Origin of the sequence: Pseudomonas sp. SAS7, assembly GCF_052112345.1 — a bacterium.
Classification (GTDB): domain Bacteria; phylum Pseudomonadota; class Gammaproteobacteria; order Pseudomonadales; family Pseudomonadaceae; genus Aquipseudomonas; species Aquipseudomonas putida_Q.
Window position 1 is genome coordinate 113,855 of the sequence record NZ_JBEGGO010000004.1, and the last position, 56,908, is coordinate 170,762.

52 protein-coding genes and 1 tRNA gene (2 of these 53 cut by a window edge) are annotated in these 56,908 nt (G+C 62.8%); 30 read left to right on the forward strand and 23 right to left on the reverse strand.

Annotated features, from left to right (window positions below; all coding sequences use genetic code 11):
* Both ABI582_RS08550 and ABI582_RS08555 read right to left on the reverse strand, forming a co-directional pair.
* Positions 1–484 carry the 5' portion of a Pr6Pr family membrane protein gene (locus ABI582_RS08550; RefSeq protein WP_442118958.1) on the reverse strand. 152 nt of this gene lie to the left of the window's left edge, so the window shows 484 of its 636 coding nt (coding positions 1–484); the start codon lies at positions 482–484; its stop codon lies beyond the left edge, outside the window.
* A gap of 1 nt (position 485) precedes the next feature.
* Positions 486–707 carry a VF530 family DNA-binding protein gene (locus ABI582_RS08555; protein ID WP_016498188.1) on the reverse strand — a complete coding sequence of 74 codons (222 nt, stop codon included), beginning with the start codon at positions 705–707 and terminating at the stop codon, positions 486–488.
* A 164-nt stretch (positions 708–871) separates the two neighbouring features.
* Here ABI582_RS08555 and ABI582_RS08560 point away from each other — a divergent pair, with 164 nt between their 5' ends.
* The 5 genes from ABI582_RS08560 to ABI582_RS08580 all read left to right on the forward strand — a co-directional run bounded on the left by ABI582_RS08560 (position 872) and on the right by ABI582_RS08580 (position 10,172).
* Entirely contained in the window at positions 872–2,920 is a 2,049-nt protein-coding gene (locus tag ABI582_RS08560) for a TonB-dependent receptor (protein ID WP_442118959.1), read from the forward strand.
* 354 nt (positions 2,921–3,274) lie between these two features.
* Positions 3,275–4,609: a carbohydrate porin gene (locus tag ABI582_RS08565; protein WP_442118960.1), complete on the forward strand. Its 1,335-nt coding sequence runs from the start codon at positions 3,275–3,277 to the stop codon at positions 4,607–4,609.
* A gap of 30 nt (positions 4,610–4,639) precedes the next feature.
* Entirely contained in the window at positions 4,640–7,051 is a 2,412-nt protein-coding gene (locus ABI582_RS08570; RefSeq protein ID WP_442118961.1) for a glucose/quinate/shikimate family membrane-bound PQQ-dependent dehydrogenase, read from the forward strand.
* Between the two features lie 202 nt (positions 7,052–7,253).
* The gene (lon, locus tag ABI582_RS08575; RefSeq protein WP_442118962.1) at positions 7,254–9,671 is read left to right on the forward strand and encodes an endopeptidase La; all 2,418 of its coding nucleotides are present in this window, start codon (positions 7,254–7,256) and stop codon (positions 9,669–9,671) included.
* A gap of 108 nt (positions 9,672–9,779) precedes the next feature.
* The gene (locus ABI582_RS08580) at positions 9,780–10,172 is read left to right on the forward strand and encodes a protease inhibitor I42 family protein (RefSeq protein ID WP_442118963.1); all 393 of its coding nucleotides are present in this window, start codon (positions 9,780–9,782) and stop codon (positions 10,170–10,172) included.
* Positions 10,173–10,178: 6 nt separating this feature from the next.
* On the opposite strand, the gene ABI582_RS08585 is transcribed toward ABI582_RS08580, so the two are convergent.
* Positions 10,179–11,114, reverse strand: a complete 936-nt coding sequence (locus tag ABI582_RS08585) for an alpha-xenorhabdolysin family binary toxin subunit B (protein ID WP_442118964.1) — start codon at positions 11,112–11,114, stop codon at positions 10,179–10,181.
* A 1-nt stretch (position 11,115) separates the two neighbouring features.
* Positions 11,116–12,306, reverse strand: coding sequence for an alpha-xenorhabdolysin family binary toxin subunit A (locus ABI582_RS08590; protein WP_442118965.1), 1,191 nt, complete (start codon positions 12,304–12,306; stop codon positions 11,116–11,118).
* A 201-nt stretch (positions 12,307–12,507) separates the two neighbouring features.
* Here ABI582_RS08590 and cmoA point away from each other — a divergent pair, with 201 nt between their 5' ends.
* A complete protein-coding gene (cmoA, locus tag ABI582_RS08595) occupies positions 12,508–13,251 on the forward strand; it encodes a carboxy-S-adenosyl-L-methionine synthase CmoA (protein WP_338745039.1) in 744 nt (247 codons plus the stop codon).
* Positions 13,248–14,204, forward strand: a complete 957-nt coding sequence (gene cmoB, locus ABI582_RS08600; RefSeq protein ID WP_338745040.1) for a tRNA 5-methoxyuridine(34)/uridine 5-oxyacetic acid(34) synthase CmoB — start codon at positions 13,248–13,250, stop codon at positions 14,202–14,204. Before cmoA ends, cmoB begins: the two co-directional genes overlap by 4 nt.
* A gap of 71 nt (positions 14,205–14,275) precedes the next feature.
* Here cmoB and ABI582_RS08605 read toward each other — a convergent pair whose 3' ends face one another.
* Entirely contained in the window at positions 14,276–14,479 is a 204-nt protein-coding gene (locus ABI582_RS08605) for a hypothetical protein (protein ID WP_016488820.1), read from the reverse strand.
* A 312-nt stretch (positions 14,480–14,791) separates the two neighbouring features.
* On the opposite strand from ABI582_RS08605, the gene ABI582_RS08610 reads away from it, so the two are divergent.
* Positions 14,792–15,466: a heavy metal response regulator transcription factor gene (locus ABI582_RS08610; RefSeq protein WP_338745041.1), complete on the forward strand. Its 675-nt coding sequence runs from the start codon at positions 14,792–14,794 to the stop codon at positions 15,464–15,466.
* Positions 15,463–16,845: a heavy metal sensor histidine kinase gene (locus ABI582_RS08615; RefSeq protein ID WP_442118966.1), complete on the forward strand. Its 1,383-nt coding sequence runs from the start codon at positions 15,463–15,465 to the stop codon at positions 16,843–16,845. Before ABI582_RS08610 ends, ABI582_RS08615 begins: the two co-directional genes overlap by 4 nt.
* 129 nt (positions 16,846–16,974) lie before the next feature.
* On the opposite strand, the gene pdxJ is transcribed toward ABI582_RS08615, so the two are convergent.
* The 10 genes from pdxJ to rpoE all read right to left on the reverse strand — a co-directional run bounded on the left by pdxJ (position 16,975) and on the right by rpoE (position 26,990).
* A complete protein-coding gene (gene pdxJ / locus ABI582_RS08620) occupies positions 16,975–17,697 on the reverse strand; it encodes a pyridoxine 5'-phosphate synthase (RefSeq protein WP_217435896.1) in 723 nt (240 codons plus the stop codon).
* A gap of 61 nt (positions 17,698–17,758) precedes the next feature.
* Complete coding sequence (gene recO, locus ABI582_RS08625; protein ID WP_338745043.1) at positions 17,759–18,442, reverse strand: DNA repair protein RecO; 684 nt, start codon at positions 18,440–18,442, stop codon at positions 17,759–17,761.
* Positions 18,443–18,608: 166 nt separating this feature from the next.
* A complete protein-coding gene (gene era, locus ABI582_RS08630) occupies positions 18,609–19,511 on the reverse strand; it encodes a GTPase Era (protein WP_016498176.1) in 903 nt (300 codons plus the stop codon).
* A complete protein-coding gene (gene rnc / locus ABI582_RS08635) occupies positions 19,504–20,193 on the reverse strand; it encodes a ribonuclease III (protein WP_016488825.1) in 690 nt (229 codons plus the stop codon). Before rnc ends, era begins: the two co-directional genes overlap by 8 nt.
* A gap of 161 nt (positions 20,194–20,354) precedes the next feature.
* Positions 20,355–21,209 (reverse strand): signal peptidase I, encoded by an 855-nt coding sequence (gene lepB / locus ABI582_RS08640; protein ID WP_049276347.1) that lies wholly within the window; start codon positions 21,207–21,209, stop codon positions 20,355–20,357.
* Positions 21,210–21,214: 5 nt separating this feature from the next.
* Positions 21,215–23,014: a translation elongation factor 4 gene (gene lepA / locus ABI582_RS08645; RefSeq protein WP_024717450.1), complete on the reverse strand. Its 1,800-nt coding sequence runs from the start codon at positions 23,012–23,014 to the stop codon at positions 21,215–21,217.
* Between the two features lie 182 nt (positions 23,015–23,196).
* A complete protein-coding gene (locus tag ABI582_RS08650) occupies positions 23,197–24,597 on the reverse strand; it encodes a DegQ family serine endoprotease (protein ID WP_374045947.1) in 1,401 nt (466 codons plus the stop codon).
* Between the two features lie 209 nt (positions 24,598–24,806).
* Positions 24,807–25,772: a MucB/RseB C-terminal domain-containing protein gene (locus ABI582_RS08655; RefSeq protein WP_442118967.1), complete on the reverse strand. Its 966-nt coding sequence runs from the start codon at positions 25,770–25,772 to the stop codon at positions 24,807–24,809.
* Positions 25,773–25,780: 8 nt separating this feature from the next.
* Positions 25,781–26,377: a sigma-E factor negative regulatory protein gene (locus ABI582_RS08660; protein ID WP_338745045.1), complete on the reverse strand. Its 597-nt coding sequence runs from the start codon at positions 26,375–26,377 to the stop codon at positions 25,781–25,783.
* A 31-nt stretch (positions 26,378–26,408) separates the two neighbouring features.
* Positions 26,409–26,990 (reverse strand): RNA polymerase sigma factor RpoE, encoded by a 582-nt coding sequence (gene rpoE, locus ABI582_RS08665; protein WP_003252049.1) that lies wholly within the window; start codon positions 26,988–26,990, stop codon positions 26,409–26,411.
* Positions 26,991–27,425: 435 nt separating this feature from the next.
* Between rpoE and nadB the strand changes: the two genes are divergently transcribed.
* Positions 27,426–29,030, forward strand: coding sequence for an L-aspartate oxidase (gene nadB, locus ABI582_RS08670; RefSeq protein WP_442118968.1), 1,605 nt, complete (start codon positions 27,426–27,428; stop codon positions 29,028–29,030).
* Between the two features lie 275 nt (positions 29,031–29,305).
* On the opposite strand, the gene ABI582_RS08675 is transcribed toward nadB, so the two are convergent.
* On the reverse strand, positions 29,306–29,770 hold the full coding sequence (locus tag ABI582_RS08675) for a protein YgfX (protein WP_442118969.1): 465 nt from the start codon (positions 29,768–29,770) through the stop codon (positions 29,306–29,308).
* Positions 29,754–30,008: an FAD assembly factor SdhE gene (locus ABI582_RS08680; protein WP_016498168.1), complete on the reverse strand. Its 255-nt coding sequence runs from the start codon at positions 30,006–30,008 to the stop codon at positions 29,754–29,756. Before ABI582_RS08680 ends, ABI582_RS08675 begins: the two co-directional genes overlap by 17 nt.
* A 133-nt stretch (positions 30,009–30,141) precedes the next feature.
* On the opposite strand from ABI582_RS08680, the gene ygfZ reads away from it, so the two are divergent.
* Both ygfZ and ABI582_RS08690 read left to right on the forward strand, forming a co-directional pair.
* On the forward strand, positions 30,142–31,083 hold the full coding sequence (gene ygfZ, locus ABI582_RS08685) for a CAF17-like 4Fe-4S cluster assembly/insertion protein YgfZ (protein ID WP_442118970.1): 942 nt from the start codon (positions 30,142–30,144) through the stop codon (positions 31,081–31,083).
* Positions 31,084–31,138: 55 nt separating this feature from the next.
* Positions 31,139–31,945, forward strand: coding sequence for an HDOD domain-containing protein (locus ABI582_RS08690; RefSeq protein WP_016498166.1), 807 nt, complete (start codon positions 31,139–31,141; stop codon positions 31,943–31,945).
* A gap of 109 nt (positions 31,946–32,054) precedes the next feature.
* Here ABI582_RS08690 and ABI582_RS08695 read toward each other — a convergent pair whose 3' ends face one another.
* Both ABI582_RS08695 and ABI582_RS08700 read right to left on the reverse strand, forming a co-directional pair.
* Positions 32,055–33,434 carry a sensor histidine kinase gene (locus ABI582_RS08695; RefSeq protein WP_442118971.1) on the reverse strand — a complete coding sequence of 460 codons (1,380 nt, stop codon included), beginning with the start codon at positions 33,432–33,434 and terminating at the stop codon, positions 32,055–32,057.
* Entirely contained in the window at positions 33,427–34,098 is a 672-nt protein-coding gene (locus ABI582_RS08700; protein WP_016498165.1) for a response regulator, read from the reverse strand. Before ABI582_RS08700 ends, ABI582_RS08695 begins: the two co-directional genes overlap by 8 nt.
* A 200-nt stretch (positions 34,099–34,298) precedes the next feature.
* On the opposite strand from ABI582_RS08700, the gene ABI582_RS08705 reads away from it, so the two are divergent.
* The 5 genes from ABI582_RS08705 to ABI582_RS08725 all read left to right on the forward strand — a co-directional run bounded on the left by ABI582_RS08705 (position 34,299) and on the right by ABI582_RS08725 (position 39,794).
* Positions 34,299–35,588, forward strand: a complete 1,290-nt coding sequence (locus ABI582_RS08705) for an OprD family porin (protein WP_338745049.1) — start codon at positions 34,299–34,301, stop codon at positions 35,586–35,588.
* A gap of 46 nt (positions 35,589–35,634) precedes the next feature.
* Positions 35,635–36,615, forward strand: a complete 981-nt coding sequence (locus tag ABI582_RS08710; RefSeq protein ID WP_049275301.1) for a Bug family tripartite tricarboxylate transporter substrate binding protein — start codon at positions 35,635–35,637, stop codon at positions 36,613–36,615.
* Between the two features lie 178 nt (positions 36,616–36,793).
* Positions 36,794–37,252: a tripartite tricarboxylate transporter TctB family protein gene (locus tag ABI582_RS08715; protein WP_338745051.1), complete on the forward strand. Its 459-nt coding sequence runs from the start codon at positions 36,794–36,796 to the stop codon at positions 37,250–37,252.
* Positions 37,253–37,255: 3 nt separating this feature from the next.
* Positions 37,256–38,770 (forward strand): tripartite tricarboxylate transporter permease, encoded by a 1,515-nt coding sequence (locus tag ABI582_RS08720; protein WP_258653845.1) that lies wholly within the window; start codon positions 37,256–37,258, stop codon positions 38,768–38,770.
* Positions 38,763–39,794 carry an AbrB family transcriptional regulator gene (locus tag ABI582_RS08725; protein WP_338745052.1) on the forward strand — a complete coding sequence of 344 codons (1,032 nt, stop codon included), beginning with the start codon at positions 38,763–38,765 and terminating at the stop codon, positions 39,792–39,794. The genes ABI582_RS08720 and ABI582_RS08725 overlap by 8 nt, the downstream gene beginning before the upstream one ends.
* 58 nt (positions 39,795–39,852) lie before the next feature.
* Here the strand turns inward: ABI582_RS08725 and ung are convergent, their stop codons facing one another.
* Positions 39,853–40,545, reverse strand: a complete 693-nt coding sequence (gene ung / locus ABI582_RS08730) for a uracil-DNA glycosylase (protein ID WP_338745053.1) — start codon at positions 40,543–40,545, stop codon at positions 39,853–39,855.
* Between the two features lie 125 nt (positions 40,546–40,670).
* Between ung and ABI582_RS08735 the strand changes: the two genes are divergently transcribed.
* Positions 40,671–41,777 carry an enoyl-CoA hydratase/isomerase family protein gene (locus ABI582_RS08735; protein WP_442118972.1) on the forward strand — a complete coding sequence of 369 codons (1,107 nt, stop codon included), beginning with the start codon at positions 40,671–40,673 and terminating at the stop codon, positions 41,775–41,777.
* 30 nt (positions 41,778–41,807) lie between these two features.
* Here ABI582_RS08735 and ABI582_RS08740 read toward each other — a convergent pair whose 3' ends face one another.
* A complete protein-coding gene (locus tag ABI582_RS08740) occupies positions 41,808–42,251 on the reverse strand; it encodes a hypothetical protein (protein ID WP_442118973.1) in 444 nt (147 codons plus the stop codon).
* A gap of 212 nt (positions 42,252–42,463) precedes the next feature.
* Between ABI582_RS08740 and ABI582_RS08745 the strand changes: the two genes are divergently transcribed.
* The 9 genes from ABI582_RS08745 to ABI582_RS08785 all read left to right on the forward strand — a co-directional run bounded on the left by ABI582_RS08745 (position 42,464) and on the right by ABI582_RS08785 (position 50,130).
* On the forward strand, positions 42,464–43,945 hold the full coding sequence (locus tag ABI582_RS08745; RefSeq protein WP_442118974.1) for a sensor domain-containing diguanylate cyclase: 1,482 nt from the start codon (positions 42,464–42,466) through the stop codon (positions 43,943–43,945).
* On the forward strand, positions 43,938–44,150 hold the full coding sequence (locus ABI582_RS08750) for a cysteine-rich CWC family protein (protein ID WP_019473058.1): 213 nt from the start codon (positions 43,938–43,940) through the stop codon (positions 44,148–44,150). Before ABI582_RS08745 ends, ABI582_RS08750 begins: the two co-directional genes overlap by 8 nt.
* A 9-nt stretch (positions 44,151–44,159) precedes the next feature.
* Positions 44,160–44,852 carry a pseudouridine synthase gene (locus ABI582_RS08755; RefSeq protein ID WP_442118975.1) on the forward strand — a complete coding sequence of 231 codons (693 nt, stop codon included), beginning with the start codon at positions 44,160–44,162 and terminating at the stop codon, positions 44,850–44,852.
* A 345-nt stretch (positions 44,853–45,197) separates the two neighbouring features.
* Entirely contained in the window at positions 45,198–46,085 is an 888-nt protein-coding gene (gene phaG / locus ABI582_RS08760) for a (R)-3-hydroxydecanoyl-ACP:CoA transacylase (RefSeq protein WP_019471776.1), read from the forward strand.
* 111 nt (positions 46,086–46,196) lie between these two features.
* Positions 46,197–46,270, forward strand: a tRNA-Gly gene (locus ABI582_RS08765).
* A 210-nt stretch (positions 46,271–46,480) separates the two neighbouring features.
* Positions 46,481–48,187, forward strand: coding sequence for a SulP family inorganic anion transporter (locus tag ABI582_RS08770; protein ID WP_442118976.1), 1,707 nt, complete (start codon positions 46,481–46,483; stop codon positions 48,185–48,187).
* 177 nt (positions 48,188–48,364) lie between these two features.
* Positions 48,365–48,685, forward strand: a complete 321-nt coding sequence (locus ABI582_RS08775) for a type II toxin-antitoxin system RelE/ParE family toxin (RefSeq protein WP_442118977.1) — start codon at positions 48,365–48,367, stop codon at positions 48,683–48,685.
* A complete protein-coding gene (nadS, locus tag ABI582_RS08780) occupies positions 48,682–48,969 on the forward strand; it encodes a NadS family protein (RefSeq protein ID WP_019471778.1) in 288 nt (95 codons plus the stop codon). Before ABI582_RS08775 ends, nadS begins: the two co-directional genes overlap by 4 nt.
* Before the next feature lie 150 nt (positions 48,970–49,119).
* Entirely contained in the window at positions 49,120–50,130 is a 1,011-nt protein-coding gene (locus tag ABI582_RS08785) for a DUF4917 family protein (protein WP_442118978.1), read from the forward strand.
* A gap of 46 nt (positions 50,131–50,176) precedes the next feature.
* Here ABI582_RS08785 and ABI582_RS08790 read toward each other — a convergent pair whose 3' ends face one another.
* Both ABI582_RS08790 and ABI582_RS08795 read right to left on the reverse strand, forming a co-directional pair.
* Positions 50,177–51,391 (reverse strand): class I SAM-dependent methyltransferase, encoded by a 1,215-nt coding sequence (locus ABI582_RS08790; RefSeq protein WP_442118979.1) that lies wholly within the window; start codon positions 51,389–51,391, stop codon positions 50,177–50,179.
* 144 nt (positions 51,392–51,535) lie between these two features.
* Positions 51,536–52,153 (reverse strand): TPM domain-containing protein, encoded by a 618-nt coding sequence (locus ABI582_RS08795; protein ID WP_197898582.1) that lies wholly within the window; start codon positions 52,151–52,153, stop codon positions 51,536–51,538.
* A 186-nt stretch (positions 52,154–52,339) separates the two neighbouring features.
* Here ABI582_RS08795 and bglX point away from each other — a divergent pair, with 186 nt between their 5' ends.
* The 3 genes from bglX to ABI582_RS08810 form a co-directional block, all read left to right on the forward strand.
* The gene (gene bglX / locus ABI582_RS08800) at positions 52,340–54,631 is read left to right on the forward strand and encodes a beta-glucosidase BglX (protein WP_442118980.1); all 2,292 of its coding nucleotides are present in this window, start codon (positions 52,340–52,342) and stop codon (positions 54,629–54,631) included.
* A gap of 147 nt (positions 54,632–54,778) precedes the next feature.
* Entirely contained in the window at positions 54,779–56,536 is a 1,758-nt protein-coding gene (locus ABI582_RS08805; RefSeq protein ID WP_442118981.1) for a sensor histidine kinase, read from the forward strand.
* Positions 56,530–56,908, forward strand: partial view of a sigma-54-dependent transcriptional regulator gene (locus tag ABI582_RS08810; protein ID WP_442118982.1) — the start only. 956 nt of this gene lie beyond the right edge of the window; 379 of the gene's 1,335 nt are visible here — the first part of the coding sequence; it begins with the start codon at positions 56,530–56,532; its stop codon lies off the right edge, out of view. Before ABI582_RS08805 ends, ABI582_RS08810 begins: the two co-directional genes overlap by 7 nt.

Genomic DNA, 56,908 nt, shown 5'->3' on the forward strand with positions numbered 1-56,908 from the left:
TCTCGCTCCCCCGCCACAGCGCATAGGCGAAATACACCGCCGGGTACATGGCCCACACTGCCAGGTGCCATAGCCGCAGGCTGCCCTTGGGCACCTCGCACCACCAGTACAAGGCATACAGCAAAGGCATCACGTCGTGTAGCAACTCGTCCGCCAGCCACTGCCAACCCTGCGGTTGCCACAAGTGGCGCAGCAACACGCTGTAGGCCAGCGCCACCAGCACGATGCAGGCAGCCACCGCAGTACTCACCGACGGCGACAGGAAAAACCGCCTGGCTCGGCCTTCACGACCGAACGCTGCATAACTGAGCACCGTCGCCACCAAGGTGTTGGTCAGCACGGTGAAATAGCCGAACACATTGATCAGGCCGCCAATCAGGCTGGCCTGTTCCTGCCAGCGCGCCAGCAGCACCAGGTATACCTGCACGGTCAGGCCGAACCAGCCCAGCACGGCCATGCCGGTCAGCCAGGGGCGGCGCGGCATATCAGGCCTTGCGCTGCAGCTTCACGTACAGCTGCTCGACCTTTTCCCGCGCCCACGGCGTCTTGCGCAAAAAGGCCAGGCTCGACTTGATACTGGGGTTGCTCTTGAAGCAACGCACATCGATGCGCTCGGCCAGGCCCTGCCATTGGTAGTGCGCCACCAGCTCGGTGAGGATCTGTTCAAGGGTCTTGCCGTGCAGCGCGTTGTGTTGGGCCGTGCTCATGCTGTGCTCCGTAGGAAAGATGCGCACCTTACACGAGTGTAGTGGCGGGTGGGATGCGTCAAGGCCACAGAAAAAATGCTGGCCAGGGGCAAAACCTCTGTGCTGAAATAGTTATGTTATGTTGTAACATTACAAAAGCATCTGCCAAGGAACGCCCCATCCCCATGTTGTACACACCGCTTCGCCTCTCCCCCCTTGCCGTCGCGCTCTGGCTGGCTGCATCGCCCAGCCAGGCCGTGGAACTCGAACCTCAGGTAATTACCGCCAATCCGCTGGGCAATCGCCAGCTGGCCGCCCCCAGCACCGTGCTCGAAGGCGACAACCTGCTGCAGCAACAGCACGGTAGCCTCGGTGAAACCCTGAACAAGCAGCCCGGTGTCGCCTCGACCTGGTTCGGCCCTGGCGCCAGTCGCCCGGTAATCCGCGGCCTGGACGGCGACCGCATTCGCATCCTGCGCAATGGCGTCGGCGCGCTGGATGCCTCGTCGCTGTCCTATGACCACGCCGTGCCGCTGGACCCGGTCACCGTCGAGCGCGTCGAGATCGTCCGTGGCCCGGCCGCCCTGCTCTACGGCGGCAACGCCATCGGTGGCGTGGTCAACACCTTCGACAACCGCATCCCGGATGCACCGATCGAAGGCATCCACGGTGCCGGCGAGCTGCGCTACGGTGGCGCCGACACCACGCGCAGCAGCGCCGGCAAGCTGGAGGCGGGTAACGGTGCCTTCGCCCTGCACCTGGATGCCAACAGCCGTCAGTTCAACGACCTGCGCATCCCCGGCTACGCCCGCAGTTCCAAGGTGCGTGACGCCGATGAGCCCGGCGGCAAACACCGCCTGGAAAACAGCGACGGCCGCCAGGACGGCGGTGCAGTCGGTGGTGCCTATCACTGGGATCACGGGTACGCCGGCCTCTCGTACAGCGGCTACGACAGCAATTACGGCTCGGTGGCAGAGTCCGGTGTGCGCCTGGACATGAAACAGGACCACTACGCCTTCGCCTCCGAGCTGCGCGACCTGGACGGCCCGTTCAGCTCGGTCAAGGTCGATGCTGGCTACACAGATTACGAACACAGCGAGATCGAAGAAGGCGAGGTGCACACCACCTTCAAGAACAAAGGCTACGAAGCACGTATCGAAGCCCGCCATCAACCGCTCGGCCCGGTAGAGGGGGTGATCGGTGCCCAGGTCAGCCGCAACGAATTCTCTGCCCTGGGCGAGGAAGCCTTTGTCCCACACACCAACACCGACAGCCTGGCGCTGTTCATGCTGGAGCAATGGCAGGCCACAGAGCGGCTGAACCTGAGCCTGGGCGCACGCCTGGAACACACCCGGGTAGACCCCGACGCCAAAGGCAACGAAAACTTCGTCGATGCCGACAGCGCCAGCAGCTTCAACGCCTTCAGCCTGTCCTCTGGTGCGGTATACCAGCTGGACCCGATCTGGTCGCTGGCCGCCAACCTTGGCTACACCGAGCGCGCTCCGACTTTCTACGAGCTGTATGCCAATGGCGCGCACGTGGCCACCGGCGCCTTTGAAGTGGGTGACGCCAGCCTGAACAAGGAAAAGGCCATTTCCGCCGACCTGGCGCTGCGCTTCGACAATGGCACCCACAAAGGCAGTGTCGGGGTGTTCTACAGCCACTTTCGCAACTACATCGGGCTGATCGGCACCGGCAACCTGCGCGAGGGCGGGCATGACCACGACCATGGCGAGGATGACCACGACCACGATCATGACCACGAGGGCTTCCCGGAATACCAGTACCAGGGCGTGCGGGCGCGCTTTTACGGCATCGAGGCCCAGGACCGCTGGCAGCTGGTCGAGAACCGTTACGGCAGCTTCGCGCTGGAGTTGTCCGGTGACTACACCCGGGCCAAGAACCTCGACAGTGGCGAACCTTTGCCACGCATCGCCCCGCTGCGCTTGAACAGCGGCCTGGTGTGGGAACTGGACCGGTGGCAGGCGCGGGTAGATGTGCAACATGCGGCATCGCAGCACCGCAAACCGGCTAACGAAACCAGCACCGATGGCTATACCACGCTGGGGGCTAGCGTTGGTTACCGCTTCGACATTGGCCAGAGCCAGTGGCTGGCATTTGTGCGCGGCGAAAACCTCACCGACCAGACCGTGCGCTATGCCAGCTCGATCCTGCGCGATATCGCACCGGCGCCGGGGCGCAGTGTGGAAGTGGGGTTGCGTACCACCTTCTGATTGCAAATGAGCCTCTGTGGGAGCGGGCGTGCCCGCGAAGAATCCAGCGCGCTACATGGCACCGGCTCTGCCGGTGTTCGCGGGCACGCCAGCTCCCACAAGGATTTGGCAATCTTCAAGATTTGCACAAGACAGTGCCTACACTTCTATGCGCTCCCCTGCGCCGACATGGATTATTGCCGAATCAGCAACAATCAACTGCGACAATTTGTCTTTTTTTCTTACAACTTCCGCTATATCCTCCCGCCTTAAGCTGAATCGCTTCACTGAAACCACTTGTCGCCATATCCATTGAAGGGCCTGCCCTTCGATGCGCTTGCCGTTTTTTCAATAATCAAAAGATAGCGCTATCTCATGCTCCAACTGCCCAAAACCTGTTACATCGGCCTAGCCCTCAGCGCCTTGGCGACACCCGCCGCCGCCAGCGAAATGTTTGTCAGCGACTCCCCATGGATGCTCGGCGACTGGGGCGGCACCCGCAGCGAATTGCTGGAAAAAGGCTACGACTTCACCCTCGGCTACACCGGGGAGATGGGCAGCAACCTGCACGGTGGCTACGACCACGACCGTACCGCGCGCTACAGCGACCAGTTCACCTTTGGCAGCCACCTGGACCTGGACAAGATCCTTGGCTGGCAAGACGCCGAATTCCAGCTGACCATCACCGAGCGCCACGGCGACAACATCAGCAACGATCGCATCAACGACCCGCGCGTTGGCGGCTTCACCTCGGCCCAGGAAGTCTGGGGCCGTGGCGAAACCTGGCGGCTGACGCAGATGTGGATCAAGCAGAAATACTTTGATGGTGCGCTGGACGTGAAATTCGGCCGCTTCGGCGAAGGCGAGGACTTCAACAGCTTCCCTTGCGACTTCCAGAACCTGGCCTTCTGCGGCTCGCAGGTGGGCAACTGGGTGGGTGGCATCTGGTACAACTGGCCGGTCAGCCAGTGGGCCCTGCGCGTGCGCTATAACCTCAGCGACACGCTCTACACCCAGGTCGGCGTGTTCGAGCAGAACCCCTCCAACCTTGAATCTGGTAACGGTTTCAAGCTCAGCGGCAGCGGCACCCAGGGCGCGGTAATACCGGTCGAACTGGTATGGACCCCACGTATCCAAGGCCTGAAAGGGGAATATCGCGCCGGCTACTACTACAGTAATGCCAAGGCACAGGATGTTCTCAAGGACAGCAACGGCCAGCCGGCCGCCCTCAGCGGCGCCGCCTACCGCAGCAGTTCGAGCAAGCACGGCATGTGGCTCGGCGCCCAGCAGCAGGTAACCTCGCTGGCATCCGACCAGTCCCGTGGCCTGAGCCTGTTCGCCAACGCCACAGTGCATGACAAGAAGACCAATGCCATCGACAACTATGTGCAGGCAGGGCTGGTATACACAGGGCCTTTCGACGCCCGCGCCAAGGACGACATCGGTTTCGCCCTGGCCCGCGTGCACGTCAACCCTGCCTACCGCAAGAACGCCCGCCTGGCCAACCAGGCCGCCGGCCTCTACGACTACGACAACCCCGGTTTCCTGCCCGTGCAGGACACCGAGTACAGCGCCGAGCTGTACTACGGCATCCATTTGGCCGACTGGCTCACGGTACGCCCCAACCTGCAGTACATCCGCCACCCGGGCGGGGTGTCGCAGGTGGATGGCGCCCTGGTCGGCGGCCTGAAGATCCAGAGCAGTTTCTAACCCCCTTTTTGACCTGACGGAGAACCTACGATGAGCACTGAAGGTGCCAACCAAGGAAGCCGCTGGCTACCTCGCCTGATCGGCGCGCTGCTGTTGCTGATGGGCCTGGCCCTGCTGGCCGGCGGTATCAAGCTGAGCCAGCTGGGCGGATCGCTGTACTACCTGATCGCCGGTATCGGCTTTGCCCTTTCGGGCATCCTGCTGCTGGCCCAGCGCCGCATTGCCTTGGGCCTGTACGGCCTGGTGCTGCTGGGCAGTACCGTGTGGGCCCTGCTTGAAGTGGGCCTGGACTGGTGGCAACTGGTGCCACGCCTGGCCATCTGGTTTGCCATCGGCGTGGTGCTGCTGCTGCCGTGGGCACGTCGCCCGTTGATCGGCCCGGCCAGCAAGGCCAACACTGCACTGCTGGGCGTTGCCGTGGTTGCTTCGGGCGCATGTGCGCTGGGCAGCCAGTTCACCCACCCCGGCGAAGTGTTCGGCGAGCTGGGCCGCGAAAGCAGCGAAATGGCCAGCGCCGCCCCGGCCATGCCCGAAGGCGAATGGCAGGCCTATGGCCGCACCGAGCATGGCGACCGCTATTCGCCGCTGCGCCAGATCACCCCGCAGAATGCCTACCGCCTGGAAGAAGCCTGGCGCATTCGCACGGGTGACCTGCCGACCGAAAACGACCCGGTGGAGCTGACCAACCAGAACACCCCGCTGAAGGTCAACGGCATGCTCTACGCCTGTACCGCACACAGCCGCCTGCTGGCCCTGGACCCGGACACCGGCGCGGAAATCTGGCGCTACGACCCGCAGGTCAAGAGCCCGACCGGCACCTTCAAGGGCTTTGCCCACATGACTTGCCGCGGCGTTTCGTACTATGACGAAAACCGCTACGTCAGCCGCGACGGCAGCCCGGTACCGAAAATTACCGACGCTGGCCAGGCCGTGGCCCAGGCCTGCCCGCGCCGCCTGTACCTGCCTACCGCAGATGCTCGCCTGATCGCCATCAACGCCGACAACGGCAAGGTGTGCGAAGGCTTCGCCAACCAGGGCGTGATCGACCTCACCACCGGCATCGGCCCGTTCACTGCCGGCGGCTACTACTCCACCTCGCCTGCCGCTGTCACCCGTGACCTGGTGATCATCGGTGGCCATGTCACCGACAACGAGTCGACCAACGAGCCGTCGGGCGTGATCCGCGCCTACGACGTGCACGATGGCCACCTGGTGTGGAACTGGGACAGCAACAACCCGGACGACACCAAGCCATTGGCTGCCGGCAAGATGTACAGCCGCAACTCGGCCAACATGTGGTCGATTGCCAGCGTCGACGAAGACCTTGGCATGATCTACCTGCCGCTGGGCAACCAGACCCCGGACCAGTGGGGCGCCGACCGCACTCCCGGCGCCGAGAAGTACAGTGCCGGCGTGGTCGCCCTTGACCTGGCCACCGGCAAGGTCCGCTGGAACTACCAGTTCACCCACCACGACCTGTGGGACATGGACGTGGGCAGCCAGCCGACCCTGGTCCACCTGAAGACTGACGATGGCGTGAAACCTGCGGTCATCGTGCCAACCAAGCAAGGCAGCCTGTACGTGCTCGACCGTCGCGACGGTACGCCGATCGTGCCGATTCGCGAAATCCCCACCCCGCAAGGCGCGGTGAAGGGCGACCACACCTCGCCGACCCAGGCGCGCTCTGACCTCAATCTGCTCGGCCCTGAGCTGACCGAACAGGCCATGTGGGGCGCTACGCCGTTCGACCAGATGCTGTGCCGCATCCAGTTCCGCGAACTGCGTTACGAAGGCCAGTACACCCCGCCATCCGAGCAGGGTTCGCTGATCTACCCGGGTAACGTGGGCGTCTTCAACTGGGGCAGCGTGTCGGTCGACCCGGTGCGCCAACTGCTGTTCACCTCGCCCAACTACATGGCCTTCGTGTCGAAGATGGTGCCGCGCGAGCAGGTCGCCGAAGGCAGCAAGCGCGAAAGCGAGACCAGCGGCGTGCAGCCCAATACCGGTGCGCCGTACGCGGTCACCATGCATCCGTTCATGTCGCCGCTGGGCGTACCGTGCCAGGCCCCGGCATGGGGCTATGTCGCCGCCATCGACCTGTTCACCAACAAGGTGGTGTGGAAGCACAAGAACGGCACCACCCGCGACAGCACCCCGGTACCGATCGGCCTGCCAGTTGGCGTGCCGAGCATGGGCGGTTCGATCGTTACTGCAGGCGGCGTCGGCTTCCTCAGCGGCACCCTCGACCAGTACCTGCGCGCCTATGACGTGAACAACGGCAAGGAACTGTGGAGTGCCCGCCTGCCAGCGGGTGGCCAGGCCACGCCGATGACCTACACCGGCAAGGATGGCAAGCAGTATGTGCTGGTGACCGCCGGCGGCCATGGCTCGCTGGGCACCAAGATGGGCGATTACATCATCGCTTACAAATTGGCTGACTAAGCAGCACCGCTCTGACAGGTACCACCCTGTGGGAGCGGCCTTGTGTCGCGAAAGGGCTGCGCAGCGGCCCCAGAATCTTGACGGCCACATGGATTCTGGGGCTGCTGCGCAGCCCTTTCGCGACACAAGGCCGCTCCCACACCATTGAAACCGATTCCCCCCCGCCCCATCTAAGCACCATAGCCATTCACGCAGGTGCCCCATGAGCAACCAGCAGGATTTCCCGGAACACCCCGACGAAGACAGCGAAGTCGAGCACACCACCCCGGCCGAACCCGGCCATGCCCTCGCCCTGCCCGGCCAGAACCTGCCGGACAAGGTCTACGTGATCCCGATCCACAACCGCCCGTTCTTCCCGGCCCAGGTACTGCCGGTCATCGTCAATGAAGAACCTTGGGCTGAAACCCTCGACCTGGTCGCCAAGTCTCCGGACCACTGCCTGGCGCTGTTCTTCATGGACACCCCGGCGGAGGACCACCGCCATTTCGACACCTCGGCCCTGCCGCAGTACGGCACGCTGGTCAAGGTGCACCATGCCAGCCGTGAAAACGGCAAGCTGCAATTCGTCGCCCAGGGCCTGACCCGCGTACGTATCCGCAACTGGCTCAAGCACCACCGCCCGCCCTACCTGGTCGAAGTCGAATATCCGCGCCAGCCCGCCGAGCCGACCGACGAGGTCAAGGCCTACGGCATGGCCCTGATCAACGCGATCAAGGAACTGCTGCCGCTCAACCCGCTGTACAGCGAAGAGCTGAAGAACTACCTCAACCGCTTCAGCCCCAACGACCCGTCACCGCTCACCGACTTCGCCGCCGCGCTGACCTCGGCCACCGGCAACCAGTTGCAGGAAGTGCTCGACTGCGTGCCCATGCTCAAGCGCATGGAAAAGGTCCTGCCGATGCTGCGCAAAGAGGTGGAAGTCGCGCGCCTGCAGAACGAGATCTCGGCCGAGGTTAACCGGCAGATTGGCGAACACCAGCGCGAGTTCTTCCTCAAGGAACAACTCAAGGTCATCCAGCAAGAGCTGGGCCTGACCAAGGACGACCGCAGCGCCGACCTCGAGCAGTTCGAACAGCGCCTGGAAGGCAAGACCCTGCCGCCCCAGGCACGCAAGCGCCTCGATGAAGAGATGGGCAAGCTGGCCATTCTCGAAACCGGCTCGCCCGAGTACGCCGTCACCCGCAACTACCTCGAATGGGCCACCGCTCTGCCGTGGGGCGTGTACGGCAAGGACAAGCTTGACCTCAAGCATGCTCGCAAAATCCTCGACCAGCATCATGCCGGCCTCGATGACATCAAGGAACGCATTATCGAATTCCTCGCCGTGGGCGCCTGGAAAGGCGAAATCAGCGGCTCGATCGTGCTGCTGGTAGGCCCGCCAGGGGTGGGCAAGACCAGCATCGGCAAATCCATTGCAGAGTCGCTTGGCCGGCCGTTCTATCGCTTCAGCGTTGGCGGCATGCGTGACGAGGCCGAAATCAAAGGCCACCGCCGCACCTACATCGGCGCGCAGCCCGGCAAGCTGGTACAGGCCCTTAAAGACGTCGAAGTGATGAACCCGGTCATCATGCTCGACGAGATCGACAAGATGGGCCAGAGCTACCAAGGCGACCCGGCTTCAGCATTGCTGGAAACCCTCGACCCAGAGCAGAACGTCGACTTCCTCGACCACTACCTCGACCTGCGCCTGGACCTGTCCAAGGTGCTGTTCGTGTGCACCGCCAACACCCTCGACTCGATCCCCGGGCCGCTGCTCGACCGCATGGAAGTGATTCGCCTGTCCGGCTACATCACTGAGGAAAAACTGGCCATCGCCAAACGCCACCTGTGGCCCAAGCAACTGGCAAAAGCTGGCGTATCCAAAAGCAGCCTGAGCATCAGCGACAGTGCCCTGCGCCTGGTGATCGAGGGCTATGCTCGCGAGGCCGGCGTGCGCCAGCTGGAAAAGCAACTGGGCAAACTGGTGCGCAAGGCCGTGGTCAAGCTGCTTGAAGACCCCGAGGCCAAGCTGAGGATCGGCCCCAAGGACCTGGAAGCCGCACTTGGCATACCCGTGTTCCGCAGTGAACAGGTACTGGCTGGCAAAGGTGTAATCACCGGCCTGGCCTGGACCAGCATGGGCGGCGCCACGCTGCCGATCGAGGCGACTCGCATCCACACGCTCAACCGCGGCTTCAAGCTGACCGGCAAGCTGGGTGACGTGATGAAGGAGTCGGCCGAAATTGCCTACAGCTACGTCAGTTCCAACCTCAAGCAGTTTGGCGGTGACCCTGGCTTCTTCAACGAAGCGTTCATCCACTTGCACGTTCCCGAAGGCGCCACGCCCAAGGATGGCCCGAGTGCCGGCGTCACCATGGCCAGTGCCCTGTTGTCGCTTGCCCGCGACCAGGCACCAAAGAAAGGCGTGGCCATGACGGGCGAGCTGACCCTCACCGGCCAGGTGCTGCCGATAGGCGGGGTGCGCGAGAAGGTGATTGCGGCGCGCCGGCAGAAAATCTTCGAACTGATCCTGCCGGAGCCTAACCGTGGCGATTTCGAAGAACTGCCGGACTACCTGCGCGAAGGCCTGACAGTGCATTTTGCCAAGCGCTTTGCCGACGTGGCCAAAGTCCTGTTCTAGCCTGCACCGGCCACTTCGCGGCTTTGGCCTCGAAGTGGCCGGCACTGGCAACACAAAACTCGTCGATCATCGGTTATCCTCAGGTCATCGTCAGCCCCCGGAGCCAACATGACCGCCCCTCGTCTGCTCGTTCCCCTGAGCTTTGCCCTGCTTTGCGCCTGCGCGCAACAACCCACACAGCCCGTCGAACTGGACGCCGAAAGTGAATGCCCAACGCGGCTGCAGATAGGCCAGGCACTGACCCTGAGCTTGCCCAGCAACCCGTCCACCGGCTATCGCTGGCGTGTCGAAAATTCCGCGTCGAGCGTGCTGCGTATCCTTAGCCCCGAGGTCTATAGCGCCCCCGAAGAGGAAGAGGTTGTTGGCAGTGCCGGTGTCTCTACCTGGCGGTTCCTGGCCAACAGCACCGGGGATGCCCAACTGGTACTGGTTTACCAGCAGCCATGGGCCGCAGACGTCGCCCCGGTGCAAACCTTCGACTGCAAGGTTATCGTCCGCTGAAGACCATCAACTGCGGTCATACATCAGTTGTACTACCTTCAGGTACTCACCCAGACCTTTCAGCGCGACCGTGGCAGCCTCCAGGTCCATCGTCGCGCTAAGGCTTTCGGCCTGAGCCTGCCACTCTGACTCCACCTTGCGAAGCTCGTGTAACCACGCATCCTTGAGTGGCACAACACCAGACAACACCTTGACCGCCTCCCCTTCATTGCGCGCCGTTTGCAAGGTTCGTTGCACTTGCAGCTGGTCGCCCAATGCTTCCTCGATTTTTGTATCAAGGCGGGCACGGGCTTTGCCCAGGTCGCTGAATGTCTTGGCCCCTTCCAGCGCATCAGCGTGCTTGCCGAGCTTTTGCGTCACAGCCTTGAGCAGGCCGGCGTCGAGTTTCGGGTCGGTGATCAATCCCATTATCTGATCAATTTCGTCATCGCTCGGGATGAGGCCTTTTAGTGCACTGGCAACCGAAGGCCGCTCGAACAACTCGATAGCCTGCACGATATCTGCCCGCTGTTGTTGCAGCTGCACCAGCCGTTGATCGAACGCAACCGCCTGTTCCTGCAGCTCAGCCGTTCGTGCTTCCAACGCTGCCAATGAATCGACAAGGGCCGACAGCGAGAACAGCTCCAGCCGCAAGTTTTTCCTGGCCAGATGCGCATGATGCTGGCTCAAGCGCTCCAGTACACTGGCCAATCTGTGGTGCGTATGAGCCCCTTCCTTGCCCGGGATGAAGTCCCGCTCGTCCAGCAACGCGATACCGCCTATCAGGCTTTCCTTGAACGCGCGCTCGACAGCCAGCAACAGTATGCGCAGTTCATCAAGTTGCTCGCGCGCGGCTGGAAGCACTTTCATCTCCCAACTTTCCATGAGCTGGAATATGTGCTCCTGCACTTTTTGCATCTGGACAAAATCGGGGGTGACGGTTTGAACATTGGCAATGTCCATCTCAGGCTTCCTCATACTCTTCAATCATCTCATTGAACAATTCGGACAGCACGTGGCAGATACTGCCTATTTTTGTCCACGGTTTGATAACCTCTGAAAAGTCATGCACAAAGGATTCAAGCTGGGAGAGGGTGCTCAGCTCTTTGGCTTCATTCACAGAGTTGTTGGCATACGAGGCAAGGAATAACCACACATCGGCCAGCCGTTTGGTCGCCGCTGAGAGGTCTTTGCACCGGAACTGCAAGTCCCTGACCAAGGTCGACACACGCTCGAAGTCGTTCAAGGCTGGCGCCAACTTGCCCAACGCATGCGCCAACTCGTCGCGCCTTTCAATCAGCACATTCTTCGCGGCCCTGATGCTTTCTGCCTTTTGACCGAACACACCGCCGGTTATCACCAGGCCGATCGGCCCCAGCAAGATACCGGTGAACGCGTAACCCACATTGGCATCGTACTCGGATTTCAACTGATCGATCTGCTCGTCCCACTGATCGAGCTGCCTGCGTTTTTCCAGTGTGTCCTCATGGGAAACCCGTTCTTCGAAGTGCTTCAGCAAGCGTCCCATGCGCGGTTTTAGCTCACGCTTGATTTCATTGTTGAACCAGTTCGCACGGGCGTCGACGTCATCGATACGCCGCCGGGTACCTTCAATCTCCCTGACCAGTTCGGAAATGCCGAGTGTCATCACACTGGCGAGCTGTGCTTGCTCTTCTTCGCTCAACTGCGCGGTGTAAACATCGTCGCCCTGCTCGGCTTTGCGTTTTTGGATCGCCATGAAAACGTCACTGCTTTCAAGGTTCTCCAACAGGCTACCGCCACGCTGCACCAGGCTTTCGGCGAACAGTTCAATTTCCGGCCCCAGCTGCTTTACGCTGCGTTCCAGTATGTCCCATTCGTAGGCATGCCGGTGCAGCGCCACATAAAGGTCGCTGACCATCGATGCCTCGATACCGAGGGCGGCATAATCAACTTCCCTTTCGATTTCCACCTGCGTTCGGGGTAACTGATTGACGGTACTGACGTACCGTTTGATGGCTTTCAAGTTATCGGCCGTCATCAAACTGCCAATTTGCTGGCCGCCGTCCAGCCGGCTTTCAATGAATGAAAAATACCGTTCCGGCAACATTTTCACTTTGGACACCAGGTCCAGTTCCTCTACCGGTAGTTCTTCCTGCCTAGTTGCGATATTCATCTTTCAACCATGGACCCAATAAACTAAAGGGAGTTGAAGTTTCCACTCGCGGCACACCGATTACATTGGCCTGGGTAACTAAACGCTGTGGGAAAGTTCACCGCTACCGGCGTGAACGCTCCGACCCTGAAGCATTGCCATGGCAAGATGCGTGGCCATTGGATAAAATGCGCCCCCGTTTCACCCTGTATCGAGCCCACCGTGAGCAAACAACCCGACCGCCTTTTCTCCCAACCTTTGGAACAGGTGCCCGACTTCGTTTTCAACGAAGACGTGGTGCGCGTGTTCCCGGACATGATCAAGCGCTCGGTGCCCGGCTACCCAACCATCGTCGAAAACCTCGGCGTGCTGGCCGCCCGCTTCGCCCAGCCGCACACCGCGCTGTACGACCTGGGCGCCTCGCTGGGTGCAGTCACGCAGTCGTTACGCCGCCACGTGCGCAGCGACGGCTGCCGGGTGATCGCGGTGGACAATTCTGCGGCCATGGTCGAGCGCTGCCGCCAGTACCTCACCGCCCAGGACTCGATGTTCCAGGAGTTGCTGCCGGTGCAAGTGCTGGAAGCCGATATCCTCGCCCTACCCTTCGAGCCCGCCTCGGTCGTGGCGATGAACTTCACCCTGCAGTTCATCGCCCCCGACCAGCGCCTGGAACTGCTCGGGCGCATCCGCCAGGCACTGCTACCAGGGGGTGCGCTGATCCTTTCGGAGAAGCTGCGCTTTGCCGATGAGCAAGCGCAGGACCTGCTCAATGAACTGCACCTGGATTTCAAGCGGGCCAATGGCTACAGCGAACTGGAAATCGCCCAGAAGCGCAGCGCCATCGAAAACGTGATGCGCCCCGACACGCTCGAAGCCCACCAGCAGCGCCTGCGCGCCGCCGGCTTCTCCAAAGTGGTGCCCTGGTTCCAATGCCTTAACTTCGCCTCGTTGATAGCCCTGCCATGATCGATCTGTCCCCCCTCGTCCGCCGCTTGGCGGGCACGCCCCTGGCTTCCTGGTCACAAGGCCTGCAAGCGCAACTGGAAGCCAAGCTGGAGAAAGGCCACGGCGACCTCGACCGCTGGCGCGGTGCGCTCGACGCCCTGCCTGCCCTGAAACCCAGTGAAATCGACCTGGTCAACGGGCTGCGCCTGGACTGCGACTGCGACGACGCTACCCGCACGCAGATGCGTCAGGCACTGATGGGCCTGTCGCCATGGCGAAAAGGGCCGTTCGATCTGTTTGGCGTGCACGTAGACACCGAATGGCATTCGGACTGGAAATGGTCGCGGGTAGGCCCGCACCTGGACCTCAAGGGCAAACGCGTGCTCGACGTCGGCTGTGGCAACGGCTACTACCAGTGGCGCATGCTCGGTGCCGGCGCCGACATGGTGATCGGTGTCGACCCCAACTGGTTGTTCTTCTGCCAGTTCCAGGCCGTGCAGCAGTACCTGCCAGAGCTGCCGGCCTGGCACCTACCCTTCGCCCTGGAAGAACTGCCTGCCAATCTGGAAGGCTTCGACACGGTCTTTTCCATGGGCGTGTTCTATCACCGCCGCTCCCCCATCGAGCACCTGCTGGCGCTCAAGGACTGCCTGGTCAAAGGGGGCGAGCTGGTTCTGGAAACCCTGGTGATCGAGGGCGATGAAAACCAGGTGTTAGTCCCTGAGGACCGCTATGCGCAGATGCGCAACGTCTGGTACCTGCCGTCAGTACCCGCCCTGGCGCGGTGGTTGCGCCGTGCCGGCTTCAACGATGTGCGTTGCGTCGATGTGAGCGTGACCAGCGTCGAGGAGCAGCGCAGCACCGAGTGGATGCGCTACCAGTCGCTGGGCGACTTCCTCGACCCGAACGACCACAGCAAGACCATCGAAGGCCTGCCTGCCCCACGCCGCGCCACCCTGCTGGCGCGCAAATAAAAAAAGGCGCCCGGTTGGGCGCCTGAATACACCTGCGCCGAGGAGCTGTCGCGGCGCAGGTGTTTTTTACCTCAATCCTTGGCCACCTCGCGGGCCTTCTCTTGCGCTTTGCGCTCACGTTCTGCAACGGCCTGTTGCTTGTCGCCGTGCAGGCGCTGCTGGTCTTCGCGGAACGCTTGCCAGAACTGCTTCGAGCGCTCCGCACCGCCCTCGGCATAGACACTGGCACTGCCCAGGGCCAGGGCGGCCAGCAGTAGGTATTTGGTCAGGTTCATCGTGTTTGCCTCGTGATAACCGATCAGATGCGGCCATCCTAGCCAGGGGCGGCTAACAGCAAGGTGAGGCGGGGATTACAGTCCTGCAATGTGGCCTTTTGTTGCCTGTCGGGGCCTCTTCGCAGCACAAGGCTGCTCCTACAGGAGCGGGTTTACCCGCGAAAGGGCCCTGACAGACAGCCAGATAACAGCAGGATTACAAATCCGTTATCTGCGCCGCAGCGCCATAGGCATGCCGTAACATCCCGCCCCTTGACCCTGATGTCGCTACAGGGTCGAGAATCGCCCCCTTTCCTTACACCGAGCTCCCCCATGCGCCTACTGATCATCGAGGACGAACTGCGTACCGCCGATTACCTGCAACAGGGCCTGCGCGAAAACGGCTACGTGGTCGACTGCGCCCACACCGGCACCGACGGCCTGCACCTGGCCCGCCAGCAGCCTTATGACCTGGTCATCCTCGACGTCAACCTGCCAGAACTCGATGGCTGGACCGTGCTCCAGCGGCTGCGCACCGAATCGGCCACGCGCATCATGATGCTGACCGCCCACGGTCGCCTGGACGACCGGGTCAAAGGCCTGGACCTGGGCGCTGACGACTACCTGCTCAAGCCCTTCGAATTCCCTGAGCTTCTGGCGCGCATCCGCAGCCTGCTGCGCCGTAACGATCAGCAGCTGCAGCCCAGCACTCTGCGCGTCGCCGACCTGGAACTGGACCCCGGCCGCCACCGCGCCTACCGCGCCGGGCAGCGCATTGACCTGACCGCCAAGGAGTTCGCCCTGCTGCACCTGCTGATGCGCCAAAGTGGTGAAGTGCTTTCGCGCACCCAGATCATCTCGTTGGTATGGGACATGAATTTCGACTGCGACACCAACGTGGTCGAGGTTTCGATCCGTCGCCTGCGGGCGAAGATCGACGACCCGTTCGACAACAAGCTGATCCATACCCTGCGCGGCGTAGGCTATGTACTGGAGGCGCGCGCTTGAAAAACGCCAGCCTGTCACTGCGCCTGGGCCTGAGCGTGACACTGATGGGCGCCGCACTGGTGCTGCTGCTGGCCTGCCTGGCCGTGTTCGCCCTGGATCACGAACTGGACAGCCGCGCACGCAAGGACCTGGCGCGCAAGATGCTGCAGGTTGAACACAACCTGCGCGTCGATCTGCGTAGCGAGGACCTGGGCAGCCGCGCCCATCCACTGCTCGACCTGGTGATGGGGCATGACAACCTCAGCCTCAGCGTACTGGCTCTGGAAGGCCGCCACCCGCACCTGCTCAGCCTCGGCCCGGCCCTGGAGTCGCGGGTGAGCGAGTTGCACACCGATGCCCGCCTGGCCTTTCACGCATGGCGCGACAGCAGCGGCAACCAGATCCTCACCGTGACCCGGCTGATGCGCCTGCGCGACAACACGCCGGTGAAGGTAATGATGTCGCTCAACCGCGCCGACGACAACGCCCTGCTGCAGGCCTACCTGCATTCGACCTTGCTCGCCTTGCCACTGCTGCTGCTATTGATTGGTGCAGGCGCCTGGTGGCTGATGCAGCGCGGCCTGAAACCGCTGCGGCGCTTCCGGCGCATTGCCGGGCAAGTGTCGGCCCAGGACCTGCAACATCGCCTGCCAGCTACCGGCCTGCCGCAAGAACTGGCGCAACTGGCCAGCAGCATCAACGTGATGCTCGACCGCCTCGATCAGGGCGTGAGCCAGTTGTCGCAGTTCTCCGACGACCTGGCCCATGAGTTGCGTACCCCGTTGAGCAACCTGATGGGCAAGGCGCAAGTGACCCTGGCCCGTGAGCGGGACAACGCCAACTACCGGGAAGTGCTGGAAGACAGTATCGAGGAGCTGACCCGGCTCAACCGCATCATCAATGACATGCTGTTTCTCGCCCAGGTCAGCCAGCCGCAAACGCAGGTTGCATTGAAACCCTTGGCGCTGGCTGACGAGGCAGCGCGGGTTGTCGAACTGTTTGCCTTCAGTGCCGAGGGGAAAGCAGTTGAGCTGCGTGTGCAGGGCTGGGGAACGGCGCTGGGGGACCGGCTGATGTTTCAGCGGGCGTTGTCGAACCTGTTGAGCAATGCCATCCGGCACAGCCCTGAGGGCGAGCGCGTCGAATTGCGCATCGAGCGCTCGGGCAGCGAAGTACGGTTATCGGTGGAGAACACAGGGAACGGCATTGCTGCTGAGCACCAGTCGCGCTTGTTCGAGCGGTTTTACCGGGTGGGCTCAGGACGCTCGCGAATTGAGGGCGGGACCGGGCTGGGGTTAGCGATCGTGCGGTCGATCATGCAGTTGCATGGCGGGCGGGTCGAAGTGAACAGCAGCCCCTTGGGGCCTACCCGCTTCACCCTGGTGTTTCCTGCCGAGTAATCGGCTGCCTGTAGTGGCCTCTTCGCGGGTAAACCCGCTCCCACAAGTACTCCGCAGGCCTTGAGGTTTGTGCAATCCCTGTGGGAGCGGGTTTACCCGCGAAGAGGCCAGTACAGGCAACCCAATCAATCAGCGCGAAGCCGCCACGATCAGTGCCTTCATCTCGGCCACTGCGGCCTTGAAGCCGACAAACAAGGCATGCGCCACCAAGGCATGGCCAATGTTCAGTTCATTGATACCCTTGATCGCCGCCACCGCCTCGACGTTGTGGTAATGCAGCCCGTGGCCAGCATTGACGATCAGCCCCTGCCCCACGCCAAACGCCACGCCATCAACAATACGCTGCAACTCCTCGGCCACTTCGGTCGGGGTTTCGGCATCGGCATAACGCCCGGTATGCAGCTCGATGGCCGGCGCCCCCACCCGGCGTGAGGCCTCGATCTGGCGCTCGTCAGCATCGATGAACAGCGACACTTCGGCACCGGTGCGGGCAAGGCGCTCCACGGCCGCCTTGATCCGTGCCTCCTGCCCCGCCACGTCCAGGCCACCTTCGGTAGTCAGTTCCTGACGGGTTTCAGGCACCAGGCAGATGTGCGCCGGGCGGATCTTCTCGGCAAAAGCCATCATCTCTTCGGTGACGCCCATTTCGAAGTTCATGCGCGTCTGCAGCACATCCTTGAGCAGCACCACGTCGCGTTCCTGGATGTGCCGACGGTCTTCGCGCAGGTGCACGGTGATGCCATCGGCGCCCGCTTCCTCGGCGTCCAGGGCAGCCTTGACAGGGTCAGGGTAACGCGTGCCCCGGGCTTGGCGCAGGGTCGCCACGTGGTCGATGTTTACGCCGAGAAGCATGCGGTTGCTGTGAGTCACGAAAGGCTCTCCTGAAGGTTGAGCCCCACAGCATACGTCGTGATCAGCGCTTGCGAAACAGTTCCCGGCTGACCAACGGCTTTGCGCCCAGATGCACCGCCAGCGCTTGGCGCATCAGGCGCTTGGCTGCGAGCAAAGCGCCTGGGGTATCCCAGTCGGCATCAGCCAGGGCCAACAGCTCAATGCCGCGAAACAGGCCGGGTTGCACCAGTTCGACCCGCTCCAGGCCGGCATCCACACGCAAGCGGTACAGGCCGTCTGCGGCGATGGGTTGGTCGTTGACGTCATGATTCAAGGAGAACGCATAACCCAGTTCGTCCAGCAGCCGCCATTCGAACGAGCGCAGCAGCGGCTCTAGCGGGCGCCCGGCGGCCAAGGCCTGCAGGGTCAGGGCGTAGTGCTCGAACAGGGCCGGGAACGGCGCTTCGGCAGGCAGCAGGCGCATGAGCAGTTCATTGAGGTACAACCCGCTGAACAGGGCATCGCCGTGCAGCCAGGCGGCAATGCCGGCGCTGTCCATCCGCCCGACATTCTTCAGCTCGCCACGCCCGCGCAGCTCCACCTCAAGGGGTACGAATGGACGCACCAGGCTGCCGCCCTTGCCACGCGCACGCCGCAGTACGGCGCGCACGCGGCCCTGCGGCGTGAACAAGTCCACCAGCGCGCTGGTTTCCTTGTAGGCACGACTGTGCAGCACGTAGGCTGGCTGGCCGACAGGTTGTTCCATGGAAGTCACTTGCCCCAGGGGTTGCACTGGCCCTTGTAGGAGCGGCCTTGTGTCGCGATTGGGCTGCACAGCAGCCCCGGCGATTTATGCTGCAAAGCTGAAAATCTGGGGCCGCTGTGCGGCCCTATCGCGACACAAGGCCGCTCCTACAGGGACCGTGCGGGCGTTACAGGTCGCCGTAGCCCAGCGAGCGCAGGGCGCGCTCGTCGTCGGACCAGCCGCCTTTCACCTTGACCCACAGGTTGAGCATGACCTTGGAGTCGAACAGCACTTCCATGTCCTTGCGCGCCTCGGAACCGATACGCTTGATACGCTCGCCCTTGTCGCCAATGATGATTTTCTTCTGGCCGTCGCGTTCAACCAGGATCAACGCATGAATGTGCAGCACATGGCCCTGCTGCTTGAATTCCTCGATCTCCACGGTGATCTGGTACGGCAACTCCGCACCCAGCTGGCGCATGATCTTCTCGCGCACCAGTTCGGCGGCAAGGAAGCGGCTGCTACGGTCGGTGATCTGGTCTTCCGGGAAGAAGTGATCGTTCTCGGGCAGATGCTTGGCGATCTGTGCTTCCAGCGCTTCGAGGTTGTGCCCCTGCTGCGCAGAAATCGGCATGACTTCGGCGTTTGGCAGTTGCTCCTGCAGCCACTGCAGGTGCGGGATCAACTCGGCCTTCTCTTCCATGCGATCGGTCTTGTTGACCGCGATGATCAGCGGGCCGGTCACGTACTGCACGCGCTCCAGCACCAGTTGGTCCTCGTCGGTCCATTTGGTGCGGTCGACCACGAAGATCACCACGTCAACGTCCTTGAGGGCCGCCGAGGCGTTGCGGTTCATGTAGCGGTTCAAGGCTTTGTCGTTGGCCTTGTGCATACCGGGGGTGTCGACGTAGATCGCCTGCACATCACCTTCGGTCTTGATACCGAGCATGTTGTGGCGGGTAGTCTGCGGCTTGCGCGAAGTGATCGCCAGCTTCTGGCCCAGGATGTGGTTGAGCAAGGTCGACTTGCCCACGTTGGGGCGGCCGACAATGGCCACGTAGCCGCAGCGCGTCGGGTTGTTATCAGTCATTGCCATTCTCCACGCCCAGGGCGATCAGTGCAGACGCGGCAGCGACTTGCTCGGCAATACGCCGGCTAACGCCCTGACCACGGCTCTTGTTGTTCAGCAGCACGACTTCGCATTCGACGAAGAAAGTACGGCAGTGCGGTTCACCCTGGATATCCACTACTTCGTAACGCGGCAGCTCACAGCTGCGCGATTGCAGGAATTCTTGCAGGCGGGTTTTCGGGTCCTTGTTGGTGTCGACCAGGGTCAGGCCTTCGAACTCGTCGGCCAGCCAGGCCAGTACACGTTCCCGGGCCGTGTCCATGTCGGCGTCCAGGTAGATGGCACCAATCAGCGCCTCCAGGGCGTCGGCCAGGATCGATTCGCGACGGAACCCGCCACTCTTGAGCTCACCCGAACCCAGGCGCAGGTATTCGCCCAGGTCGAAACCACGGGCCAGGCGGGCCAGGGTCTCGCCCTTGACCAAGCGAGCGCGCAAGCGCGACAGCTGGCCTTCGCGGGCCTGCGGGAAGCGCTCGAACAGCGCTTCGCCGGCGACGAAGTTGAGAATGGCGTCACCGAGAAACTCCAGGCGCTCGTTATTGCGCCCGGCATAGCTGCGATGGGTCAGTGCCAGAAGCATCTGGTCCTGATTCTTGAAGGTATAACCGAGCTTTCGCTCCAGATGGGCAAGGGAAGCACTCATGCAACCACCCGTTTGTTGTTCAACGCGTTGTTCAAATCAACATCCTGAAAGACTGTTTGGCTGTGGCCCGCCGCCGTATGCGACGAATCTCCCGATCCCTGAGAACACAGCCTATGTCAGAAATGCATTCGGCGCTGTCTGCTGGACAGCGCCGAAGGGTATCAATGGATCAGGCCGACCCGCGACAGGTTGGGCAGGTGGCTGAGCTTGGGCTCTGGCCAGCTCATCCACACCGCAAAGGCCTTGCCGACGATATTCCGGTCCGGAACCATGCCGTGCAGTTCCTTAGGGATATTTGGGTCATCCCAGTAACGGCTGTCGTTGGAGTTGTCGCGGTTGTCGCCCATCATGAAGTAATGGCCTGCCGGCACGGTCCACTGCTGGTCCGGTGGCATGCGATAACGGCTCATTTCCTTACGGATCAAGTGTTCGGCCTCGCCGAGCTTTTCCTTGTACAGCTCGGCGCTGCCCAAGGTGCCTGGCTCGGTGCCCACCAGTTGTTCGGCAATCGGCTGGCCGTTGACGAACAACCGCTTGTCGTTGGTATAGCGGATCTGGTCGCCCGGCAGGCCGACCACCCGCTTGATGTAGTTGACGTTCGGGTCGCTCGGGTAGCGGAACACCATTACATCACCGCGTTGCGGGTCACCCACCTCGATGACCTTCTTGTCGATCACCGGCAGGCGAATGCCGTACGAGAACTTGTTCACCAGGATGAAGTCGCCCACTTCCAGGGTCGGTTTCATCGACCCCGAAGGAATCTGGAACGGCTCGACCAGGAATGAACGCAGCACCAGCACGATGAACAGCACCGGAAAGAACGATTTGCCGTACTCGACCAGCAACGGTTCCTTGTTCAGGCGCTCGACCACCGCCATTTCGGGCTGGCTGACGCTGCCCTGATAGTTGGCGATTGCTGCACGCCGGCGCGGGGCCAGGAACAGCAGGTCGATCAAGCCCAGCAGACCGCAGACGAAGACGGCGATGACTAGCAACAGCGGGAAATTTAGCGACATAGGACCTAGCTATCCAACCTGAGCACGGCGAGGAAGGCTTCCTGTGGAATTTCCACGTTGCCGACCTGTTTCATGCGTTTCTTACCGGCCTTCTGCTTCTCCAGCAGTTTCTTCTTACGGCTGACGTCACCACCGTAGCACTTGGCCAGTACGTTCTTTCTGAGCGCCTTGACGGTTGTCCGCGCAATGATCTGGCCGCCAATGGCTGCCTGGATCGCCACGTCGAACATCTGCCGAGGGATCAGTTCCTTCATCTTCTCGGTCAACGCACGGCCTTTGTAGGCCGCGTTGTCACGGTGCACGATCAATGCCAGGGCATCGACCTTGTCGCCATTGATCAGTACATCCAGTTTGACCAGGTTGGCCGACTGGTAGCGATCAAAATGATAATCCAGCGAAGCATAGCCGCGGCTGGTGGACTTGAGACGGTCGAAGAAGTCCAGGACCACTTCGTTCATCGGCATGTCGTAACGTACCTGCACCTGGCTGCCGAGGAACTGCATGTCGCGCTGCACGCCACGCTTCTCGATGCACAGGGTGATGACGTTACCCAGGTGCTCCTGCGGTACCAGGATGGTCGCGGTGACAATCGGCTCACGGAAGTCGGTCACAGACGAGACGTCCGGCAGCTTTGACGGGTTGTCGACGATGATGGTTTCACCGGTCTTCAGCTCGAGCTCGTAGATCACGCTCGGTGCGGTGGTAATCAGGTCCAGGTCGTATTCGCGCTCCAGGCGCTCCTGGATGATCTCCATGTGCAGCATGCCGAGGAAACCGCAACGGAAGCCGAAGCCCAGGGCGTCGGAGCTTTCCGGCATGTACTGCAGCGACGAGTCGTTGAGGGTGAGCTTCTGCAATGCGTCGCGGAAGTCCTCGAAGTCGTCGGAGCTGACCGGGAACAGGCCGGCGTAGACCTGTGGCTGGATCTTCTTGAAGCCCGCCAGCACTTCGACCTCGGGGGTCGAGGACAAGGTCAGGGTGTCACCCACCGGCGCACCGTGAATGTCTTTGATGCTGGCGATGATGAAGCCTACTTCACCGGCTTTCAGATCAGCGGTCTGGGTATGTTTCGGGGTGAACACACCCACGCTGTCGACCAAGTGCACCTTACCGGTGGACTTGACCAGGATCTTGTCGCCCTTCTTGACGCGGCCCTGACGCACTCGCACCAGCGAGACCACGCCCAGGTAGTTGTCGAACCAGGAGTCGATGATCAGCGCCTGCAGAGGGGCGTCGATCTCGCCTTCAGGCGCGGGAATGGTATGCACCAGGCGCTCGAGTACCTCGTCCACGCCCATGCCGCTCTTGGCGCTGCAAGCCACGGCGTCAGTGGCGTCGATGCCGATGATCTTCTCGATCTCGTCCTTGACGCGGTCCGGATCGGCCTGGGGCAGGTCCATCTTGTTCAGTACTGGCATGACTTCCAGGCCCTGCTCGATGGCGGTGTAGCAGTTGGCCACGGACTGGGCTTCGACACCCTGGCCGGCGTCAACCACCAGCAGTGCGCCTTCACAGGCTGCCAGCGAGCGCGAGACTTCGTAGGTGAAGTCGACGTGGCCGGGGGTGTCGATGAAGTTCAGCTGGTAGGTCTTGCCGTCTTGCGCCTTGTAGTGAAGCGTGACGCTGTGGGCTTTGATGGTAATCCCGCGTTCGCGCTCCAGGTCCATCGAATCAAGCACCTGAGCTTCCATTTCGCGTGCCGACAGGCCACCGCACATCTGGATGAAACGGTCGGCCAGCGTCGACTTGCCATGGTCGATGTGGGCGATGATGGAGAAATTGCGGATATGACTCAAATCACTCACGGATCAACACTCGAAAAGGCTGCGAGCCGGGACGCCCGCCGAAAAATAGCCGGGAATTGTACCTCAAGCAGCAGGGATATGGGAGATTCCTCTATCGGGGTGTACAGCGCTTTGGCGCCTGCATTTGTGAATTTTCATGAAAAAGGGCAGCCGTAGCTGCCCTTTCCTGCCTGCAAAACCGCTTATTCAGCGAGCTTGAAGGTGATGAAGCTGGCACGCCCCTGACGCAGCACGCGCATCGACACCGAGCGGTTCTTCGGCAGTTCCTTGGCGATTTCGGTGAATTCCTTGGCCGAACCGATGGCCTGGTTGTTCAGGTGACTGATGACGTCACCCGGGCGCAGGCCGATCATCGCTGCTGGGCCATCCTGCACTTCCTTGATAACCACGCCACCCTTGAGTTCGAGGGACTTTTTCTGCTCGGCGGTCAGGTCGGCCACCGAAACGCCCAGGCGGTTGCTGCTGCGCTCGGCGCTGCCTTCGGCGCCTGTACCGATCTCGGCATCGTCATCCGGCATCGCGCCGACACCCACATCCAGGGTCTGGCGCTTGCCGTTGCGGATGATCTCCAGCTTGGCCTTTTCGCCGTCCTTGAGGCTACCGACCAGGTGTGGCAAGTCGGCCGACATGACGATCGGCTGGCCGTTCATGCTCAGGATCACGTCGCCCACCTGCAGGCCACCTTTGGCTGCCGGGCCGTTTTCCAGTACCTGGGCTACCAGCGCACCCGCCGGCTTGTCCAGGCCGAAGGATTCCGCCAGGTCCTTGTTGACCTCCTGGATCACAACGCCCAGCCAGCCGCGGCTGACCTTGCCATCTTTCTTCAGCTGATTGGACACATCCAGCGCCACATCGATCGGGATGGCGAACGACAGGCCCATGAAGCCGCCAGAGCGGGTGAAGATCTGTGAGTTGATACCCACCACTTCGCCCTTCATGTTGAACAGCGGGCCGCCCGAGTTACCCGGGTTGATGGCTACGTCGGTCTGGATGAACGGGACGTAGGTCTCGTTAGGCAGGGTACGGCCTTTGGCACTGACGATACCTTTGGTCACCGAATGGTCGAAGCCGAACGGCGAACCGATGGCCAGCACCCACTCGCCCACCTTGAGCTTCTCGGAATCACCCAGCTTCACGATCGGCAGGTTCTTGCCTTCGACCTTGAGCAGGGCCACGTCGGTGCGCGGGTCGGTGCCGACCAGCTTGGCCTGCAGCTCGCTGCGGTCCGACAGGCGGACAATGATTTCGTCGGCGTCGGCCACCACGTGGTTGTTGGTCAGCACATAACCATCGCTGGAAATGATGAAGCCCGAACCCAGCGATTGCGCCTCGCGCTGACGGTCGCCACGCGGCGAGCGCGGCTGCTGCGGCATGTTGCGCTCGAAGAATTCGCGGAACATCGGCGGCAGGCCTTCCAGGTCCGGCATCTGCCCTGCGGCGATGCGACGGTCCGGCAGCTTCTGCTTGGTACTGATGTTGACCACAGCCGGCGAGGCCTGCTCGACCAGCGTGGTGAAGTCCGGCAGGGCTTCCTCGGCCTGGGCGGTGAGCACCTGGCCGAGCATGAGCACGGCGGCGAACATCGATAGGTAGGATTTCAAACGTGGTGTAGACATACGGCTCCCGTCACAACGAGCGGTAGTTTAGAAAGGCCCCTGCACAAAGCAGGAAAGGCCAGGCTCCAAGAAGCCTGACCTATAGAAAATTTGCCAGTAGATTGCAAATGACAATGCTTTAATTTCATTTCAGGCGCATATCCGTTCGCCTTGGCATGGCCCGCAAAAGCGCACCATTACTGGCGCGCCTGGGCATCCTGGGGCCGCATCGACAACGCGACGCGTTCTGCCGTACCGAGCGGAATTTCGCCAACCACGGTGACCATCACCTTGCCCTTGGGCGTGTTGAGGCGTCGCGAAACCGCCGAGGTCGGGCCAAGCTGGGTACGCACATCGGTCCCGGCATCGTCCTTCACGGGTTCAAGAAACACCGAGAAGCGCGCAAGCCCATCGTCGTACATCAGGCTACTGACCGTGCTGTCATGTCTGGAGTCACGCCGTACCGAGCTGTTGACCAGCTCGAAGCCTGGCGGGAGCCAGTCCGAGCGCCAACCGGCAACGCTGTCATTGCTGACGGCGGCGACACGCTGCACCGGCTTGCATGCAGCACTGGGGCGCAGGTCATCATCGCCAGGCGGCGTGTCGGTATCGAGGCGCGTCATCTGGAAGCGCTCCAGCAACTGCCCTTTGTCGTTAAGCATCAACGAGCGCAATGGCAGGCCGGTGCTGCGGTCCAGGTGCAATTCGAAGGCATAGCGGTGCTGGTCGCGCGGAGTAAGCGTAAGGATCACGGCATCGCGCCCGGCGACCCGTGACTTGCCTGCCACGCTCAAGTCGTACCAGCCCATCAGTTTCAGCGGATCAAGCACACGCTGCGCAGAGTCCGTAGGGGTCGCCACACCACTGACCAAGGCCCCACTGACACACTCCACCTTGCCATCCACGCGCAGGATTTCCTGGGCGGCGCCGTCGAGCTGCAGAAGCCGCTCGCTGACCTTGCCACCTTCGACCCTGTGCCAGATATCGTGGGAAGAGAAGCTACCGTTGCGTTCGTAAACGAACGAACCCTGATAACTCTGCTTTTGCTCGGCTTGTGCCAGCTTGTTCAGCCAATCGCTCGCCTGGGGCGAGGAGTTGGCCGCCAATGCCGGCACCGTCATGCAGCTGCCAATCAGCAGCGACAGAAGAGGTAGCGCGCGCATGATCCTCCTTACTTAGCGGGGTTTTCCATGCTGGCGGCACGAGCATACGGCAGAGCGGTCTCAGTGCCTTTGAGCGCGGACTCCTGCGCATGCTGGCGCAGATAGCCCGGCAGACGCTGATCCCAGCCAGCCTGGTTTTGCAACACGCCGTTGGCCATCGGCCCGGTCGGTTGCTCACTGCTTTCACTATAGCCTGCCAACACAGCTGGCCCCTGAGTTTGTGGCATGCTCAGGCCCTGTTGTGCAGGCTGCTGCGAAGCCAGCTCGGCGCCGGTGATTTCGTCCTGGTTGTACATCCGCACGCCTGCCAGCACCGCAACGGTGACCGAGGCGGCGACCGCCAGGCGAGCGACGCTGCGCCATGGGCCCTTGTTGACCTTGGCCGGCACGGCTTCGTCCGCCAGCGCCGCAGACACCGCCGAGGCGATATCCAGGTTAGGCAGCAGCAGCTCCTTGTGCATGGCTGCACGGGCTACCTGATAACGCGACCAGGTGGCACGGGTTTCAGCGTCGTCTACGGCGCTAAGCACCCGACGCAGTTCCAGTTCGTCCGCTTCGTTATCCATTACCGCGGACAGCGATTCCTGCAAAGCTTCACGACTCATGGCGGTTCCTCTCTTGGCTGTCGCCGCTGTCTCAGGTTTCCTGCAACAACGGCTGCAGGGCTTTGTCTATGGCCTCCCGAGCGCGGAAGATTCGAGAGCGCACGGTACCCACCGGACATTGCATGACGCTGGCAATGTCTTCGTAACTCAGCCCGTCGAACTCGCGCAGGGTCAACGCCGTACGCAGGTCTTCGGGCAGTTGCTGGATGGTACGATGGACAGTGCCCTCGATTTCATCCCGCAACAACGAGCGCTCTGGGGACTCGAGATCCTTGAGACCATGATCGCCGTCGTAAAACTCCGCATCCTCGGAGCTCACATCACTGTCTGGCGGCCGTCTTCCACGGGACACCAGGTAGTTCTTCGCCGTGTTGATGGCGATGCGGTACAGCCAGGTATAAAACGCACTGTCACCGCGGAAATTACCAAGCGCACGATAGGCCTTGATAAAGGCTTCCTGTGCTACATCCTGGGCCTCGTGGGTATCGTGAACGAACCGCACGATCAACCCGAGAATCTTGTGCTGATACTTCAGCACCAACAGATCGAACGCTCGCCTGTCACCGCGCTGAACGCGCTCGACAAGCTGCTGATCCTCTTCCTGGGTTAGCATGAACACTCCTCAGTGAACTCGAAGGAGCGTTGCAACAGCCATCGATCAGGCTTGCAACCATAGACTCGGGCTTTTCGCAAAAGTTCTCCCCTCCAAGCAAGTTTCCTGCAGCCCTCGGTCGGCTTGCACGGAAGACGCGGCGCGGGCACGGCCGGCTACGTCGATAATCAGGTTTCGATTACGCAGGGACAGCCCGAACAGGCCTTGCCGCCCTGCGTCGCCGCGGCAAATTGTGACGTGCGGGCAACCTTCATAGGATTTCCGGCCATGTCGGAAAGTTCCCACAAAGGTTGCCGCAACCTGGCAAGTGGCATGGAAATGCGCCACCCGGGGCTGCTATAAAGGCAACCTGGCCAAGTTTAACGATAGTTTCACAATGCCATCTGCGCGTGACTATTGTGCCGCGCCCCCTCTCAAGATTACTAGTGTCCCGACATGAGCCAACAATTCCAACATGATGTCCTGGTGATCGGCAGCGGTGCCGCCGGTCTCAGCCTGGCACTGAACCTCCCCAGCCACCTGCGTGTTGCCGTGCTCAGCAAGGGCGATCTGGCCAACGGCTCGACCTTCTGGGCCCAGGGTGGCGTCGCGGCGGTGCTGGACAATACCGATACCGTGCAGTCGCATGTCGAGGACACCCTCAATGCCGGCGGCGGTCTGTGCCATGAAGAGGCGGTGCGCTTCACCGTCGAACACAGCCGCGAAGCCATTCAGTGGCTGATTGAGCAAGGCGTGCCTTTTACCCGTGACGAGCACTCCAGCGTCGACGACGGAGGCTTCGAATTCCACCTCACCCGTGAGGGCGGCCACAGCCACCGGCGCATCATCCACGCCGCCGATGCCACAGGCGCAGCCATTTTCACCACGCTGCTGGAACAGGCCCGCCGGCGGCCTAATATCGAGTTGCTGGAGCAGCGCGTGGCGGTCGACCTGATCACCGAGCGTCGCCTGGGCCTGCCTGGGGAGCGTTGCCTGGGCGCCTACGTGCTCGACCGCAACACCGGTGAGGTGGACACCTTCGGCGCGCGCTTCACCGTACTGGCTACCGGCGGTGCCGCCAAGGTCTACCTTTACACCAGCAACCCCGATGGCGCCTGCGGTGATGGCATCGCCATGGCCTGGCGAGCGGGCTGCCGGGTGGCGAACCTGGAATTCAACCAGTTCCACCCGACCTGCCTGTACCACCCGCAGGCCAAGAGCTTCCTGATCACCGAAGCCCTGCGCGGTGAAGGCGCGCTGCTGCGCCTGCCCAATGGCGAGCGCTTCATGCCACGCTTCGACCCGCGCGAAGAGCTGGCCCCGCGCGACATCGTGGCCCGCGCCATCGACCACGAGATGAAGCGCCTGGGCGTGGACTGCGTGTATCTGGACATCACCCACAAGCCGGCCCACTTCATCACGGGTCACTTCCCCACCGTGTACGAGCGCTGCCTGGCCTTTGGCATCGACATCACCCGCCAGCCGATCCCGGTCGTACCTGCGGCGCACTACACCTGTGGCGGGGTGATGGTCGATGATCGCGGCCACACCGATGTGCCAGGCTTGTACGCCATCGGCGAAACCAGCTTCACCGGCCTGCACGGTGCCAACCGCATGGCCAGCAACTCGCTGCTGGAATGCTTTGTCTATGGCCGCGCCGCCGCTGCCGACATCGAGGCGCACCTGGAACAAGTGGCCATGCCCAAGGCGCTGCCCGGCTGGGACGCCAGCCAGGTTACCGACTCGGACGAGGACGTGATCATCGCGCACAACTGGGACGAGCTGCGGCGCTTCATGTGGGACTACGTAGGTATCGTGCGTACCAGCAAGCGCCTGCAGCGGGCCCAGCACCGCATTCGCCTGCTGCTGGACGAAATCGACGAGTTCTACAGCAACTACAAGGTCAGCCGCGACCTGATCGAGCTGCGCAACCTGGCGCAGGTGGCCGAACTGATGATCCTGTCAGCCATGCAGCGCAAGGAAAGCCGCGGGCTGCACTACACCCTGGATTACCCGGGGATGCTGGACGAGGCCAAGGACACCATCCTTAGTCCGCTTTGAAAACGGTGGCGCCCGGGAGATCGAGCGCCGCCCGCGCGGCGCTTCGCAGCACAAGGCTGCTCCTACATCTGTTTCGGGCCAATTATTTCTGTGAGATTTGCGCGCGAACGCCTTGGAGCATGGCTCGATATCGCGTCGTTCAAACAAGGAGGTCGCGCGCGTCTGCCACAGGCGATACTGGCCCGGAACAAATGTAGGAGCAGCCTTGCGCTGCGAAGCGCCGCGCGGGCGGCGCTCGATCTCACAGGCGCTGAACCTGCTACGGCGAACACGTGTCAGCCCCGGCTCGCCCCCACCTCAGCCCACCTGCGCCGGCTGAACTTCAACCGCACCCGCAAGCGCCGATGCTCATCCGCACCTAGCGCATCCTGCGGTATGCACTGGCTCTGCCCCATCCATTGCCCCGCTCGCTCAAAACGCAACACCACCAGCCGCGGCAACGCCACGCTGTCCCGGCACAACCGCACCGGTTGCCAGCCACGGGCACGGCTGAACACCTGCCAGCCGCGCACATCACGGCGCAGGCCGACAACGGCATGCTCATGGGTCAACAGGATTCGTCGGGGAATGGCCCAGCCAGCGTGGGCAATACAGACGGCGACAATGGAAAGGGCAAGCCAACCTGGCAACGGGCTCGCCCACACGGCAAGCCACGCCAGCACCTGGCAACCCAGGTAGGCCGCTAGCAGCAGGCGCGAGCCTTGCCAGCGGCACTCGAAACACTCACTTGGGCTGGACACGGTCCAGGATGATGCGGACCATGCGCTGCAGCTCCGGGTCTTCGGACTCGGTGCGCTCCATGAACCAGCCGAACATGTCCTGGTCCTCGCAGCTCAACAGACGCACGTACAGTTCGCGGTCGGTCTCGTTGAGGGTGGAGTAGACTTCCTGGGTGAAAGGCACCAGCAGTACGTCCAGTTCCAGCATGCCGCGGCGGCTATGCCAGAAAAGCCGGTTGAGTTCAGTTTGTTCGACCATGGGGCCCTCCTCGAATGGCCCGCCAGTATACAGCCCGGCGAGCGCAGCGACACCGGGCGTTGGTCTAGTCACCTACCTATTTTGTTACCGGCGTTCTATGATGGCCGCCAGTCTTTAGCCACCGCGATGACCCATGGCCGATTCCGCTTTCTTCTGCCCCCTGTCCCACGAGGGCATCCTCGCCGTCCGCGGCTCCGATGCAGGCAAGTTCCTGCAAGGCCAGCTGACCTGCAACATCAACTACCTCAGCCAGGAGCACGCCAGCCTGGGCGCCCGCTGCATGGTCAAGGGGCGCATGCAATCGAGCTTTCGCATCTTGCCCGAAGGCAACGGCTACCTGCTGGCCATGGCCAGCGAACTGCTTGAGGCGCAACTGGCCGACCTGAAGAAATACGCTGTATTTTCCAAGGCCACGCTGACCGATGAAAGCGCCGCCTGGGCACGCTTTGGTCTGCAAGGCGGTGACGCTGCGCTGCTGGCACTGGGGCTGGACGTGCCCGAAGGCGCCGGCAGTACCGTGCGCCATGAAGGCCTGATCGCCATTGCCGTGTCCGAGGGGCGTGTGGAGCTGTGGGTACCGGCGGAAAACGCCGACACGGTACGTCAGGCCCTCGCCGGCGCCCTGCCTGAAGGCAGCCTGAACGACTGGCTGCTGGGGCAGGTGCGTGCCGGTATCGGCCAGGTCATGGGGCCGACCCGTGAGTTGTTCATCCCGCAGATGATCAACCTGCAGGCCGTCGACGGCGTCAGCTTCAAGAAAGGTTGCTACACCGGCCAGGAAATCGTTGCCCGCATGCAGTACCTGGGCAAGCTCAAACGCCGCCAGTACCGCCTGGCACTGGACGAGCAGGCCATTCCGGCCCCGGGCGCCGAAATCTTCTCGCCCACCCACGGTTCGTCGGTGGGTGAAGTGGTAATTGCCGCCGGCACCGGTGCAAGCTGCGAACTGCTCGCGGTGCTCAGCGCCGACGCAGTGGCAGACGACAACCTGCACCTGGGCAGCCTCGATGGCCCACGCCTGCAGGTGCTGACCCTGCCCTACGAACTGGACCGCGACCGGGAAATCCAGCGCTGACCAGCCTGCCCCGCCCCTGTGGCGGGGCCGCACCACCACTGCGGTAGACACGCCCATGAACAAGCTGGCCGAGATGGTTCAAGCACAGTTGCTCGATGCCATCGAAAAGGATGACCTGGTCCTGCCGACCCTGCCCGAGGTTGCCTTGAGCATCCGCGAGGCGGCGGAAGACAGTGAGATCAGCGTAGCGGCCCTGAGCAAGGTGATCGGCCGCGATGCGGCCCTTTCAGCGCGCCTGATCAAGGTAGTCAACAGCCCGCTGCTGCGTGCGGCGGTCGAGGTGACCGACCTGCACACCGCCATTACGCGACTGGGCATCAACTACAGCTGCAACCTGGCCATCGGCCTGGTGATCGAGCAGATTTTCCATGCCCGCTCACCGGCGGTTGAACAGAAGCTTCGCGATATCTGGACCAACAGCCTGGAAGTGGCAGGCATCAGCTACGAAATATGCCGCCGCTACACCCAGCTCAAGCCTGAACAGGCCACCTTGGGCGGATTGGTCAACCAGATCGGCGCGTTGCCGGTGCTGATCTATGCCGAAGAGCACAACGAGCTGTTGTCCGACCCGGTTTGCCTGCATTACGTGATCGAGCAGATCCAGCCGGTGCTGGGGGACAAGATCCTCAAGGCCTGGGAGTTTCCGGAGCAGTTGATCAACTTGCCGAGCCAGGTTCAGGACCTGGACCGGCAGACCGACAAGGTCGACTACATCGACATCGTGCAGATCGCCCGCTGCATCAGCCAGCGTGGCCGCCACCGGCCGCTGGCGGCACTGCCGGCGTACCGCCATCTTGGGCTGCCGTTCGGTACCGAGCTGGAAGTGGATGAACTGCTCGAGGCGCGGAGCATGTTGCGCTGACTTGCCTCAGCCTGTGCCGGCCCTTTCGCAGCACAAGGCTGCTCCTACAGGAATGTACAATACCTGTGGGAGCGGGTTTACCCGCGAAGAGGCAGGTACAGGCAACACATCAATCGGCGATAAAACTTACACGCACCCGCAACCCGCCCTTCTCGCCATCATGCAGGCTCACCTGCGCCAGGTGCGCCCGGCAGATCTCGCCGACAATCGCCAGGCCAAGCCCGCTACCCTGCGCGCTGCGCCGGTAGAACCGCTCGAACACCCGCTCGCGCTCAGCCTCGGGAATGCCCGGGCCGTCATCCTCCACCTCCAGCACAGCCGGCGCCACCACCCGCAAGATCACATTGCCCCCCGCTGGCGTATGCGCCAGGGCATTGTCCACCAGGTTGCTCAACAGCTCGTTGAGCAGCGTCGGTTCGCCCTTGAGCCATACAGGGGCCTCGGCCTCCAGGGCCAGCGCCACCCCGCGCTTGTGCGCCAGAGGCGCCATGGCCATGCCCAGCTCGCGGGCCAGCTGGCTCAGGTCCAGGCGCTGCGCACCGCCTTCGGCAATCGCCCGTGCCCCGTTCTCGACCCGCGCCAACGACAACAACTGGTTGGCCAGGTGGGTCAGCTTGTCGGTGCCCTGGGCCGCTGATTCGAGGGTCTGCCGCCACTCCTGTGGTTCGGTCGAGCGCAACCCCAGCTCGACCCGAGCCTTCAAGGCCGCCAGCGGCGTACGCAGTTCATGGGCGGCATCGGCGATGAACTGCGCCTGGCGCTCGAACTGGCCGCGCAAACGCTCGGTAAAGTGGTTCAAGGCCCGCACCAGCGGGCTGAGCTCACGCTGCACCTGCACCACCGGCAACGCCCGCAGATCATCCGGTTGGCGCTCCTCTACCGCCGTGCGCAGGCGCTCCAGCGGCCGCAACGCCGCGCTCACCGCAAACCACACCATCACCAACGCGCCCAGCGCCAGCATGCCAAGGCGCAGCAGGGTGTCGGCCATCAACCCACGGGCCATGCGCACCCGCGCCTCCTCGGTCTCGGCCACACGGATTTCTGCCATGCCGTTCATGTTCGGCTCGCTCACTGCCTTCAGCAGGCTGACCACGCGCACGTCCTGGCCCAGGTAGGTGGCGTTGTAGAACCGCGCCAAGGCCGGGTAGTCATCCGTACGTGGCGTGCCGGGTGGCGGCGGTGGCAGGTTCTCGTAGCCGGAAATCAGCCGCTGCTTGATGTCCAGCACCTGGTAGTAAATACGCCCGGCACTGTCGTAGGCGAAGGTGTCCAGCGCCACGTAGGGCACATCCGCGCTCAGCGAACCATCGCGTTGCGAAAGCCCGGCGGCGATGGTCCGCGCCGAAGCCAGCAGCGTGCGGTCGTAGGCCGTGTCGGCGGCTTCGCGGCCGTTCCAGTAGGCGCTCAGGCCGCTGGCCAGCATCAGCACCACCAGCAGCAAGGCCAGGTTGCCCAGCAGTCGCCCGCGCAGGCTGCCGTTGTCACGCATCGCGGTGCTCTAGCAGGTAGCCCAGGCCGCGGAAGGTGACGATGGCCACCGGGTGGCCGTCGAGCTTCTTGCGCAGGCGGTGGATGTAGATTTCGATGGCGTCGGGGCTGGCTTCCTCGTCCAGGCCGAATACCTGGGCAGCCAGTTGCTCCTTGCTCATCACCCGGCCCGGGCGGGCGATCAGCGCTTCCAGCACGCTTTGCTCGCGCGAGGTCAGGGTCAGGTTGTCGTCGCCCAGGGCGAAGCGCCGGGTATCCAGGTCGTAGACCAGCGGCCCGCAACGTTGCTGGCGCTCGCCACCTAGCACACTGCGGCGCAGCAAGGCCTTGACCCGTGCTTCCAGCTCGGTCAGCTCGAACGGTTTGGCCAGGTAGTCGTCGGCGCCCAGGTTCAGGCCATGGACCCGGTCCTTGACGTCGCTGCGCGCAGTCAGCATCAGCACCGGCACGGTCTTGCCACGGCCGCGCAGACGCGCCAGTACCTCGAAGCCGTCCATGCGTGGCAAGCCAACATCCAGCACGACCACGGCGTATTCCTCGCTGGCCAGGGCCAGGTCGGCGGCCACGCCGTCGTGCAGCACATCCACAGTCAGGCCGTGGCTTTTCAAGGCCTGGGCCACGCTTTCGGCCAGTTGCAGGTGGTCTTCGACCAGCAGCACACGCATCGGTTTCTCCCTGCTCGGGTGGGGCGGTGGCGCGGAGTGTACCGCTGTCCTCAGGCCTGTGAAGCCCCTTCTGACAAACCTTTCTCGTTGAAAGGTTAGCGAAAGGTTCGTTGCCTAGCATCGCACCACGGTCGCTCCTCGCGCCGAAAAAAGCACCAGCAAGGTGCAACGAATAAGAACAATAAACGGAGTCATCGACGATGCTGTCATTGCAGCCGCAGGCGTTCGCGCCTACCCGTTCCTTTGCCGCACGCCCCTCTGCCATCGCCAGCGCCCTCGCGCTTGCCGGTGTCGCCCCGATGAGCCAGGCCGCCTTCTTCGAAGACAGCACGGCCACCCTCGAAACCCGCAACATGTACTTCAACCGCGACTTCCGCGATGGCACCAGCGCGCAACAATCCAAGCGCGACGAGTGGGCCCAGGGCTTCATCCTCAACTTCGAGTCCGGCTACACCGATGGCACCGTAGGCTTTGGCCTGGACGCACTGGGCATGCTCGGCATCAAGCTCGACTCCAGCCCCGACCGCACCGATACCGGCCTGCTGCCGACCCATGATGACGGCAAGGCCGCCGACGAATACTCCAAGCTGGGCCTCACCGGCAAGGTGAAGATTTCGCAGACCGAACTCAAGATCGGCACCCTGATCCCCGAGCTGCCGACGCTGCAGCCCAACGATGGGCGCATCCTGCCGCAAACCTTCGAGGGCGGCCTGCTCACTTCGAAAGAGATCAAGGGCCTGACCTTCACGGGCGGGCGCCTGGACAAGGCCAAGGACCGCAACGACACCAATTGGGAAGACCTGGCACTGAACAACAAGAACGGCCGCTTTGGTGGCACGTTCAGCGCCGACAACCTGGCCCTGGCCGGCCTGGACTACCAGTTCACCGACCGCATCACCGGCAGCTACCACTTCGCCCAGCTCGACGATATCTACCGCCAGCACTTCATCGGCATGGTCGCCACCCAACCCTGGGGGCCGGGCACCTTGGGCGCCGACCTGCGCCTGGCAGTGAGTGACGATGCTGGTGCTGCCAAAGCCGGCAACATCGACAACACCACCGTCAACGGCATGCTCAGCTACGCCCTGGGCGGGCACAAGGTCAGCGCCGCCTGGCAGCAGCTGTCCGGCGACAGCGCCTTCCCGTATGTCGATGGCGCCGACCCGTACCTGGTCAACTTTGTCCAGATCAACGACTTCGCCGGTGCCGACGAGCGTTCCTGGCAGGCGCGTTACGACTACAACTTTGCCGCGCTCGGCGTACCCGGCCTGACCTTCATGACCCGCTATATCAGCGGTGACAACGTCAGCCGTGCCGCCGGTGGCGAAGGCAAGGAGTGGGAACGCAACACCGAACTGAAGTACGTGGTACAAAGCGGCCCGTTGAAGAACGTCGCCGTGCGCCTGCGCAATGCCACCTTCCGCTCCAACTTCGCCCGCGACGCGGACGAAGTGAGGCTGCTGGTGAGCTACAGCGTAGCGCTGTGGTAACCCCATAGCGGTAATCCAAAAACAACAACGCTCACGGAGATAGACGATGACCTTTTCACTGCGCCGCCTCGTCCTCGCTACCGGCTGCCTGCTGCTGGCCGGCAACGCCCTTGCCGCCGAACCGAAACGCCCTGAATGCATCGCCCCCGCCTCGCCCGGCGGTGGCTTCGACCTGACCTGCAAGCTGGTGCAAAGCGCCCTTGTGCAGGAAAAGATCCTCAGCAAGCCGATGCGCGTCACCTACATGCCCGGCGGTGTCGGCGCGGTGGCCTACAACGCCGTGGTCGCTCAGCGCCCGGCCGATGCCGGCACCCTGGTGGCCTGGTCCAGCGGCTCGTTGCTGAACCTGGCCCAAGGCAAGTTCGGCCGCTTCGACGAAAACGCCGTGAAGTGGCTGGCAGCTGTCGGCACCAGCTACGGCGCCATCGCGGTGAAAAGCGACTCGCCCTACAAGACCCTCGACGACCTGGTCGCGGCCTTGAAGAAAGACCCGAGCAAGGTGGTGATCGGCTCCGGCGGCACCGTCGGCAGCCAGGACTGGATGCAAACCGCATTGATCGCCAAGGCCGCCGGCATCAACCCGCGTGACTTGCGCTATGTGGCCCTGGAAGGCGGTGGCGAAATTGCCACGGCGCTGCTGGGCGGCCATATCCAGGTCGGCTCTACCGACATCTCCGACTCCATGCCGCACATCCAGAGCGGCAATATGCGCATCCTGGCGGTGTTCTCGGAAAACCGCCTGGACGAGCCCGAGATGAAAGACATCCCTACCGCCAAGGAGCAGGGCTACGACATCGTCTGGCCGGTAGTGCGCGGCTTCTACCTGGGGCCAAAGGTGAGCGACGAGGACTACGCATGGTGGAAGGCATCGTTCGACAAGATGCTGGCCTCGCAAGACTTCGCCGAGCTGCGTGACCAGCGCGAGCTGTTCCCGTTCGCCATGACCGGCGAAGAGCTGGACGGCTATGTGAAAAAGCAAGTGGCCGACTACAAGGCACTGGCCAAGGAATTTGGCCTGATCCAGTAAGCCTTAACGCCATTCGCTCCTTGTAGGAGCGGCCTTGTGTCGCGAAAGGGGCGCGAAGCGGCCCCAGGATTTCCGCTCCGCTGCACTAATTGCCGGGGCTGCTGCGCAGCCCTCTCGCGACACAAGGCCGCTCCTACAAAAGATCTGCGTCGTGCCGATGAACAACGAGGATTCCCCAATGATCCTGCAACGCATCTTCGCCCTGGTCCTGCTGGCGGTATGCGCCGCCCTGGCCGTGATGGCCTGGCCCTACCAGGCGGCGTTTTCCTATGAACCGGTGGGCCCGCGCGCCTATCCGCTGCTGATGCTCGGCCTGATGGGCCTGGGCCTGTTGTATCTGGCGTTCCGCCCCACGCCCATCGTGCGCAAGGACGACGAACCGGAACTGGACCGCGAAACCCTGACCAAGATCACCGCCTGCGTCGGCCTGCTGATCGTCTTCGCGGCCACCTTCGAAGCCTTGGGTTTCATCCTCAGCGCCGTCCTTGTTGGCCTGCCCATGGCCCGCCTGTACGGCGGCCGCTGGCTGCACAGCGCCATCGTGGTGGTCGGCATGAGCCTGCTGCTCTACTGGCTGTTCGACCGCGTGATGGACGTGCCCCTGCCCCTTGGCCTGCTGAGCGTACTGGAGAACTGACACATGGATACCTTGAGCTACCTGGGCCAGGGCTTCGGCGTTGCCCTGACCCCTTACAACCTGGTCACCGCCCTCTCCGGTACCCTGATCGGCACGGTGGTCGGCCTGCTTCCGGGCCTGGGCCCGATCAACGGCGTGGCCTTGCTGATCCCCATCGCCTTCGCCCTGGGCCTGCCGCCAGAGTCGGCGCTGATCCTGCTGGCCGCGGTGTACCTGGGCTGCGAGTACGGCGGGCGTATCAGCTCGATCCTGCTGAACATCCCGGGCGAAGCCTCGACCGTAATGACCACCCTGGACGGCTACCCGATGGCTCGCCAAGGCCTGGCGGGCGTCGCACTGTCGCTTTCGGCGTGGAGCTCGTTCATCGGCGCCTTCATCGCCACCTGCGGCATGGTGCTGTTCGCCCCGCTGCTGGCGAAATGGGCCATCGCCTTCGGCCCGGCGGAATACTTCGTACTGATGGTGTTCGCCATCGTCGCCCTGGGCGGCATGGCAGGTGACAAACCGCTGAAAACCTTCATTGCCGCACTGATCGGCCTGTTCCTGTCGGCGGTCGGCATCGATGCCAACAGTGGCGTGTACCGCTTCACCGGTGACAGCGTGCACCTGGCCGACGGCATCCAGTTCGTGGTGCTGGTGCTGGGCCTGTTCTCCATCAGTGAAATCCTGCTGCTGCTGGAAAAGACCCACCATGGTCACCAGGCGGTGAAAGCCACCGGCCGCATGCTGTTCAACTTCAAGGAAGCGGCTTCGGTATTCGTGGTCAACATCCGCTGCGGCCTGCTCGGTTTCATCATGGGCGTTCTGCCCGGCGCCGGCGCAACGCTGGCCAGCGCCGTGGCCTACATGACCGAAAAACGCCTGGCCGGGGAAAGCGGCAAGTTCGGCAAGGGCGATGCCCGCGGCCTGGCCGCGCCAGAAACCGCCATCGGCGCGTCCTGTTGTGGCGCCCTGGTCCCGATGCTGACCCTGGGGGTACCAGGCTCTGGCACCACCGCAGTGATGATCGGCGCCCTGACCCTGTACAACATCACACCTGGCCCGATGCTGTTCGAACAGCAGCCGGACATCGTCTGGGGCCTGATCGCTTCGCTGTTCATCGCCAACATCATGCTGGTGATCCTCAACATCCCGATGATCCGCATCTTCACCCGCATCCTCGCCGTGCCGAACTGGGCGCTGGTGCCGGTGATCGCCATCATCACGGCCATCGGCGTATACGCCGTGCATGCCACCACCTTCGACCTGTTCCTGATGGTCGGCATCGGCATCATGGGTTACATCCTGCGCAAGCTGGACTTCCCACTGTCGCCAATCCTGCTCGGTTTCATCCTGGGCGGGCTGATGGAGCAGAACCTGCGCCGCGCCCTGTCGATCTCCAACGGTGAACTGGGCATCCTCTGGTCGAGCCCGATCAGCATGGGCGTCTGGGCGCTGGTGGCGTTGATGCTCGCCCTGCCGATGCTGCGCATCTGGCGCAAACGCAGCAAGCAGCGTCGGGCCCTGGCTGATGCCTGATCGACCGCTGCCTTTGTTTGTCGCAACAGGGCTGGTCGGCCTTGCTGGCGGTTACCTCGCCAGCCAGGTCGGCTGGCCTTTGCCGTGGATGGTGGGTTCGCTGCTGGCCATCATCCTGGTGCGCTGCCTGACGCCCTGGCAGTTGTCGGAAATTCCCAACGGCCGCAAATGCGGGCAGTGCATCATCGGCATCGGTATTGGCCTGCACTTTACGCCGGCAGTGATCGAGCAGGTGGGTAGCCATTTTGCGCTGATCTTCTTCGGCGCCCTGTTTACCACCCTGTCCAGCGTGATCAGCGTGTGGCTGCTGCGGCGCACCGGTGAAGACCGCGCCACGGCATTCTTCGCCAGCATGCCTGGCGGCTCGGGGGAGATGGTCAACCTGGGTGCCCGGAACGGAGCAGTGCTCAGCCAGGTGGCGGCAGCGCAGAGCCTGCGGGTGCTGACGGTGGTGCTGTGCGTGCCCGCGCTGTTCAAGTTTCTGCTGGGTGACGGGGTGCCGCTGAATCACGCCGGTAGCGTCAGCTGGGGCTGGCTGGGCCTAATCGCCCCGCTCGGCGTTGCCGTGGCGTTGCTCTGGCAACGGTTGCGCCAACCCAACCCCTGGCTGTTCGGGCCATTGCTGGTGGCTGCCAGCGCCAGCCTGGCCGGCAACCTGCAGATCGCCCTGCCCAATGGCGCCAGCCAGATCGGCCAGTGGCTGATCGGTAGCGGCCTGGCCTGCCACTTCAACCGGGCATTCTTCCGCCGCGCCCCGTCGTTCCTGGCGCGTACGCTGCTGGCCACGGCGCTGTGCATGGCCATTGCCGGCAGTGCCGCGTGGGTATTGAGCGTGATGACAGCGCTGGATTTGCGCTCGCTGACGTTGGGCATGATGCCGGGGGGCATTGCCGAAATGAGCCTGACCGCAGAGACCCTGCAACTGTCCGTGCCTTTGGTGACGGCGCTACAGGTGATGCGCTTGCTGTTCGTGCTGTTTCTGGCGGAGCCGTTGTTCCGGCTGTGGAACGCAAACCAGGAATAATCGCATCGCCTGCTTCGCGGGCAAGCCCGCGAAGAAGGCGACGCGGTGTTTCAGGTGATCAGAGCGGTGGCAATGCCCAGTTGATCGGCGCCAGCCCGCGTTGCTCGAGGAAGCTGTTGGTCCGGCTGAAATGCCCACACCCCAGGAACCCGCGGTAAGCCGACAACGGCGACGGATGCACCGACTTCAGCACCAGGTGCTTGGTCCCGTCGATCAGCTTCTGCTTGCTTTGCGCATGCGCCCCCCACAACAGGAACACCACGTTCGGGCACTGCTCGCTGACCACCTGGATCACCCGATCGGTAAAGGCCTCCCAACCCTTCTTGGCATGCGACGCCGCATTGGCACGCTCCACGGTCATGGTGGTGTTGAGCAGCAGCACGCCCTGCTCGGCCCAGCTCTGCAGGTAGCCGTGGCTGGCGATCGGGATGTTCAGGTCGCGCTGCATTTCCTTGTAGATATTGACCAGCGACGGCGGCGTGGCCACGCCCGGCTGTACCGAGAAGCACAGGCCGTGCGCCTGGCCTGGCCCGTGGTAGGGGTCCTGCCCGAGTATGACCACCTTCACCTGGTCCAGCGGTGTCGAGTTCAGCGCATTGAAGATCAGCGGCCCTGGCGGGTAGATTTCCTTGCCGGCGGCACGCTCGCTGCGCAGGAACTCGCGCAGTTGATGCATGTAGGGCTGGTCGAATTCAGCGCGCAATGCGGCTTTCCAGCTGGGTTCGAGTTTGATGCGATCTTCGTCAGTCATGGGGCCATCCGTAATCAATGGCGCGACACTAGGTAAGCCCTCCCCGCTTGTCAAACGATCCGACCGACGACCGGCATGTTCGGTCAGGCAGGCCATACTTGTGCGATGACTGAGAGAGGTAGTCCATGGCCATTCATTGTGAGGTACTCACCGGCGCCGACGGCGCCCGCATCGGCATCGCCACCCTGGATGCGCCCAAGGCGCTCAATGCCCTGAACCTGCCAATGATCGAGGTGCTGGGCGAACAATTGCACGCCTGGGCCCGCGACCCGGGGGTTGTCTGCGTGCTGCTGCGCGGCAACGGCGCCAAAGCCTTCTGCGCCGGAGGCGATGTGCGGGCGTTGGTGCAGGCCTGCCGTGACCACCCCGGTAGCGTACCGCCCCTTGCCGCCTCCTTCTTTGCCGCAGAGTACCGCCTGGACTACGCCCTGCACACCTACCCCAAACCGCTGCTGTGCTGGGGCCACGGGCATGTGCTGGGCGGCGGCATGGGGCTGCTGCAGGGCGCCAGTGTACGCATCGTCACACCCAGCAGCCGGTTGGCCATGCCGGAAATCAGTATCGGCCTGTACCCCGACGTGGGTGCCAGCTGGTTCCTCGCCCGGCTGCCAGGCAAACTGGGGTTGTTCCTGGGGCTGACGGGCGCGCCGATCAACGCCCGCGACGCCCTTGACCTGGGCCTGGCCGACCGGTTTTTGGGCGAGCACCAGCAAGAGGCGCTGATCGAAGAACTGCTGCAACTGAACTGGCAGGAGCAGACCACCCTGCAATTGAACAGCCTGCTCAAGGCCGAACAGCACCGCGCCTGCGCCGAGTTGCCCGAAGCCCAGTGGTTGCCGCGGCGGCGCGTGATCGATGCATTGCTCGACGTGGCCGATGCTGCAGCGGCCTGGCGTGCGCTGGAGGGGCTCAAGCACCATGACGACCCACTGCTTGCCGAAGCAGGCCAGCGGCTGCACGAGGGCTGCCCGCTGACCGCGCACCTGGTGTGGGAACAGATTCGCCGGGCGCGGCACCTGTCGTTGGCGCAGGTGTTCCAGATGGAATACTGCATGAGCCTGAATTGCTGCCGCCATCCGGAGTTCAGCGAAGGCGTGCGAGCTCGCTTGCTGGACAAGGACAACCACCCCCGCTGGCACTGGCCGGATGTGGCCCAGGTGCCGGCGGCGGTGGTCGAGGCGCATTTTTCCAAGGCGTGGGAGGGGCGGCATCCATTGGCGGACCTTAGTTGATTTCAACAACCTGGGGCTGGGTTCAACCACCTACCGCTGCCAGTTACCCCCGCGCCCTTGCCCACGTCGGCCATCCCAGCGGCCGCCGTCATTGCGCTGCCCATTGGAGTTCCAGTTGCCATGCTGGTAGCGCTGGCTGCCATCACGATAATCATGCCGGTCCCGATCCTGCCTGTAGTCCTGGCGCTGGCGGTTACCGTAGTCATTGCGCGGGTTGCCGTGCCACTGGTTCACCCCAGGCTGCGGATACGGCCGGTAGTACGGCGCCGACCGATGGTAATAGCGCGGTGCCGGCTGGTAGTAATAGCGCGGTTGCGGCGTCACGTAGTAACGGTCATAGCGGTAATACCCTGGCGACACGTAGCGGTCGGTGGAGTAGTAATCCGAACGGTAATAGCCCCCGCTCTCGTAGTACGGGGCGCAGGCGGAAGTCATCAGCCCTAGCAGGGCGATCAACAGGATTCGATAGGACATGGCGGCCTCCTGGACCGCTGGCGTGCCCGAACAGCGGCGCTGGCGAGCATCGATGCGTAATGCGTTCATCGACACTGAATAAGACAGCGAAGCCGAGGTGCAGTGCCGTTTTTGCAATAATTTGATACAGGTGCGATAACCCTGAAAAACTTGCAGTCATTTGCCGGTCATCTCACTAGAATGAGCGCCCAGGCACACATCACGGGAAGATCATGCCGCTACGTTCCGCTCTGTTCTCGCAGCGCTCGCTGATCTTTACCCTGCTGGTGCTGCTGGCCTGCGGCTTCCTCGCCACTTCGCTACTCAGCTATTTCTCCTCACGCAGCGCCATCCGCGACGGCATCATCAATACGGAACTGCCGCTGACGTCCGACACCGTCTACTCGGAAATCCAGAAGGACCTGATCCGCCCGGTGCTGATCGCCTCGATGATGGCCCAGGACACCTTCCTGCGCGACTGGGTGCTGTCCGGCGAGCAGGATACCGAGCGCATGACACGCTACCTTGGCGAAGTCATGGGCAAGCAGGACACCTTCACGTCGTTTTTCGTGTCTGACCGCACCCTCACCTACTACCAGGCCAAAGGCGTGCTCAAGAAGGTAGAACCCGGCACCTGGCGCGATGCCTGGTATTTCCGCCTGCGCGACCTCAAGGCGCCCTATGAGATCAACGTCGATCTGGACATGGCCAACCAGGATAGCCTGACCGTGTTCATCAACTACCAGGTACATGACTACCAGCACCGCTTCATCGGTGCCGCCGGCGTCGGGTTGAGCGTATCGTCGGTGGTCAAGCTGATCGACCAGTATCAGCGCCGCTATCAGCGCTCGGTGCTGTTCACCGACGCCAAGGGCAAGGTGCTGATGACCGGCTCGGAAGGTGGCCCGCATGGTCTGCGGGTCGGCCAGCCGCTCAGCGACAACCCCGAACTGAACGACGTACTGGCCGAGCAACTGGTGCCCGGCGAAGGCAGCCACGAGTACCGCGACAGCGACAACCACAGCCACTTCCTCAACGTGCGCCACCTGCCCGAACTGGACTGGTACCTGTTGGTGGAAAAGCGCGAAACCGGCGCCCTCGACCGCATCCGCCACTCCTTGTACCTGAACCTGGCCATCTGCGCGATGATCACACTGGTGGTGCTGGCGCTGGTGCATGCCATGGTCCGCCGTCACCAGGCCAGCACCGAAGCCCTGGCCACCCTCGACAGCCTCACCGGCCTGCCCAACCGGCGCAGCTTCGACCTGCTCGCCGCCCAGGCCTTGCACGAAGCCCAGCGCGACAGTGGGCCGCTGGTGGCATTGCTGATCGACCTGGACCACTTCAAGGCACTTAACGACACCCACGGCCACCTGGCAGGCGACGAAGTGCTGCGCCAATTTGCCAATGTACTGCAAGGCAGCCTGCGCCAGTCGGATATACTGTGCCGCTGGGGCGGTGAGGAATTCATCGTGCTGCTGCGTGAAGCCGAAGGCCGGCAGGCCATCGAGGTGGCGGAAAAAATCCGTCGCCGCACCGAACAGTTGACCTTCAGCTACGAAGAACAGCCGCTGCGCCTCACCACCAGCATCGGCCTGAGCAGCCTGCAGCCAGGGGATACCCTGCACGCCCTGCTGACCCGCGCCGACCGTGCGCTCTATCGTGCCAAGCAGGCCGGCCGCAACCGCGTCTGCAGTGAAACCCGCCATGAATGACAGCCAACACTGCCCCGCTTGCGGAGCCCTCAACCAATGCAGCCTGGCCGACCCGCGCCGCGCCACCCAGGCCTGCTGGTGCTACGGTGTGACCATCGACCCGGCCGTGCTGCAGGCCCTGCCCGCCGAGTTGCGGGACAAAGCCTGCCTGTGCCCGCGTTGCGCTGCCGTTGAAGAGCAACTCCGATCAACCACTCCCCACTGACCTGTTCCAATGCGCCTCGACCGTTTCCTCGCCAACCTCCCCAGCTACAATCGCCAGCAAGTTCGCCTGATGCTGGCGCAACGCCGTGTGCGGGTGGATGGCCAGGTTGTCAGCGACCCCCTGGCCGAGGTGCGTGAATTCAGCCGCATCGAACTGGACGACCACTTGCTCCAGGCCGGCCGCCCCGCACGTTACCTGATGCTGCACAAGCCACAGGGTTGCGTCAGCGCCACCCAGGACCCGCAGCACCGCACCGTGCTCGACCTGCTGCCAACAACGCTGCGTGATGACCTGCACATCGCCGGGCGCCTGGACTTCAACACCACCGGGTTGATGATCCTGACCAACGATGGCCAGTGGTCACGGCGCCTGACCCAGCCTGCCACCAAGCTGCCAAAGCATTATCTGGTGGACACCGAGGACGAAATTGGCGAGCACTATGTGGCCAGGTTCCGTGAGGGTTTCTACTTCGCCTTCGAAGACCTCACCACCCAACCTGCCCAGCTGGACATCCTCGGGCCGCGACGCGCCCGGTTGGCGATCGTCGAAGGGCGCTACCACCAGGTAAAACGCATGTTCGGGTTCTTCGACAACAAGGTGGTGGGGTTGCATCGGGAGAGCATGGGGGCGATCCGGCTGGACACGAGGTTGGCCCCGGGGGAGTTCCGAGAGCTGACGGCGGCCGAGATAGCCACTGTCTAGGCCGGGGCAGACACGACAGGGTCGCCATACGACCGCTCAGCGACAAAAGTCACATTTCTCCCCGAACGGCACTTGCGCGATCCGCGAGCCACTGCTTGAATCCAAATCGTCAGTCTGCATGTGACTAGCAAGTCACGCCCGCAGTCGAAGACACTTTTTGCCGGCTACCCAAGGCCTCGATGCCTTGGGGCACGGCGAATTGCCCGCCAAAAACAATACCGTCGACGCACGTGCCAAGGATCGACACAGGGCCCCCCGGTTTCTCTTCAGGCAAATGCCTACCTGTCATAAAGAACGTGCACCCTAGGTGACGCGAATACCCTTTTTGCGCCAGGAGTCGATGACATGAGGCCAGAAATCGCTGTACTTGATATCCAAGGTCAGTATCGGGTTTACACGGAGTTCTATCGCGCGGATGCGGCCGAGAATACGATCATCCTGATCAATGGCTCGCTGGCCACCACCGCCTCGTTCGCCCAGACGGTACGTAACCTGCACCCGCAGTTCAACATCGTGCTGTTCGACCAGCCGTATGCTGGCAAGTCCAAGCCCCACAACCGTCAGGAACGTCTGATCAGCAAGGAAACCGAGGCGCATATCCTCCTTGAACTGATCGAGCACTTCCAGGCAGACCACGTGATGTCGTTCTCGTGGGGTGGCGCAAGTACGCTGCTGGCGCTGGCGCACCAGCCACGTAACGTGAAGAAGGCAGTGGTGAGTTCGTTCTCGCCGGTGATCAACGAGCCGATGCGCGACTATCTGGACCGTGGCTGCCAGTACCTGGCAGCCTGCGACCGGTATCAGGTCGGCAACCTGGTCAACGACACCATCGGCAAGCACCTGCCGTCACTGTTCAAGCGCTTCAACTACCGGCACGTCAGCAGCCTGGACAGCCATGAGTACGCGCAGATGCACTTCCACATCAACCAGGTGCTGCAGCACGACCTGGAGCGAGCGCTGGAGGGTGCGCGCAACATCGATATCCCGGTGTTGTTCGTCAACGGCGCCCGCGACGAGTACACCACGGTCGAAGATGCCCGGCAGTTCGGCAAGCATGTGGGCAGAAGCCAGTTCAGCGTGATCCGCGAGGCGGGGCATTTCCTGGATATGGAAAACAAGACCGCCTGCGAAAACACCCGCAGCGTCCTGCTTGGTTTCCTCAAGCCGACCGTGCGTGAACCTCGTCAACGCTACCAGCACGTTCAACAGGGGCAGCATGCACTGGCCATCTGAGCGCCTCGGCACTCTGTAGCTGATACCCGCAGGCTATGGGGTGCCGACAAGCTTTTTTATAACTTGGGCTTCTAATTCGTGGAAGGTTCTGGTAAAAAGTGCTGCGCAGACGCGGGTATAGTTTAGTGGCAAAACGAAAGCTTCCCAAGCTTTAGTTGAGGGTTCGATTCCCTCTACCCGCTCCACATCGCATTCCAGCATGACGTTCCAGCAACGTCATCGCAGTCAAAAGGAGCCTTGGCTCCTTTTTTCGTTTCTGCCCCCACGTTGACCTGGCCCATGGCCATTTGCCTGCCGATCCGCTTCAATGCGCAGCGGGTGCATTCGCGCGCAAGCGAAACGGCTTGTGACGAATATGCTCAATGGATTCGTGAAGCATTTCGAAAGGATGACGTATGTTTCTTTCCCGCTGGCTACCGGGCCTTGCCAACCTCCTGCACTACCGGCGCGAGTGGCTGCATGCCGACCTGCAGGCCGGGCTTTCGGTCGCGGCGATCCAGATCCCCATCGCCATCGCCTACGCGCAAATCGTCGGCCTGCCACCACAATACGGCCTGTATGCCTGCGTTCTGCCGATGATGGTCTATGCCCTGATCGGCAGCTCGCGCCAACTGATGGTCGGCCCCGACGCCGCCACCTGCGCAATGATCGCCGGTGCCGTAGCACCGCTGGCCATGGGCGACCCGCAACGCATCGTCGAACTGTCGGTGATCGTCACCGTGCTGGTTGGCATAATGCTGATTGCCGCCGGCCTTGCCCGTGCCGGCTTCATCGCCAGCTTCTTCTCGCGGCCAATCCTGATCGGCTACCTCAACGGCATCGGCCTGAGCCTGATCGCCGGGCAGTTGTCCAAGGTGGTGGGGTTCAAGATCGAAGGCGACGGCTTCATCCTCAGCCTGATCAACTTCTTCCAGCGCCTGGGCGAGATTCACTGGGTCACGTTGCTCATCGGCCTGGCCGCCCTGGGCTTGCTGATCTGGCTGCCGCGGCGCTACCCGCGCCTGCCTGCAGCCCTCACGGTCGTGGCGCTGTTCATGCTGCTGGCCGGCCTGTTCGGCCTTGACCGCTTCGGCGTTGCCGTCCTCGGCCCGGTACCTGCCGGCATCCCGCAGCTGGCCTGGCCGCACAGCAACCTGGAGGAAATGAAAAGCCTGTTGCGCGACGCCCTGGGTATTGCCACCGTCAGCTTCTGCAGTGCCATGCTGACTGCGCGCAGCTTTGCCGCCCGGCATGGCTATGCGATCAACGCCAACCACGAGTTTGTCGCCCTGGGCGTCAGCAACCTGGCCGCCGGGGTTTCCCAGGGCTTTGCCATCAGTGGCGCTGACTCGCGTACGGCGGTCAATGACATGGTCGGTGGCAAAAGCCAGCTGGTGGGCATCATCGCGGCACTGGTCATCGCGCTCATCCTGCTGTTCTTCACCGCGCCCATGGCGTGGATCCCGCAGGCCGCACTGGGCGCCGTGCTGCTGATGGCCGGTTGGGGGCTGATCGACATCAAGTCGCTGGGTAGCATCCGGCGCCTCAGCCGCTTCGAGTTCTGGCTGTGCCTGCTGACCACGGCGGGCGTGCTGGGCCTGGGCGTGCTGCCCGGTATCGTGTTTGCCGTCACCCTGGCGATACTGCGCCTGCTGTACAGCATCTACCAGCCCACCGATGCCGTGTTGGGCTGGCTGCCGGGCACCGAAGGCCAGGTCGACATCCGCAAATTCAAGGACGCGCGCACCGTCCCCGGCCTGGTGGTGTACCGCTTCGACGACGCGATCCTGTTCTTCAACGCCGACTACTTCAAGATGCGCCTGCTCGAGGCGGTACAGAGCCAGCACCAGCCCAAGGCCGTGCTGTTCGATGCCGAAGCGGTCACCAACATCGACGTCAGCGGTATCGCTGCCCTGCGTGAAGTACGCGATACCCTGGCAGCGCAAGGCATCTTCTTTGCCATCGCACGCGCCCGGGGTACGTTCCTGCGCATGCTGGTGCGCTCGGGGATGGCGCGGGAAATGGAAGACAAGCTGCTGTTTGGTTCGGTGCGGGCGGGGATTCGCGCGTACCGGATGTGGCGTAACCGGAACCGCAGTGTGCCGGTGGCCGACGAGGGCTGAGGCGCGCTCTGGCTACCCGCTCAGCTTCTGTAGCGAAAAGGACTACCTGGTACACAGAAAGGGATGATCGGCTAGTTGCGACCAGGTTCGCTAGCCTCGCTATCCCGCCTGAAGTAATGCCGGGCAGTCCATTTTTCCTGTCAACCGGCAGCTACGCCATTGGCGTACCAATCTGCTATGCTTTTCACCGAAACAGCCTTGTTTACCAAGCGAGTCAAAGAACTCCTCAATGACGATGCCTATCGCCTGCTGCAAGTCAGGCTCATGGTTTCACCTGAGGCAGGAGACCTCATTGAAGGGACGGGCGGCCTACGCAAAATACGGGTGCCCGCAAACGGACACGGAAAACGAAGTGGCGCCAGGGTTATCTACTACCACTTCATATCCAGATCACAGATAGCCATGCTTTATATCTACAGCAAAAATGAGCAGCCCGACCTGTCCAGTGAACAACGCAAGGCACTGAGGTCGATCATCGAACACTGGAGGTCTGCATGAACCGCTTTTTTGACGAACTGATGGAAAGCGTTCAACAGATGGACGACATCGTCCAGGGTAAACGCGCACCCTCTCGGCAATTCGAGATCGATGCACTGCAGGTCCGTAACATCCGTAAAGCGACAGGGCTCACGCAGGCACGCTTTGCCGAGATCATCGACGTTCAGGTAGCAACATTGAGAAATTGGGAACAAGGACGGCGAGAACCTACCGGGCCTGCCAAGGCATTACTGCGTGCAATACGTAATGACCCTGATCATGTACTGAAGGCCCTTGCTCACTGATACAGGGCTGTAGAGTTTGATGCCCAAAGATTTCCTGCGAACGGGCCAGTCCAGGTAACACAAGGCTGTTGGCAGGACACCAACCCTCGCGCACGCTGCATGACATGCTAAAGTCGCCCCCGTTCTCCGCTCCACCCAACGGACCCCAGCATGCCCGCACTTGACGCCACCCTCACTCCCTGGCCAGAACTCGCTGCCCGCCACCCCTGCGACGCCCTGCTGCTGGGCAACGGTGCCAGCCGCGCAGTGTGGAAGCCGTTCGGCTACTTCTCGCTGATCGAGGAAGCGCAACGCGCCGGCCGCAAGAAAGGCCTGGCGGTCAGTGACCAGGCGCTGTTCAAGTCCTTGGGCACAGAGCTGTTCGAGCCCGTGCTAAGCGCCCTGAACACCACCGTGCGCGCCAACGCCGCGCTGGCCATCAACTCCACCGCGCCGCTGAACCGCTACTACTCGATCAAGGAAGCGTTGATTCACGCCGTGCGCACGGTGCACCTGCCGTGGTCACTGATGCCAGCCACCACGCTGGCAGCCTTCAACCAGGCCTTGCGCGGCTACCGCAGCGTCTACACCAGCAACTACGACCTGCTGCTGCCCTGGGCTGTACAACACGCTCCGCAGGGCTTTGCCGAGCTGTTCGACGAGCAAGGCTTTTTCGATGTGCGCCGCACCCTCAGCGAAGGTACCCGGGTGCTGCACCTGCATGGCGGCCTGCACCTGCTCAAGCTGCCCGACGGCACCACCCGCCAACGCAGCGCCGACAACGCCGAGCTGCTCGATGGCTTTGCGGTGAACATCCCTGGCGAGGTGCCGCTGTTCGTCAACGAAGACCGCAGCGACGAAAAACTGCGCGCCATCCGCAACTCGGATTACCTGGGCTGGTGCCTGGGGCAGTTGGCACAGGAGAGCCAGGGGCTATGCCTGTTCGGGCAGCATCTGGACAGCAGCGACCAGCACCTGCTCGAAGCTATCCGACAGGCGCGGCCAAAGCATCTGTCGATTGCCATAAGGCCATTAAGCGAGGCTTCGGTGATCAACCAGAAGCAACACTATATTGATCGGTTCGGGGATCTGGCGGGGACGAAGGTGCATTTCTTTGATGCTAGTACGCATCCGTTGGGGCTTGCAGATTTGGCGATCGAGCTACCAGCCGCTCGACGCTAGCACGCTCCCAGCAGGAGCGCACCCGCAGGCTTGCTGGGGGTTGCTGTCACAGCAACCCATCCGCCCGCAGCAACGTCTCCAGGCAATGCTCCTGCACCCCATAAAACGCCTTGAGCTGGCCAATCTTTTCCAGCAACGTCCCGTTATCCCCCGCCTTCTGCCGCTTCACCGCAAGAATCATCTTGTTCTTGTTGGTGTGCTCCAGCGAGATGAACTCGAACACCTTGGTTTCGTAACCGCAGGCTTCAAGGTAAAGCGCGCGCAGGCTGTCGGTCAGCATTTCAGCCTGCTGGCCCAGGTGCAGGCCGTACTGCAGCATGGGTTGCAGCAACCCCGGGCTGTGCAGTTGCGGGCGGATCTGTTTGTGGCAGCACGGCGAGCACATGATGATCGCGGCGTTGCAGCGGATGCCGGTATGGATGGCGTAGTCGGTGGCGATGTCACAGGCATGCAGGGCGATCATCACCTCGATGGCCTCTGGCACCACGCTGCGCACGTCACCACACTGGAACTCCAGGCCCGGGTGCTCCAGGCGTGCGGCAGCGGTGTTGCACAGGTCGACCATGTCCTGGCGCAACTCTACGCCAGTGACCTGTGCATCGCGGCCCAGGCTGTTGCGCAGGTAATCATGCATGGCGAAGGTCAGGTAGCCCTTGCCCGAGCCAAAGTCGGCCACACGAAGTGCCTGTTCTGCCGGCACGGGGGCGCTGGCCAGGGCGTGGTCGAAGACCTCGATGAACTTGTTGATCTGCTTCCACTTGCGCGACATCGACGGAATCAACGCGCCTTGTGCATCGGTTACGCCCAGGTCGCGCAAAAACGGGCGCGACAACTCCAGGTAGCGCTTCTTCTCGCGGTCATGGCCGCTGCCGGCAGTCACCTCACGCGGTGCCTGTGCGCCGTGACGCTGCAGCATCGGCTTGCCCTTCTTGCTGAAGGTCAGCTGCACTTCGCCGTCAGCATCGAACAGGTGGGCGTTGCGGAAGCTGTCGGGCAGCAGCTCGGCGACCAGCGCCTGGGCCTGATCCAGCGGCAGGTTGCGGGTGATGTCGCGGGTCTGGTGGCGGTAGACCAGCGAAAGGCACGGCTGGCCCTTGACCTGCAGCGGCTTGGCGATGATCCGTTGCAAGGTCTGATCAGCACCGACATGGCGCGCCAGCACCAGTTTGACCAAGGTATCGCCGTACAGGGCGGCGTTCAGCAGGTCGAGAAACTGAGCGCGCGCATCCGGCGCGGAGGGGGCGGAAGTACTGGCGGACATGGAGAAACGGTGCCTCGAATAGCGGGAAGCGCATTCTACACCCTGTGGGAGCGGGTTTACCCGCGAATGCGTCGGTGGCCTCAAGACTGAATTCGCGGGTGAACCCGCTCCCACAGGGAACGCGTCAAGCCAGCCGGATCCGAATCAATCGAGAATCACCAGCCGGTTGGGCAGCTCGTTACGGGCATGGGTTGGCGGCACGTGCTGGCTAAGCAGCTCACCACACGCCTCAATGCATTCGACAAAGCCCTGCAACGTCCGGCCCTGGCGCACCTGCTCGGCAAAGCGAGCTCCGATCGCTGCCCGGGCTTCGGCATCCAGGCAGTGTTCGATACCCCGATCGACCAGGATCTCCACATGCCGCTCCGCCTCGCTGACAAAAATCAGCACACCCGTAGCGCCTGCGGTGCGCTGCAGGTTCTGCTCGCGAAACTGCTGGCGGGCCAGCCGTGAAGCCCGCCAGCGACGCAGTGCACGGGGGATCAGCCAGCCGGCCAGGCGCGGGTTGCGCAGCAGCAGGCACAAGCCGACGAACAGCAACACGTTGGCCACCAGCAAGCCTCGCACGCTGGGCCAACCCAGCAGCCAATGCAACAGGCCTGGCACCGCCAGCGCCAGCACGGCGGCCCACAACAGCGGCCAATAGGCGTAATCGTCGGCACGGCGGGCCAGCACCGTCACCAGTTCGGCATCGGTGCGCCGTTCGGCACGCGCAATGGCTTCGGCAATCTGCCGTTGATGGTACTCGTCGAAGGGGGTCATGCCGTCGGTCTCTTGAGCGTTCTTATAGTTGTTGTCCCGGCACTCGGGGCTTCATCCGCAGGCGACATATTCAGGCATAATCCGCTGCTGGAAAGTAAGCCTGCGAATCGTACAACAATAGCCGCCTGAAAACTTCGGCCGCGCGCGTATCACCCTGGATACGGCAGAGGCCCCACAACGGAATTGATGATGAAACTGTCTTTGCTGGGCCTGGCCATGGGCCTTGCCAGTCAGGCGGCCCTTGCCGCCCCCTATGCCCCGCCCCTGCAGGACAAGCAGGCGTTCATCGAGCACCTGATCAGCCAGATGACCGAAGCCGAGAAAATCGGCCAGCTGCGCCTGATCAGCATCGGCCCGGAAATGCCCCACGAAAAGATCCGCGAAGAAATTGCCGCCGGCCGCATCGGTGGCACCTTCAACTCGCGCACCGCACCCGAAAACCGCCCGATGCAGGACGCGGCCATGCGCAGCCGCCTGAAGATCCCCATGTTCTTCGCCTACGACACCATTCACGGCGAACGCACCATCTTCCCCATCGGCCTGGGCATGGCCGCCACCTGGGACATGGACGCCGTCGCCAAGGTCGGCCGCACTGCAGCCATCGAAGCCTCGGCCGACGCCCTGGACATGACCTTCGCCCCCATGGTCGATATCGCCCGCGACCCGCGCTGGGGCCGTACCAGCGAAGGCTTCGGCGAGGACACCTACCTGACCTCCAAGATCGGCCAGGTGATGGTGCGCTCGTTCCAGGGCAGCAGCCCGGCCAACCCCGACAGCATCATGGCCATCGTCAAGCACTTCGCCCTGTATGGTGCAGTGGAAGGCGGGCGCGACTACAACACGGTCGATATGAGCCTGCCGAAAATGTACAACGACTACCTGCCGCCCTACCGCGCCGCGCTCGACGCCGGTGCTGGCGGGGTAATGGTGGCGTTGAACTCGATCAACGGTGTGCCGGCCACCTCCAACACCTGGCTGATGAACGACCTGCTGCGCAAGGAGTGGGGCTTCAAAGGCGTGACCATCAGCGACCACGGCGCCATCCAGGAACTGATCCGCCACGGCGTCGCCCGCGACGGCCGTGAAGCCGCCAAGCTGGCGATCAAGGCCGGTATCGACATGAGCATGAACGACACCCTGTACGGCGAAGAGCTGCCAGGCCTGCTGAAGTCCGGCGAAGTGACCCAGCGCGAACTGGACCAGGCGGTACGCGAAGTGCTCGGTGCCAAGTACGACATGGGCCTGTTCAAGGACCCGTACGTGCGCATCGGCAAAGCCGAAACCGACCTGAAGGACTATTACGGCAACGACCGCCTGCACCGCGATGCTGCGCGGGACGTGGCACGCCGCAGCCTGGTGCTGCTGGAAAACCGCAACCAGACCCTGCCGCTGAAAAAGGCCGGCACCATCGCCCTGGTCGGCCCGCTGGCCGATGCCCCCATCGACATGATGGGCAGCTGGGCCGCCGACGGAAAACCAGTGCACTCGGTAACCGTGCGCGAAGGCCTGCGCCGCGCCGTGGAGGGCAAGGCCAAGCTGGTCTACGCCAAAGGCTCCAACGTCACGGGCGACAAGGCGATCCTCGATTACCTGAACTTCCTCAACTTCGATGCCCCGGAAATCGTCGACGACCCGCGCCCGCCTGCGGTGCTGATCGATGAAGCGGTCAAGGCGGCCAGGCAATCCGATGTGGTGGTGGCAGTGGTCGGCGAGTCCCGCGGCATGTCCCACGAGTCGTCGAGCCGTACCACCCTGGAGATCCCGGCCAGCCAGCGCGAGCTGATCAAGGCCCTGAAGGCCACCGGCAAACCGCTGGTGCTGGTGCTGATGAACGGCCGCCCGCTGTCGATCAGCTGGGAGCGCGAGCAGGCCGACGCCATCCTCGAAACCTGGTTCGCCGGCACCGAAGGCGGTAATGCCATCGCCGACGTGCTGTTTGGTGACTACAACCCGTCCGGCAAGCTGGCCATCACCTTCCCGCGCTCGGTCGGGCAGATTCCGATGTACTACAACCACACCCGCATCGGTCGCCCCTTCACCCCTGGCAAACCTGGCAACTACACCTCGCAGTACTTTGAAGAGCCCAACGGCCCGCTGTACCCGTTCGGCTATGGCCTGAGCTACAGCAGCTTCGAGCTGTCGGGCCTGAAGCTGTCGAACAAGGACCTCAAGCGCGGCGAAACACTGGAGGCCAAGGTGACGGTGGCGAACACCGGCAAGGTAGCCGGCGAGACCGTGGTGCAGCTGTACCTGCAGGATGTGTCGGCGTCGATGAGCCGCCCGGTCAAGGAACTGAAGAACTTCCAGAAGCTGATGCTCAAGCCGGGCGAGTCACGCACCTTGACCTTCCGCATCAGCGAGGAAGACCTGAAGTTCTACAATGGCCAGCTGCAGCGGGTTGCCGAGCCAGGGGAATTCAATGTCCAGGTCGGGCTGGATTCCCAGGCGGTACAGCAGCAGAGCTTCGAACTGCTGTAACTGAGAGGTCGCCTGCACCGGCCCTTTCGCGGGCTTGCCCGCTCCCACAGGTACTGCACAGGTCCATCGGGCTGTGAGTATCCTGTGGGAGCGGGCAAGCCCGCGAAGAGGCCGGCCCCGATATCACAATCATCCGGATCCGCCCCGATGCCCTTTTCCTTTCGCGCCCTGCGTCTGGGGCTGATCACCCTGCTGATCGTTGTGGGCACCGCCCTCAGTGCCGGTTGGGCCATGCACCAGGCCAAGCGCCAGGCCATGGAAGACGACGCCCAGCGTGCCAGCCAGCAATTGGGCCTGTACGCCAATACCCTGCACACCCTGATCGACCGCTACCGCGCCCTGCCCGCCGTGCTGGCGCTGGACCCGGAGCTGATCGCCGCCCTGCGCGACCCGGTCAGCGAACAGGTGCAGGACGCCCTGAACCGCAAGCTTGAACGCATCAACGGCGCCGCAAACTCCTCCACCCTCGAACTGCTCGACCGCACCGGCCTGGCCATCGCCGCCAGCAACTGGCGGCTGCCCAGCAGTTACGTCGGTTCCAACTACGGCTTCAGGCCCTACTTCAAGCAAACCCGCAGCCAGGGCAGTGGCCGCTTCTACGCCGTGGGCGTGACCAGTGGCGTGCCGGGCTACTTCCTCGCCAGTGCGGTGAACGACGAACATGGCCGCTTCCTCGGTGCCATGGTGGTGAAGCTGGAGTTCCCGGAACTTGAACGCGAGTGGCGCCAGGGCAGCGACATCCTGCTGGTGAGCGACGCCCGCGGCATCACCTTCATCGCCAACCAGGACGGCTGGCGCTACCGCGAGCTGCAGCCGCTCAGTGGCGCCGACCGTGCCGAGCTGGCCGAAACCCGCCAGTACGACAAGCAACCCCTGGTGCCGTTGCAGCATCAAGTGCTGACGCGCTTTGCCGCCAACAGCACCCTTAGCCGCGTGCAAGGCCCCGAGGGCAGCGCCGAATACTTGTGGGAAAGCCTGCCACTGGAAGGCGAAAACTGGACTTTGCACCTGCTGCGCAAACCCCAGGTCACTGCCGACGGCCGCAATGCCGCCCTGGGCGCCGCCGCCGTGTGGCTGAGCCTGGTGTTCGCCGCGCTGTTCGTCAGCCAGCGGCTGCGCCTGGCCCGTCTGCGCCAGCGCAGCCGCGAAGAGCTCAAGCGCCAGGTCGAGGAGCGCACCCGCGAACTGCGCACGGCTCAAGAGGGCCTGGTGCAATCAGCCAAGCTGGCGGCGTTGGGGCAGATGTCGGCCGCCATGGCCCACGAGATCAACCAGCCGCTGACCACCCAGCGCATGCAACTGGAAACCCTGCGCCTGCTGCTCGACCATGGCCGCCATGACGAAGCACGCCAAGCCCTGGAGCCACTGGAGCAGATGCTGACGCGCATGGCCGCGCTCACCAGCCACCTGAAAACCTTTGCCCGCAACAGCCCGGTCGGCCTGCGCGAGCGCCTCGACCTGGCCACCGTGGTCGACCAGGCCCTGCACCTGCTGGAAACCCGCATTCGCAGCGAAGAGGTAGAGGTGGCCCTGTACCTGGCGCGCCCGGCCTGGGTACGCGGCGATGCCATTCGCCTGGAACAGGTGCTGATCAACCTGTTGCGCAATGCCCTCGACGCCATGGCCGACAAGCGCTACAAACGCCTGGAGATCCGCATCGAACTCGACGGCGAGCGGTGGCGCCTGAGTGTGCTGGATTCGGGCGGCGGCATTGCCGAGGCCAACCTGGCCAAGGTCTTCGACCCGTTCTTCACCACCAAGCCGGTGGGCGAAGGCCTGGGCCTGGGGCTGGCCATTTCCTATGGCATCGTCCACGAGGCCGGCGGCCAGCTGCAGGTCGAAAACCTGCCCGGTGGTGCACGCCTGAGCCTTACCCTGCCCCGTGACCTGGAGCCTGTATGTTGAATTCAGTGATCGTCGTCGATGATGAAGCCAGTATCCGCAGTGCAGTCGAGCAATGGCTGAGCCTGTCCGGCTTCAGCGTGCAATTGTTCGCGCGCGCCGAAGAGTGCCTGGCACAGCTGCCGCAGCACTTTCCCGGGGTAATCATCAGCGATGTGCGCATGCCGGGCATGGATGGCCTGCAATTGCTCGAACGCGTGCAGGCGGACGACCCCGACTTGCCCGTCATCTTGCTGACTGGCCATGGCGACGTGCCCATGGCAGTGGACGCCATGCGCAGCGGCGCCTACGACTTTCTCGAAAAGCCCTTCACCCCGCAGCACCTGCTGGGCAGCCTGCGCCGGGCCCTGGAAAAGCGCCAGCTGGTGCTGGAAA

Coding starts and splice junctions, on each gene's coding strand:
- ABI582_RS08555 (WP_016498188.1), bottom strand. CDS start 707: ATGAGCACGGCCCAACACAACGCGCTGCACGGCAAGACCCTTGAACAG.
- ABI582_RS08560 (WP_442118959.1), top strand. CDS start 872: ATGTTGTACACACCGCTTCGCCTCTCCCCCCTTGCCGTCGCGCTCTGG.
- ABI582_RS08565 (WP_442118960.1), top strand. CDS start 3,275: ATGCTCCAACTGCCCAAAACCTGTTACATCGGCCTAGCCCTCAGCGCC.
- ABI582_RS08570 (WP_442118961.1), top strand. CDS start 4,640: ATGAGCACTGAAGGTGCCAACCAAGGAAGCCGCTGGCTACCTCGCCTG.
- lon (WP_442118962.1), top strand. CDS start 7,254: ATGAGCAACCAGCAGGATTTCCCGGAACACCCCGACGAAGACAGCGAA.
- ABI582_RS08580 (WP_442118963.1), top strand. CDS start 9,780: ATGACCGCCCCTCGTCTGCTCGTTCCCCTGAGCTTTGCCCTGCTTTGC.
- ABI582_RS08585 (WP_442118964.1), bottom strand. CDS start 11,114: ATGGACATTGCCAATGTTCAAACCGTCACCCCCGATTTTGTCCAGATG.
- ABI582_RS08590 (WP_442118965.1), bottom strand. CDS start 12,306: ATGAATATCGCAACTAGGCAGGAAGAACTACCGGTAGAGGAACTGGAC.
- cmoB (WP_338745040.1), top strand. CDS start 13,248: ATGATCGATCTGTCCCCCCTCGTCCGCCGCTTGGCGGGCACGCCCCTG.
- ABI582_RS08605 (WP_016488820.1), bottom strand. CDS start 14,479: ATGAACCTGACCAAATACCTACTGCTGGCCGCCCTGGCCCTGGGCAGT.
- ABI582_RS08610 (WP_338745041.1), top strand. CDS start 14,792: ATGCGCCTACTGATCATCGAGGACGAACTGCGTACCGCCGATTACCTG.
- pdxJ (WP_217435896.1), bottom strand. CDS start 17,697: ATGCTTCTCGGCGTAAACATCGACCACGTGGCGACCCTGCGCCAAGCC.
- recO (WP_338745043.1), bottom strand. CDS start 18,442: ATGGAACAACCTGTCGGCCAGCCAGCCTACGTGCTGCACAGTCGTGCC.
- era (WP_016498176.1), bottom strand. CDS start 19,511: ATGACTGATAACAACCCGACGCGCTGCGGCTACGTGGCCATTGTCGGC.
- rnc (WP_016488825.1), bottom strand. CDS start 20,193: ATGAGTGCTTCCCTTGCCCATCTGGAGCGAAAGCTCGGTTATACCTTC.
- lepB (WP_049276347.1), bottom strand. CDS start 21,209: ATGTCGCTAAATTTCCCGCTGTTGCTAGTCATCGCCGTCTTCGTCTGC.
- ABI582_RS08650 (WP_374045947.1), bottom strand. CDS start 24,597: ATGTTCGCCGCCGTGCTCATGCTCGGCCAGGTGCTCACCGCCCAGGCC.
- ABI582_RS08655 (WP_442118967.1), bottom strand. CDS start 25,772: ATGCGCGCGCTACCTCTTCTGTCGCTGCTGATTGGCAGCTGCATGACG.
- ABI582_RS08660 (WP_338745045.1), bottom strand. CDS start 26,377: ATGAGTCGTGAAGCTTTGCAGGAATCGCTGTCCGCGGTAATGGATAAC.
- rpoE (WP_003252049.1), bottom strand. CDS start 26,990: ATGCTAACCCAGGAAGAGGATCAGCAGCTTGTCGAGCGCGTTCAGCGC.
- nadB (WP_442118968.1), top strand. CDS start 27,426: ATGAGCCAACAATTCCAACATGATGTCCTGGTGATCGGCAGCGGTGCC.
- ABI582_RS08680 (WP_016498168.1), bottom strand. CDS start 30,008: ATGGTCGAACAAACTGAACTCAACCGGCTTTTCTGGCATAGCCGCCGC.
- ygfZ (WP_442118970.1), top strand. CDS start 30,142: ATGGCCGATTCCGCTTTCTTCTGCCCCCTGTCCCACGAGGGCATCCTC.
- ABI582_RS08690 (WP_016498166.1), top strand. CDS start 31,139: ATGAACAAGCTGGCCGAGATGGTTCAAGCACAGTTGCTCGATGCCATC.
- ABI582_RS08695 (WP_442118971.1), bottom strand. CDS start 33,434: ATGCGTGACAACGGCAGCCTGCGCGGGCGACTGCTGGGCAACCTGGCC.
- ABI582_RS08700 (WP_016498165.1), bottom strand. CDS start 34,098: ATGCGTGTGCTGCTGGTCGAAGACCACCTGCAACTGGCCGAAAGCGTG.
- ABI582_RS08705 (WP_338745049.1), top strand. CDS start 34,299: ATGCTGTCATTGCAGCCGCAGGCGTTCGCGCCTACCCGTTCCTTTGCC.
- ABI582_RS08710 (WP_049275301.1), top strand. CDS start 35,635: ATGACCTTTTCACTGCGCCGCCTCGTCCTCGCTACCGGCTGCCTGCTG.
- ABI582_RS08715 (WP_338745051.1), top strand. CDS start 36,794: ATGATCCTGCAACGCATCTTCGCCCTGGTCCTGCTGGCGGTATGCGCC.
- ABI582_RS08720 (WP_258653845.1), top strand. CDS start 37,256: ATGGATACCTTGAGCTACCTGGGCCAGGGCTTCGGCGTTGCCCTGACC.
- ABI582_RS08725 (WP_338745052.1), top strand. CDS start 38,763: ATGCCTGATCGACCGCTGCCTTTGTTTGTCGCAACAGGGCTGGTCGGC.
- ung (WP_338745053.1), bottom strand. CDS start 40,545: ATGACTGACGAAGATCGCATCAAACTCGAACCCAGCTGGAAAGCCGCA.
- ABI582_RS08735 (WP_442118972.1), top strand. CDS start 40,671: ATGGCCATTCATTGTGAGGTACTCACCGGCGCCGACGGCGCCCGCATC.
- ABI582_RS08740 (WP_442118973.1), bottom strand. CDS start 42,251: ATGTCCTATCGAATCCTGTTGATCGCCCTGCTAGGGCTGATGACTTCC.
- ABI582_RS08745 (WP_442118974.1), top strand. CDS start 42,464: ATGCCGCTACGTTCCGCTCTGTTCTCGCAGCGCTCGCTGATCTTTACC.
- ABI582_RS08750 (WP_019473058.1), top strand. CDS start 43,938: ATGAATGACAGCCAACACTGCCCCGCTTGCGGAGCCCTCAACCAATGC.
- ABI582_RS08755 (WP_442118975.1), top strand. CDS start 44,160: ATGCGCCTCGACCGTTTCCTCGCCAACCTCCCCAGCTACAATCGCCAG.
- phaG (WP_019471776.1), top strand. CDS start 45,198: ATGAGGCCAGAAATCGCTGTACTTGATATCCAAGGTCAGTATCGGGTT.
- ABI582_RS08770 (WP_442118976.1), top strand. CDS start 46,481: ATGTTTCTTTCCCGCTGGCTACCGGGCCTTGCCAACCTCCTGCACTAC.
- ABI582_RS08775 (WP_442118977.1), top strand. CDS start 48,365: ATGCTTTTCACCGAAACAGCCTTGTTTACCAAGCGAGTCAAAGAACTC.
- nadS (WP_019471778.1), top strand. CDS start 48,682: ATGAACCGCTTTTTTGACGAACTGATGGAAAGCGTTCAACAGATGGAC.
- ABI582_RS08785 (WP_442118978.1), top strand. CDS start 49,120: ATGCCCGCACTTGACGCCACCCTCACTCCCTGGCCAGAACTCGCTGCC.
- ABI582_RS08790 (WP_442118979.1), bottom strand. CDS start 51,391: ATGTCCGCCAGTACTTCCGCCCCCTCCGCGCCGGATGCGCGCGCTCAG.
- ABI582_RS08795 (WP_197898582.1), bottom strand. CDS start 52,153: ATGACCCCCTTCGACGAGTACCATCAACGGCAGATTGCCGAAGCCATT.
- bglX (WP_442118980.1), top strand. CDS start 52,340: ATGATGAAACTGTCTTTGCTGGGCCTGGCCATGGGCCTTGCCAGTCAG.
- ABI582_RS08805 (WP_442118981.1), top strand. CDS start 54,779: ATGCCCTTTTCCTTTCGCGCCCTGCGTCTGGGGCTGATCACCCTGCTG.